This window comes from Brevundimonas sp., from assembly GCF_046299535.1.
Lineage (GTDB): Bacteria > Pseudomonadota > Alphaproteobacteria > Caulobacterales > Caulobacteraceae > Brevundimonas.
Map to the genome: position 1 here is coordinate 111,997 of NZ_JBKBIB010000005.1, position 57,671 is coordinate 169,667.

General features: G+C 68.4%; 41 protein-coding genes (2 of these 41 only partly in view). 16 read left to right on the forward strand and 25 right to left on the reverse strand.

What is annotated here, in order from left to right; genetic code table 11:
• The 3 genes in view from ACK4FB_RS05575 to ACK4FB_RS05585 are tightly spaced (each overlapping or abutting the next) and all read right to left on the reverse strand, a layout consistent with a single transcriptional unit that may run on beyond the window.
• Positions 1-1,571: the 5' portion of a carboxylesterase/lipase family protein gene (locus ACK4FB_RS05575; RefSeq protein WP_409748877.1), read on the reverse strand. 70 nt of this gene lie to the left of the window's left edge; only the first 1,571 of its 1,641 coding nucleotides appear in the window; it begins with the start codon at positions 1,569-1,571; its stop codon lies off the left edge, out of view.
• Positions 1,568-2,911, reverse strand: a complete 1,344-nt coding sequence (locus ACK4FB_RS05580) for a spinster family MFS transporter (RefSeq protein WP_409748880.1) — start codon at positions 2,909-2,911, stop codon at positions 1,568-1,570. Before ACK4FB_RS05580 ends, ACK4FB_RS05575 begins: the two co-directional genes overlap by 4 nt.
• Positions 2,911-5,202, reverse strand: a complete 2,292-nt coding sequence (locus tag ACK4FB_RS05585; RefSeq protein WP_409748882.1) for a TonB-dependent receptor — start codon at positions 5,200-5,202, stop codon at positions 2,911-2,913. The genes ACK4FB_RS05580 and ACK4FB_RS05585 overlap by 1 nt, the downstream gene beginning before the upstream one ends.
• A gap of 176 nt (positions 5,203-5,378) precedes the next feature.
• Here ACK4FB_RS05585 and ACK4FB_RS05590 point away from each other — a divergent pair, with 176 nt between their 5' ends.
• From ACK4FB_RS05590 to ACK4FB_RS05625, 8 genes are all read left to right on the forward strand, one after another.
• Entirely contained in the window at positions 5,379-5,855 is a 477-nt protein-coding gene (locus tag ACK4FB_RS05590) for a DUF421 domain-containing protein (RefSeq protein ID WP_409748885.1), read from the forward strand.
• The gene (locus ACK4FB_RS05595) at positions 5,855-6,340 is read left to right on the forward strand and encodes a DUF421 domain-containing protein (protein ID WP_409748888.1); all 486 of its coding nucleotides are present in this window, start codon (positions 5,855-5,857) and stop codon (positions 6,338-6,340) included. The genes ACK4FB_RS05590 and ACK4FB_RS05595 overlap by 1 nt, the downstream gene beginning before the upstream one ends.
• Positions 6,337-6,615: a hypothetical protein gene (locus ACK4FB_RS05600; RefSeq protein ID WP_409748891.1), complete on the forward strand. Its 279-nt coding sequence runs from the start codon at positions 6,337-6,339 to the stop codon at positions 6,613-6,615. The genes ACK4FB_RS05595 and ACK4FB_RS05600 overlap by 4 nt, the downstream gene beginning before the upstream one ends.
• 675 nt (positions 6,616-7,290) lie before the next feature.
• Entirely contained in the window at positions 7,291-8,988 is a 1,698-nt protein-coding gene (locus ACK4FB_RS05605) for a hypothetical protein (protein WP_409748894.1), read from the forward strand.
• Between the two features lie 24 nt (positions 8,989-9,012).
• Positions 9,013-10,266, forward strand: coding sequence for an aminotransferase class V-fold PLP-dependent enzyme (locus ACK4FB_RS05610; protein ID WP_409748897.1), 1,254 nt, complete (start codon positions 9,013-9,015; stop codon positions 10,264-10,266).
• Positions 10,263-11,228 (forward strand): ornithine cyclodeaminase family protein, encoded by a 966-nt coding sequence (locus ACK4FB_RS05615; protein WP_409748900.1) that lies wholly within the window; start codon positions 10,263-10,265, stop codon positions 11,226-11,228. Before ACK4FB_RS05610 ends, ACK4FB_RS05615 begins: the two co-directional genes overlap by 4 nt.
• On the forward strand, positions 11,221-12,543 hold the full coding sequence (locus tag ACK4FB_RS05620; RefSeq protein WP_409748903.1) for an APC family permease: 1,323 nt from the start codon (positions 11,221-11,223) through the stop codon (positions 12,541-12,543). The genes ACK4FB_RS05615 and ACK4FB_RS05620 overlap by 8 nt, the downstream gene beginning before the upstream one ends.
• The gene (locus ACK4FB_RS05625) at positions 12,540-13,988 is read left to right on the forward strand and encodes a S10 family serine carboxypeptidase-like protein (protein ID WP_409748906.1); all 1,449 of its coding nucleotides are present in this window, start codon (positions 12,540-12,542) and stop codon (positions 13,986-13,988) included. The genes ACK4FB_RS05620 and ACK4FB_RS05625 overlap by 4 nt, the downstream gene beginning before the upstream one ends.
• A 10-nt stretch (positions 13,989-13,998) precedes the next feature.
• On the opposite strand, the gene ACK4FB_RS05630 is transcribed toward ACK4FB_RS05625, so the two are convergent.
• The 3 genes from ACK4FB_RS05630 to ACK4FB_RS05640 are packed head-to-tail and all read right to left on the reverse strand — an operon-like array spanning position 13,999 to position 18,211.
• A complete protein-coding gene (locus tag ACK4FB_RS05630; protein ID WP_409748909.1) occupies positions 13,999-14,973 on the reverse strand; it encodes an ornithine cyclodeaminase family protein in 975 nt (324 codons plus the stop codon).
• An 18-nt stretch (positions 14,974-14,991) separates the two neighbouring features.
• Positions 14,992-17,133, reverse strand: a complete 2,142-nt coding sequence (locus ACK4FB_RS05635) for an amidohydrolase family protein (RefSeq protein WP_409748912.1) — start codon at positions 17,131-17,133, stop codon at positions 14,992-14,994.
• Between the two features lie 4 nt (positions 17,134-17,137).
• Positions 17,138-18,211, reverse strand: coding sequence for a pyridoxal phosphate-dependent aminotransferase (locus ACK4FB_RS05640; RefSeq protein WP_409748915.1), 1,074 nt, complete (start codon positions 18,209-18,211; stop codon positions 17,138-17,140).
• 276 nt (positions 18,212-18,487) lie between these two features.
• Here ACK4FB_RS05640 and ACK4FB_RS05645 point away from each other — a divergent pair, with 276 nt between their 5' ends.
• Positions 18,488-18,964 (forward strand): Lrp/AsnC family transcriptional regulator, encoded by a 477-nt coding sequence (locus ACK4FB_RS05645; protein WP_409748918.1) that lies wholly within the window; start codon positions 18,488-18,490, stop codon positions 18,962-18,964.
• Between the two features lie 7 nt (positions 18,965-18,971).
• Here ACK4FB_RS05645 and ACK4FB_RS05650 read toward each other — a convergent pair whose 3' ends face one another.
• The 3 genes from ACK4FB_RS05650 to ACK4FB_RS05660 all read right to left on the reverse strand — a co-directional run bounded on the left by ACK4FB_RS05650 (position 18,972) and on the right by ACK4FB_RS05660 (position 25,239).
• Entirely contained in the window at positions 18,972-20,678 is a 1,707-nt protein-coding gene (locus tag ACK4FB_RS05650) for a hypothetical protein (protein WP_409748921.1), read from the reverse strand.
• Between the two features lie 19 nt (positions 20,679-20,697).
• Positions 20,698-22,185: a S10 family peptidase gene (locus ACK4FB_RS05655; RefSeq protein ID WP_409748924.1), complete on the reverse strand. Its 1,488-nt coding sequence runs from the start codon at positions 22,183-22,185 to the stop codon at positions 20,698-20,700.
• 66 nt (positions 22,186-22,251) lie between these two features.
• Entirely contained in the window at positions 22,252-25,239 is a 2,988-nt protein-coding gene (locus tag ACK4FB_RS05660; protein WP_409748927.1) for a TonB-dependent receptor domain-containing protein, read from the reverse strand.
• Between the two features lie 918 nt (positions 25,240-26,157).
• Between ACK4FB_RS05660 and ACK4FB_RS05665 the strand changes: the two genes are divergently transcribed.
• From ACK4FB_RS05665 to ACK4FB_RS05675, 3 genes are read left to right on the forward strand one after another with little or no spacing between them, the layout of a single operon-like run.
• The gene (locus ACK4FB_RS05665) at positions 26,158-26,817 is read left to right on the forward strand and encodes an ImuA family protein (protein WP_409748930.1); all 660 of its coding nucleotides are present in this window, start codon (positions 26,158-26,160) and stop codon (positions 26,815-26,817) included.
• Positions 26,714-28,261 (forward strand): Y-family DNA polymerase, encoded by a 1,548-nt coding sequence (locus ACK4FB_RS05670; protein WP_409748933.1) that lies wholly within the window; start codon positions 26,714-26,716, stop codon positions 28,259-28,261. Before ACK4FB_RS05665 ends, ACK4FB_RS05670 begins: the two co-directional genes overlap by 104 nt.
• Entirely contained in the window at positions 28,258-31,578 is a 3,321-nt protein-coding gene (locus ACK4FB_RS05675; protein ID WP_409748936.1) for an error-prone DNA polymerase, read from the forward strand. Before ACK4FB_RS05670 ends, ACK4FB_RS05675 begins: the two co-directional genes overlap by 4 nt.
• A gap of 58 nt (positions 31,579-31,636) precedes the next feature.
• Here ACK4FB_RS05675 and ACK4FB_RS05680 read toward each other — a convergent pair whose 3' ends face one another.
• The 11 genes from ACK4FB_RS05680 to ACK4FB_RS05730 all read right to left on the reverse strand — a co-directional run bounded on the left by ACK4FB_RS05680 (position 31,637) and on the right by ACK4FB_RS05730 (position 48,341).
• The gene (locus ACK4FB_RS05680; protein WP_409748939.1) at positions 31,637-32,965 is read right to left on the reverse strand and encodes an FAD/NAD(P)-binding protein; all 1,329 of its coding nucleotides are present in this window, start codon (positions 32,963-32,965) and stop codon (positions 31,637-31,639) included.
• A 49-nt stretch (positions 32,966-33,014) separates the two neighbouring features.
• Positions 33,015-34,418, reverse strand: a complete 1,404-nt coding sequence (locus ACK4FB_RS05685) for an alginate export family protein (protein ID WP_409748942.1) — start codon at positions 34,416-34,418, stop codon at positions 33,015-33,017.
• A gap of 68 nt (positions 34,419-34,486) precedes the next feature.
• Positions 34,487-35,515: a sulfate/molybdate ABC transporter ATP-binding protein gene (locus ACK4FB_RS05690; protein WP_409748944.1), complete on the reverse strand. Its 1,029-nt coding sequence runs from the start codon at positions 35,513-35,515 to the stop codon at positions 34,487-34,489.
• 2 nt (positions 35,516-35,517) lie between these two features.
• Positions 35,518-36,363: a sulfate ABC transporter permease subunit CysW gene (gene cysW, locus ACK4FB_RS05695; RefSeq protein ID WP_409748947.1), complete on the reverse strand. Its 846-nt coding sequence runs from the start codon at positions 36,361-36,363 to the stop codon at positions 35,518-35,520.
• Complete coding sequence (gene cysT, locus ACK4FB_RS05700; protein ID WP_409748950.1) at positions 36,360-37,211, reverse strand: sulfate ABC transporter permease subunit CysT; 852 nt, start codon at positions 37,209-37,211, stop codon at positions 36,360-36,362. The genes cysW and cysT overlap by 4 nt, the downstream gene beginning before the upstream one ends.
• On the reverse strand, positions 37,208-38,227 hold the full coding sequence (locus ACK4FB_RS05705) for a sulfate ABC transporter substrate-binding protein (RefSeq protein WP_409748953.1): 1,020 nt from the start codon (positions 38,225-38,227) through the stop codon (positions 37,208-37,210). Before ACK4FB_RS05705 ends, cysT begins: the two co-directional genes overlap by 4 nt.
• Positions 38,228-38,315: 88 nt before the next feature.
• A complete protein-coding gene (locus ACK4FB_RS05710; RefSeq protein ID WP_409748956.1) occupies positions 38,316-38,750 on the reverse strand; it encodes an RrF2 family transcriptional regulator in 435 nt (144 codons plus the stop codon).
• Between the two features lie 183 nt (positions 38,751-38,933).
• Entirely contained in the window at positions 38,934-40,652 is a 1,719-nt protein-coding gene (gene nagE / locus ACK4FB_RS05715; RefSeq protein ID WP_409748959.1) for an N-acetylglucosamine-specific PTS transporter subunit IIBC, read from the reverse strand.
• Positions 40,649-43,156 (reverse strand): phosphoenolpyruvate--protein phosphotransferase, encoded by a 2,508-nt coding sequence (gene ptsP, locus ACK4FB_RS05720; RefSeq protein WP_409748962.1) that lies wholly within the window; start codon positions 43,154-43,156, stop codon positions 40,649-40,651. The genes nagE and ptsP overlap by 4 nt, the downstream gene beginning before the upstream one ends.
• On the reverse strand, positions 43,153-45,462 hold the full coding sequence (locus tag ACK4FB_RS05725; protein WP_409748965.1) for a family 20 glycosylhydrolase: 2,310 nt from the start codon (positions 45,460-45,462) through the stop codon (positions 43,153-43,155). Before ACK4FB_RS05725 ends, ptsP begins: the two co-directional genes overlap by 4 nt.
• A 134-nt stretch (positions 45,463-45,596) precedes the next feature.
• On the reverse strand, positions 45,597-48,341 hold the full coding sequence (locus tag ACK4FB_RS05730; RefSeq protein WP_409748968.1) for a TonB-dependent receptor: 2,745 nt from the start codon (positions 48,339-48,341) through the stop codon (positions 45,597-45,599).
• Positions 48,342-48,599: 258 nt separating this feature from the next.
• Here ACK4FB_RS05730 and ACK4FB_RS05735 point away from each other — a divergent pair, with 258 nt between their 5' ends.
• From ACK4FB_RS05735 to nagA, 3 genes are read left to right on the forward strand one after another with little or no spacing between them, the layout of a single operon-like run.
• Positions 48,600-49,337, forward strand: a complete 738-nt coding sequence (locus ACK4FB_RS05735) for a GntR family transcriptional regulator (RefSeq protein ID WP_409748971.1) — start codon at positions 48,600-48,602, stop codon at positions 49,335-49,337.
• Between the two features lie 41 nt (positions 49,338-49,378).
• Positions 49,379-50,380, forward strand: coding sequence for an SIS domain-containing protein (locus ACK4FB_RS05740; protein WP_409749048.1), 1,002 nt, complete (start codon positions 49,379-49,381; stop codon positions 50,378-50,380).
• Complete coding sequence (gene nagA / locus ACK4FB_RS05745; protein WP_409748974.1) at positions 50,380-51,525, forward strand: N-acetylglucosamine-6-phosphate deacetylase; 1,146 nt, start codon at positions 50,380-50,382, stop codon at positions 51,523-51,525. The genes ACK4FB_RS05740 and nagA overlap by 1 nt, the downstream gene beginning before the upstream one ends.
• Before the next feature lie 291 nt (positions 51,526-51,816).
• Here nagA and guaA read toward each other — a convergent pair whose 3' ends face one another.
• From guaA to guaB, 5 genes are read right to left on the reverse strand one after another with little or no spacing between them, the layout of a single operon-like run.
• A complete protein-coding gene (guaA, locus tag ACK4FB_RS05750) occupies positions 51,817-53,373 on the reverse strand; it encodes a glutamine-hydrolyzing GMP synthase (RefSeq protein WP_409748977.1) in 1,557 nt (518 codons plus the stop codon).
• Positions 53,370-54,071, reverse strand: a complete 702-nt coding sequence (locus tag ACK4FB_RS05755) for a 5'-methylthioadenosine/S-adenosylhomocysteine nucleosidase (RefSeq protein ID WP_409748980.1) — start codon at positions 54,069-54,071, stop codon at positions 53,370-53,372. Before ACK4FB_RS05755 ends, guaA begins: the two co-directional genes overlap by 4 nt.
• On the reverse strand, positions 54,068-55,372 hold the full coding sequence (locus ACK4FB_RS05760) for an RsmB/NOP family class I SAM-dependent RNA methyltransferase (protein ID WP_409748983.1): 1,305 nt from the start codon (positions 55,370-55,372) through the stop codon (positions 54,068-54,070). The genes ACK4FB_RS05755 and ACK4FB_RS05760 overlap by 4 nt, the downstream gene beginning before the upstream one ends.
• A 9-nt stretch (positions 55,373-55,381) precedes the next feature.
• Positions 55,382-55,774 carry an MAPEG family protein gene (locus ACK4FB_RS05765; RefSeq protein WP_409748986.1) on the reverse strand — a complete coding sequence of 131 codons (393 nt, stop codon included), beginning with the start codon at positions 55,772-55,774 and terminating at the stop codon, positions 55,382-55,384.
• 17 nt (positions 55,775-55,791) lie between these two features.
• Positions 55,792-57,249, reverse strand: coding sequence for an IMP dehydrogenase (gene guaB, locus ACK4FB_RS05770; protein ID WP_409748989.1), 1,458 nt, complete (start codon positions 57,247-57,249; stop codon positions 55,792-55,794).
• Between the two features lie 127 nt (positions 57,250-57,376).
• On the opposite strand from guaB, the gene ACK4FB_RS05775 reads away from it, so the two are divergent.
• Positions 57,377-57,671, forward strand: partial view of a DUF2061 domain-containing protein gene (locus tag ACK4FB_RS05775; RefSeq protein WP_409748992.1) — the 5' portion only. It continues 266 nt past the right edge of the window; the window shows 295 of its 561 coding nt (coding positions 1-295); its start codon is at positions 57,377-57,379; its stop codon lies off the right edge, out of view.

The following is a 57,671-nucleotide window of genomic DNA, read 5'->3' on the forward strand; positions in this document are numbered from 1 at the left end:
CCCTGGACGCGGCGGCGGCAGACCACCTCTTCGACCAGCTCGAACATGCCCGGCATCAGGTGGGCGCCCGGAACCGGCGTCCGGTCAAAGGCCATATAGGCCCGGTCGTCGCCATAGGCCCGCCAGTCCGGCTGGTCTTCTGCGGACGGAACCCCGTCCCGCGCGAAGCTGACCCAGTAGCTCAACATGGCGTCGGACAATCCCGATTCCACGGCCGTGTCCGGGATCACCGGCCAGTGCGGCGGCGTCCGGTCGCCCCTGCCGAAGACATAGGGAATCTCGCTGGCGTGGAAGGCGTGCAGCCCGGCCTCATCGGCGGCCGGATAACTGTGATTGAAGAAGTACAGGAACGACGGCCGGCCCTGCGCCGTCTGGTTACGCACCAGCCGCTCGGCGGTCCAGCCGTACATGGCGTCCCGCGTGGTCGCCAGCATGGCCTCGTCCAGATCGCCGGACGGATAGCGGGCCAGCATGGCGTCGGCCAGGTCGCCATAGGCCGCCCGGATGGCCGCCTCATAGGCCTCCGCGCTCGCGGGCTCGGGCGGCAGCAGGAACCGCAGCGAGCGGATCTCGCCCTCATTGAATCCGGCCAGGATCGGCACGGACGCCGCCTCGCCCCGCTCGAATGCCTCAACCGGCTGGGCGGGCAGCACATGGCCGTCCACATTGCCCAGCGGCAGGAAGCCGGACATGGCCGCACCGATGGTCAGGGCCTGCGGGTCCATGGCCCGCAGCCGGGCCAGTCCCCTCACCTCAAGCTGGCGGCTGAGGGCCACGCCCGCCTCTTCTGCCGGCGGCGTCCCGTGCACCGTCTCACGCAGGGCCGGGGTGGAGATCATGTAGGCGCTCTGGGCCACCGCCTTGTGGAACAGGCCGTGGGCCTGCGGCGCGGCCATCAGGTACATGACCGACAGAGCGCCGGCGGACTCGCCCGCGATGGTGACGTTATTCGGGTCACCCCCGAAGGCGGCGATGTTGCGGTTGACCCAGCGCAGGGCCTCGATCTGGTCCAGCAGGCCGTAGTTGCCCGACACGCCGTCCGGCGACTCCGCGCTGAGGTCCGGGTGGGCCAGATAGCCCAGCACGCCCAGGCGATAGTTGATGGTCACCACCACCACGCCCTCGGCCGCCATGAGCGCCCCGTCGTACATGACCTCGGCGCCCGACCCGCCGGTCAGGGAGCCGCCGTGAATCCACACGAACACCGGCGCATTCTCCGCGGTCTCCGGCGTCCAGACGTTCAGCGACAGGCAGTCCTCGCTCATGCGCGGCGTTTCCGCAGGCGCATAGATGCTGCCCGGCCGCGACGGCGGCTGGTGGCAGGCGGGGCCGAACTGCGTGGCGTCCCGCACGCCCTCCCAGCCCGCGGCGGTCACCGGCGCGCGCCACCGCATCCGCCCGATCGGCGCCTCGGCGTAGGGAATGCCCCGGAAGACGGAGACGCCGTCCAGCGCCTCCCCCCTCGCCGACCCGACCGGGGCCTGGACCACAGGCGCGTCACTGGCCGACGTTTGCGTCGACATCAGCAGAGCCGCGAGCCCCGCCATCATGCACAGGGTGGACCGGATCATGCCGCGACCTCCTTGGATTGAGACTGCTGCCTCAGCGCCCTGGCCAGCCACAGGAACAGGCCGATGGCCAGCAGGTAGAACGGCGTCAGGGTATAGAAGGCCAGCTGAAGCGAATTGTCCGGATTGGTGCGGGCGAAGAAATCGCTGGCGAAGCCCAGATAGGTAGGGCCGAACCCCAGCCCGACCATGTTCATCACCAGCAGCAGCAGGGCGCCGGCGAGCACGCGCTGGTCGGGGCGCACCTCCTCCTGGACGAGCGTCACCGCCGGAGACAGGTAGAAGTAGTTCAGCCCCATCGGCAGCAGCAGGAACATCAGGGCCAGCTGCCAGCTCGGCGCCCAGATGAAGCCGATGAACAACGGCGCCGCCAGGGCGAGGCCGATGGCAGGAACATAGCCGTAGGCCGATTTCCAGCGCCTCGCGAACAGGTCGACGAGACGGCCCGAGACCAGCATCCCGGCGCTGGCGCCGAACAGCACCACAAGGGCGTACCAGACCGCCACGTCTTCCAGCGTCATGCCCTTCTCGCGCATCAGGAACAGCACCGCGAACCCGAGCAGGGCATAGGTGATGAACTGGGTCGCAGCGCAGGCCAGCGCGCAGCGCAGCAGCACCGGATCGGTGAAGAACATCTTGCAGGTGGCCCAGAAGCCCGGCCTGGGCTGCGCCGCGGCCGGCTCGGCCTGCGGGACCGCCGCCTCGGCAGGCGCGACGTCCAGACCGCCCTTCTTCGGCTCGCGCACGAAGAACCAGATGATCACGGCGGTGATCACCCCGATGACCCCCACCCAGATGAAGGCGAAACGCCACGAATAGGTCGAGGCGATCGACGCGCCGAAGGCGACGCCCAGGGCCATGCCGATCGGCGGCCCCATGTTGAACAGGCTGAGCGCCGTTCCGCGCGAGCCAGGCGGGAAATAGTCCGAAATGATCGCGTACGACGGCGGCACCCCGCCGGCCTCTCCGACGCCCACGGCCATGCGCGCGAGCGCCAGCTGCGGATAGCTGGTCGCCATGCCGCAGGCTGCAGTGGCCGCGCTCCACAGGCCGCAGGCGACGGCCAGCACCCTGGTCCGGTTGGTCCGGTCGGCGAGCCAGCCGACCGGGATCGCCAGGAAGCAGTAGAACAGCGCGAAGTAGAAACCGGTCAGCAGCCCCAGCTGGCCGTCAGTGACGCCCAGCTCGTCCTGGATGGGCTTGGCCAGAATGCCCAGAAGCTGCCGGTCCAGGAAGTTGAGCACATAGACGAAACACAGGATCGCCAGCACGATCCAGGCCCGGAGCCCCGGGCGCGCGGCTGGCGCACCCGGGGCGATGATGGAGGAGGATGCGTCGGCCATCAGAACGCATATCCCAGACGCACACCCACCGTACGCGGCCGGTTCACGCCGTACTTGCCGTCAACGAAGGCCTCGGGATGGACGTAGTTGATGGACCGGTCGTCGAACAGGTTCTCCACATAGGCCGCCACTGTGACCTGGTCGAAGGCGACGGCGAAGGCCCCGTTCACGACCGTGTATTCCTCGGTCCAGTCATAGGTGGGGCTGATCACGCCGGGCTGCCCGGGCGTATTGGGGAACGAGCCCGGGAAATCGCCCACATGGATCACCGACAACGACGCATTGGCCTCGGCGGTCTGGAAGATGTCGAAGTTGTAGTTGACCGTCATGGACCCGCTGAACCGGGGGCCGGCCAGACGGGCGCCCAGGACCGCGCCGGAGATGGCCGCCTCCTCGTCAGACAGATCATCGACCTCCGCGTCGTTCAGCGCCCCGTTCAGGGCCACCGTCCAGCCCGTGGCCGGAATGGCCCGGACCTCGAACTCGATCCCGCGGCTGTAGGCGCCGCCGATGTTGGTGGCGAACTGCACCTGGTCGGACACCCGGTTCGCCTGCACCTGAATGTCGTTCCAGTCGATGTAGTAGAGCGCCAGATTGGCGGCCAGACGACCGTTCATCCACGTGCCCTTCAGACCGACCTCGTAGCTGACCAACTCGTCGGAGTTTGCGCCATAGGGAATGATCAGGTCGTCTTCGTCGAAGGGGCTGCCGTCCCCGCCTCGAGCGTTGACGATCGGGCCGCGAAATCCGGTGGCCACCGTGGCGTAGGTCGTCAGCGACGGCGTCGGTCGCCATGACACGCTGGCGCGATACGACGGCCCGCTCTCCTCAGCCTTTGCACCGACGACGGTGTCGACTATCGGGACCACGGTTATTGGAAGGTCCTGCAGGCCCAACGCCACAGCCGTCAGGGCCTGGGTCAGATAGTTGCTGTTGTAGCCGCCAGCGGGGAAGAAGCCCTGCGCGTCGGTGCTGCCATAACGCAGCCCTCCCGTGATCCAGAAATCGTCCGTGAACCGGTAGGTCAGCTGACCGAACAGGGCCTTCTCATGCGAGATGAAATAGCTGTCGAACCGGTAGTAATACTCGTCGGGAAGGCCGGTTAGGCCGTAGGCCGCCAGAAACTCCGGCGACGAACGATAGTTATAGGCCACATCCCTGCGCCGCTTGAAATAGAAGCCGCCCAGCACCCAGTCGAACCGCCCGCCGGGATCCGACGCCAGCCGCACCTCCTGTACGAAGGTCTCGTCCCAGGCGTCGGCATCCAGGGCGAAGGCGATGGCCTGCCCAAAGGTGCCCGCCAGATCCACATAGAACTCGGCGTCGAATTCCGACCATGTCGACGAACTGGTCAGGCTGGCGCCGTCAAACTGGTAATCCAGCGTCACATTGTAGTTGGTCATGGCCCCTGTGAAGCGGTCCGGGCGATCCGACCGGCGCGTGTCCTCGCCCAGGGTCGGATTGACCAGAGAGGAGTCCTGCGGCTCGCTTTCCTCGTGGGAGTAGCGCAGTTGCACCGCCAGACGATCGGTCGGCTCCCACAAAAGGGTGGCGCGACCGCCCCAGCTTTCCAGGCTGTTCGAGTTCTCGATACCCGTGCCGATGTTGTCGATGTAGCCTTCCTCGTCCCGAAGGAACCCCACAACCCGCAGGGCCAGCTTGTCTTCCACCAGAGGCACGTTGACCATGCCGTTGTAACGCTGACGCAGCGAGTCCGACCCCGTCACCCCGATGTCCCCCAGGAAAGAGGCCTCGAACACGTTGGGGTCCGGCGCGTGGGTCAGGATGCGCAGGGCGCCGGCCAGCGAGCCCGAGCCGAACAGCGTACCCTGCGGGCCGCGCAGGAACTCGATCCGCTCCACATCGAACAGGCTGGGATCCAGAATGGTGGAGTTGCCGTTCGACGAGATCGGCAGTTCGTCGATATAGATCGCCACCGTGCTCTGCAGATTGGCGTTGTAGCCGTTGGTGGCGATGCCGCGCGCGGTGAAATTGTTGAAGTTGGCGCTGGCGCGGTTCAGCACCACGCCGGCCGTCTCGGTGGCCAGGCCCTCGTAGCCGACGATGCCCTTTTCGGTCAGTTCGTCCTGCGACAGGGTCGTGATGCTCAGGGGCACGTCCTGGATGCGCTCGGCGCGGCGGGTCGCCGTAACGATGACCTCGCTGACCTCGGTGGCTTCAGCATCCTGACGGTTCCGGTCCTGATCGTCCCGGGTCGCGGCGGCCTGTGCCGGCGCGAACGTCGCCAGAGTAGCGGCGGCGCAAGCCGACGCGAGAAGTATCGCCCTCATCTGTTTTCCTCCCTCGGCATCGCTCGTGAATGGCGACGCTCTCGGAGAGGGAGTGGGACACGGTTCCGCCGACCTGTCAACATTCACTATCACGCGCGTGAATGTCTGAGATCCATTGTCGGCGCCGCAAACCGCAACCCCGGCGATGGCAAACCGTTCGACAGTCAGGAGGAACCATGCCTGACGCCATCTTCAACGGCTGGGACGGCATCCTGCGCATCCTGCTGATCGCGCCGGCGGCCTACGTGTCGCTGATCCTGATTCTGCGGATGTCGGGAAAACGAACCCTGGCCAAGCTGAACGCCTTCGATTTCATCATCACCATCGCCATCGGGTCGACCCTGGCTTCGGTCATCACCAGCAGCACCCTGTCGCTCGTCGACGGCATCGTCGCCCTTGCGTTGCTGGTGGGCATGCAATTCATCGTCACGGCCGCATCCGTTCACCTGCCCTGGGTCGACGACATTGTGAAAGCCGAGCCCACCCTGCTGGTCCGCAAGGGCGAATTGCTGGGCCGGGCCATGCGGCGCCAGCGCATCACCAGAGATGAGATCGAGGCCGCCATACGCCAGTCCGGGGGGCGGGGCCTTGATGACGCGGACGCCGTGTTTCTCGAAACCGACGGTTCCCTCGCCGTGACGCGGGCGTCCTGATGGAAACCCTGCACGCTGTCATCGGAACCCACGGGCAGGACATCGGCTGGCTGCAGATGTCGCTGCGGGCCGCGCTGGTCTTCGTTCTGGGAGTCCTGATCGTCCGCTTCGCCGCCACCCGCGCCTTCGGCAAATGGAGTGCGCTGGACATCATCCTGGCCGTCATCGTCGGCTCGAACCTCAGCCGCGCCCTGACCGGCAATGCTCCGTTCATAGCCACCATCGCGGCCACCGTGGTTCTGGTTGTGCTGCATGGCCTGCTGGTGGCGGGCGCGGCGCGATTGCCCTGGCTCAGCACCCTGACCAAGGGCGCTTCGGTCCGCCTGATCCGCGACGGAGAAGTCGACGAGGCGGCGCTGCGCCACGCCGGTCTGGGCCATGGCGATCTGCGCATGGCGCTCAGGGAAGCCGGGCACGATGATCCCGACCAAGTGAAATCGGCCTCGCTGGAGCGCAACGGCGACATCAGCGTGGTCGGCCGGTGAGCGCTTCAGAAAACACGCCCGGCCCCCGGCCCTATCTGGTCCATGTGGCCCCCGACGGGGACATTACCTTCCCCGCCACGGCCGTCTGCAGGCTGGCCGATGGTCTCTATATCGTGGTCAGCGCCCTGACCCGCTCGCGTCTCTATCACCGCATCAAACGCGAGGCGTCCCCGGGCGCGGCCCTCCTGGTCGCGCCCTTGGCCGAGGCGCCCAAGTTCAAGGGCATGTCGCGCGGCGCCCTGGCCTTCACCCGCGAGATCTGGCCGCCGGCATAGTCTTGGCGGAGGCCGGAGGGGATCACTCCCACTCAATTAAATGGACGATTTGTATTTCTCTGTCTTTATTGTCTTTACAACGATCGCGAGGTTGGCAATGCCGATTGAAGGGTAATCAAGTTACTTGGTCGTTGAAATACTGGATAAAATCTATCATCACAAGCGCGTTAGACGCCTGTCTTTCGACGCCTATTGAGAAATCTCATCAATATTGGGCGCCTACGAGGCACAGCATTTATTCAAACGCCATCAAAGCATATCGCGTGTTGACCATCAGCCAAACCACTGTCGACGCCACCCCGTGAACCCTTGACTAATATTCACCCGATCCTCCCGGCGCGCACTGCTGGGCAGATTCGGACACTCAGGTCCTGACCCGGTGGAGAATAGCACCAACCAAAGCGGCCTTGTCCTGTGCGAGAAAGCGACCGTCATAGTATATGCGGGGCTGTCGACATCCCGACTTGACGTTAGGCCACCTCGTGCCGGTGAAACCGACACCGCCTTGAGTGCAAGATGATGAAGGGCCGCGACCCCGAGGCTAATCATGCGCCTCTCTTGGATTCCCCTGCATAAAATAGCCGCCGGCGAGTCTCTCCAGTGCAAAGATCGCATGAAACTCTCCGGGGGATTTTTGTATCGTACCAAGGATCAAATCCATATCGGACAGGGCTCATGCCGCGCCTTCAACACCTCTTTCTTCTTTGCGTTCTCCTCATCGCGCCGGCGGCGTGGGCGGATGAGCCGCCGCCGCTGTCCGTCACCCTGACGCCCCGCCCTGCGGCGGACGGCGGGGTGGATCGGCTGGAGGTGGAGCTGCGGTTCCCCGCGCCGGGCGGCGACGCCGCGGATGCGCTGCTGCGCATGCCGGTTACGCTGGTCTCGACACCGACCGCGGCCTATGAGGCCGCGGACATTCAGGTTCGCGACGGCCGCGGCCTGCTGACCCTTCGGGCCGAGGATGCGGAGCCGACGCCCGAGGGCGTCTATCGCCACTATCTGGCCGACCGGGCGGCGGAGGGCGATGTGATTGTCACCTACGCCGTCACCCCGCGACCGGTGTCGTCGGAGACCCGCAACGGCCCCCTGTTCGACCTGCGCGCCCAGGACGGCGGGCTGATGGGCGCCGGGGTCTATTTCTTCGCCTTGCCCGTGGTTGAGACCCCCTACCGGATCACCCTGACCTGGGATCTGTCCGCCCTGCCCGCGGGCGCGCGAGGGGTATGGAGTTTCGGCGAGGGAGAACGCTCCGTCACCGCGCCGGCCAGCACCTTGGCCTTCTCGTTCTACGCGGTGGGGGCGGTGGCCAGCGAGCCGGAGGCGGGCGCGGACGACTTCGCCCTCTACTGGCTGTCGCAGCCGCCCTTCGACATCGACGACCTGGCCGCCGAGACGCGCGCGCTCTACACCTACATGTCGGAATTCTTCAACGATCCCGGCGCGCCCTACCGGGTGTTCATTCGCGAGAATCCCTATCCGGCAGGCGGCGGCACGGCCCTGGCCCAGTCCTTCATGTTCGGCTACGGCGCGGGGGGTGAGACCACCAGCGACGGGCTGCAGATACTGCTGGCCCACGAGATGGCCCACAACTGGCCCCGCCTGAACGGCGGCGATCCCCACGCCCTGACCGCCTGGTACACGGAGGGAACTGCCGAGTTCTATTCCTCACTGCTGGCGCTTCGGGCCGGGCTTCTGGACTTTGATGAGTTCCTGGACATCATCAACCGCCGCGCGGACGCCTATTACGCCAACCCGCACATCAGCCTGTCGAACGAGGAAGCCGGCCAGATTTTCTGGAGCGACTCCCGGGCGCAGCGCATCCCTTACGGTCGGGGCTTCATCTATCTCGCCAATGTCGACGCTCAGGTCCGCGCCGCCTCCGACGGGGCGCGGTCGCTGGACGATCTGGTCGTGACGGTTCTGGCGCGTCAGAAGGCCGGCGAGACCGTCGGCCTCACGGAATGGGTCGCAATGGTGCAGGCCGAGATCGGCGACGCGGCCCAGGCCGACTTCGACGCCATGATCTCGGGTCAGGCTATTACCCCCCATCCGCAATCCTTCGCCCCCTGCCTGCGGCCGGTGCAGGTGTCGCATCGTCCCTTCCATCTGGGCTTCGACGAGATGCGGCTCGGCGTGGTGGCGGACCTGTTGCCGGAGTCCGCCGCCGCCCGGGCCGGACTTGCGGAGGGAGACGAAATCCTGTCGATCACGCCGGTGCGCGAGGCGCAGGGCGCTGAGGACCGCATGATGGAGATGACCATCCGCCGCGACGGTCGCACCTATGGCGTCAGCTACCTGCCGCGCGGCGAGCCCGTCAGCGGCTGGCGGTGGGAACGGGTCGACGGCGCTCCGGACAGCGCCTGCGCCCTGTGATGGATTCAGTTTGAGGAGAGGATCATGGCGGACGAGCGGGCACAGGGACTGACGCGGCGAAGCTGGCTGGCCGCCGCCGCCGCCCTGCCCGCGGCCGCCGGCGCTGCGCCCGCCGTCGCGGGTGTCGGCGGGTCTGTTCCGGCCTTACCCGCCACCGATCAGTATCCGGACATCCAGGGCGTCTATCTGGACGCGGGGTCGGTCCATCCCTTCAGCGTGGGCGCGCGGGAGTCGGTGCGGCTCTATCTCGAGTCCCGCGCCATGAACGGAGGCCCCGACGGCTACGATTTCGGACCGCTGCGGCAGTCGGTGCTGGAGCGGTTCGCGGCCCTCATCAACGCCACGCCAGCTGAGGTGGCCTATGTCCAGAGCACGTCCGCGGGCGAGCAACTGGCCGTCAGCGCCCTGGGCATTCCCGAAGTGGGCGGCCGCATCGTCACCGACGCCCTGCACTTCTTCGGCTCGTTCCACCTGTACGCCGAGCTGGAGCGTGCGGGCATGGAGGTGGTGATCCTGCCCATGCGCGAGAACCGCATCCTCATGTCGGACATGGAGGCGGCGGTGAACGACCGCACGCGTCTGGTGGCCCTGTCCGCCGTCTCCACCATCAACGGCTTCCAGCATGACCTGAAGGCCGTGTGCGATCTGGCCCACGCCCATGGGGCCCATGTCTATGTGGACGCGGTCCACGCGATCGGCGCCGTGCCCTTCGACGTGCGCGCCACCGGCGTCGATCTGGTGGCGTCGTCCAGCTACAAATGGCTGATGGGCGACATGGGACTGGGCTTTCTCTACGCCCGGGCCGACTTGATCCCCCGGCTGCGCCGGCCCCAGGCCGGCTATCAGCAGCTGGCCGCCTTCTCCAGCCACGCCTATCCCTATGATCCGCCGGGTCCGAAACTGTTCGAGACCCGCGCGCGTGATGACGCCACCGGCCTGTTCGCGGTGGGCACCTTCTCCAACACCGGCGTTGCGCATCTGGACTGGTCGCTGGACTACATCCAGTCGCTGGGCGTGGAGACCATTCAGACCTGGCGCCAGCCGGTCATCGAACGGGCCCGCGCCGAGCTGCCGCGCGTGGGCTTCGAGCCAATGACGCCCGAGGACAGCACCAGCCCGCTGATCGCCTTCGCCTACAGGGACGCCCGCCAGACCTTCGCGGAGCGGCTGCGGCGCGCGGGCGTGCGGGTTACCCTGGGCGCGCACCGGCTGCGCGTGTCTGCGTCGGTCTTCAACACGCCGGCCGATGTGGACCGTCTGGTGGAGGCGCTGGCTTGAGCGACGCCTTGGTAGTCATGGACGCCGAGGCAGTGCGATCGCGGCTGAGCATCGCCGCCTGCATTCCCCTGATGCGCCAGGCCATGATCGAGCTTTCAGACGGCCGGGTCGGGCAGACGCTGCGCAGCTTCCTGCCCATGGGCGAAGGGCGCACCTTCGCGCTGATGCCGGCCGTGTCCGCCGCCGGGTTCGGCGCCAAGCTGGTCAGCGTTTACGGCGCGGCGGACCGCCCCGGCCGCCGACGGCATCAGGGTCTGGTCGTGCTGTTCGACACGGACGACGGCCGCCCGGTCTTCGTAGGCGACGCCGAAGAGATCACCCGCATCCGCACCGCCGCAGCCACGGCGGCGGCCACCGACGCACTGGCGCGGGATGACGCCCGAGTCCTGGCCCTGCTCGGAGCCGGCGCCCAGGCCGAGGCGCATCTGGAAGCGATTGCGGCGGTGCGACCGCTGACGACAGTCCGGGTCTGGGGGCGGGATCTTGAGGGTGTCACGGCCTTCGCCGGTGACATGCAAGAGCGCTTCGGCCTGGACGTCGTGCCCTGTGCGACGGCGGCCCAAGCGGTAGAGGGCGCCGATGTGGTCTGCACCCTCACCACCGCATCCGATCCCGTGCTGAAGGGTGCGTGGATCGCGCCGGGAACCCACGTGAATCTCGTGGGCTCCAGCGGCCCCCATGCGGCCGAGGCGGACGCCGACGTCGTCGCGGGCAGCCTGTTCATCGCCGATCATCGCGACCACGTCCTCGCCCACGGCGGCGAGTTCCTGCGCGCCCGCGAGCAGGGCCGCGTGAGCAACGATCACGTGGTGGCCGAGATCGGGGAGGTCTTCTCGGGCCGACACCCGGGTCGTACCGGCGCCGATCAGGTCACGGTCTACAAATCCCTGGGCCACGCCGCCCAGGATCTGGCGGCGGCCGCATGGCTGCTGTCCCATGAAAGGGGAACGCTCCATGGCTGATGCGCCGCATCTGAAACAGGGCGTGGGTCTGATCTCGGTCATCGCCCTGGGGCTGGGTCTGGCCGTCGGGGTCTCGATCTTTTCGGTCATCGCGCCCGCCACGGCCCTGGCCGGACCGGCCATGCTGCTGGCGGTCGCCCTCGCAGCGGTCCCCATGTTCATCATCGCGGTGACCTACGCCTTCATGGGATCGGCCCTGCCGACGGCGGGCGCTTCCTACGAGTGGCCGCGCCGGTTCCTGTCGCCCGCGACCGGCTTCATGATCGCCTGGCTGCGCATCGCCGGCAGCGTGGGGGCCATGCTGATCCTTGCGCTCGTCCTCACCCGCTATGTCTCGATGCTGGTCCCGGTTCCCACCAAGGCGACCATGCTGGGCGTGTTCGTTCTGATCTTCGGGCTCAACCTGTGGGGCGTGGCCATCGCCGCGCGGGTCCAGACCGTGCTGATGGCGGGCCTGATCGTTCTGTTCTTCGTGTTCGCCGGCTGGGGGGCGCCCTCGGTTCAGCCGGAGTCCTTCACCCCCTTCATGTCCGAAGGCTGGGCCGGCGTGCTGGCCGCCACCCCGGTCCTGATCGGCCTGTTCTTCGGTATCGAGGCCGCCACCGAGGTCGGCGACGAGGTCCGCAACAGCCGACGCGCCATCCCCATAGGCGTGGCCGCCTCCATCGTCTCGGCCATGATCCTGTATCTGATGGTGGCGGCCGTGGCCCTGGGCGTGCTGGGACCCGAGGCGCTGGCCGCCAGTGAAACCCCGGTTCTGGACGCCGCCGCCGTGTTCATGGGTGACGACATCGCCCGGCCCGTCATCGTCCTCGCGGCGGTGCTCGCCATCGGCAAGTCCCTGAACGCCCTGGCCATGGTGTTCAGCCGCTATCTGTTCGCCATGGCCCGCGCGGGCGCCCTGCCCGCGTCGCTGGCCCGGGTTCATCCGCGCTTCCAGACGCCGCACATTGCGCTGGCCGTTGCTTTCGGCCTCTGCGTCCTGGGTCTTCTGGCGCCCATGAACCTGACGGCCCTGTTCCTGGCCGTGAACGTGCCAACGCTGCTGAAGTATGGCGCCACCTGCCTGTCGGCCACGCGCATCGCGCAACACCACCCCGAGATCCACGCCCAGGCCGCCTTCCGTCCCAGCCGACGCTTCGTCGCCATCTGGGGCTGGCTGGGGGTCGTCGCCTCGGTGGTCGTGGTCCTGCTCGGCCTCACCGCCGACTGGCGACCCTATGTGGCGCTCACGGTCTGGGGGCTGATCGGCGCCGCTTGGTATCTGGTGCGCGGCCGGTTCGGCGTCGGTCCCGATTCCCGGAGTGCGTCATGATCCAGTCGTTCCAAAACCTCGCAGCCGGGGTCGCCGTCGCCCTGGCGCTCGCCACGCCCGCCGCCGCCCAGGATGTACAGAGCCCCCGCTCCGTCGCCACCTCCCATGTGGCGCAGCTGGAGGCCGGGCCGGTCGCCTATCAGGCCGTCGTGACCGAGACCGCGGTCCGGTCCGAAGACGGCGACGCCTCGGGAACAGTGGTCACCACCAGCTACATCCGGACGGACGCGGCCGGCGATCGACCCGTGCTGTTCATCTTCAACGGCGGCCCCGGCGCCTCCACCACCCCGCTGCACTTCGGCGCCTTCGGCCCCATGCGCCGTTTCGGCGAGGCGGACGACCAGTACCTGGCCATGAATCCCCACAGCCTGCTGGATGCGGCGGATCTGGTGTTCATCGACCCCGTGGGCACGGGGTACAGCCGTCCCCATGACGATGGGTCCCCGTTCTGGAGCCGCTCGGGCGACGCCCGGTCCGTCGCTGACGTCATCCGCGACTGGCTGGCGCGCCATGACCGGAGGGACTCGCCCCGCTACATGCTGGGCCAGAGCTACGGCACCATCCGCGCGGCGGAGATCACGCGCGTGGCCCCCGATCTGGATTTCGACGGCGTGCTGCTGTTCGCCCTGGTGCCCGGGGAACGGAGCGGCATCCTCGCCCATATGTCGTCCCTGCCCAGCTATGCCGCCGCCGCCTGGCATCATGGCCGTGCCGCCCGCGACGGCCGCACGGTCGAGCAGGTGTACGAGGACGCCGTGGCGTTCGCGCGCACGGACTACATCGCGGCGCTGATCCAGGGCGCCGCCCTGCCCGACGCCGAGCGGGACGCCATGGCCGCGCGGCTGTCGGCGATGACCGGCCTGCCCGCCGCCCCGATCGCCGAGAACGATCTGCGCATCACGAACACCCTGTTCATGTTCAACGTGCTGGCGGATCAGGGCCTGCGCACCGGCCAGCTGGACGCGCGCGCTACGGCCCGGCTGGACGCTCCGGCGCAGCGCCCGCCCTATGACGACCCCGGCATGAACTACGGGCCCGAGGCCGCCGCGCGACCGGCTGACCCCGAGGAGACCGTGTTCCGGCCCGCCGAAGGGGTGTCGGTGGTCGACGCCTACTACGGCGATGTGCTGGATTTCCGGGCCGAAGACGCCTACCAGGCCCTGAATCTGGAGGTGAACAGCGCCTGGAACCACGAAGGCTTCACCGACGCCATTCCGCATCTGGCCGAGGCCATGGCGCGCGACCCCGACATGCGGGTGTTCTGGTCGGCCGGGTACTATGACCTGTCCACCCCGGCCTACGGCGGGCGCTACACCCTGGATCAGGCGGGCATTCCAGCCGACCGGCTCACCGCGGCCTACTTCGCCTCTGGCCACTCGGTTTTCATTGAGGAGACAAACCTCGAGGCTCTCGCAGACGCCGTGCGCGACTTCATGACCGAGTAGAGCGCGCCGCTCAGAAGGCGACCTCGACGCCGCCGCCGCGCCGCCGCGCCTGATCCACCAGCCAGGATGCGCAGGCCAGATCCTGCACCACATGGCCCAGAGACTTGTAGACAGTGACCTGATCGGGCCGGGTGCGGCCTTTCAGAGTTCCGGCGAACACCTGCCCGATCTCGCCGACCACGTGACTGTCGTCGATCAGACCAGCCTGTTTCGCCGCCAGAAACTCGGCACCCTGCGCCAGAACACCGGGCCCATAATCCGCGAGGAAGCGGCTGCGGGCCACAAGGTCCGGCGCGATCTCCACCGGCCCGGCGTAGCTGGAGCCCACGGCGTTGATATGGGTCCCGTCGCTCACCCATTCCGAAATCAGGATCGGCTCCGCCGCCGCAGTCACGGTGCAGATGATGTCGGCGTCACGGACGGCTTCGCGACCCTCGCGGACCGCCTCGACAGGGATCGCGTGTTCGGCCTGCAGGTCAGTTGCGAAGGCCCGGGCGCGGTCCGGAGACCGCCCCCACACGCGGACCTCGGACAGCGACCGCACGGCGGCCATGGCGGCCACGTGCGCCCTCGCCTGTTCGCCGTAGCCGAGCACCGCCAGCCGCGTGGCGTCCGGCCGGGCCAGAACGTCGGTCGCCGCCGCGCTGGCGCAGGCCGTGCGGATGCGCGTGACCTCCCCGGCGTGCACCAGCGCCGAGGGCGCGCCGTTGTCGGGATCAAACAGGGTGATGACCCCCTGATGGGATGGCCGCCCTTGGGCGAAATTCTCCGGATAGACGCTGACCAGCTTGGCCCCGAACACCGCGTCCCCCGCCATGGCGCCCGGCATCACCCCGAAGGCGCGTCCCTCCGCCAGATGCAGCACGCTGCGCAGGGGCTGAAGGGTCTGGCCGGCTGACAGGGCGATCATCGCCTCGCGCACCAGCGGAATGCACGCCTCGACCGTCAGATGGTCTCGAACGAATTCCTGATCCAGCAGCAGCAAGGCAACCTCCCCGGCGCGTCAGTGGTGATGGTGATCCATGCCCTGTGACCCGAACAGGACGGGCGCGTCGGTTGCATCGGCTTGTCCGCCCTCGGACGGCGTGCGCGGCGGCTGGATATGGACCCCGTTCACGAAGGGGCGGATGCCCAGCTCGGGATAGATTTCACTGGGAAGATAGACGACCCCGTCCTTCATCACCATGCGGATCGCGCGGATGGCGTTGATGTCCCGGGTGGGGTCGCCCGGAACCAGAAAGAAGTCGGCCAGCATGCCGCGCGCGATGCGACCCAGCGACTGATCGCGGCCCATGTAGCGTTCGGGGGTCAGGGTCCCCGCCGTCAGGGCTTCGGCCGGGCTCAGCCCCGCCAGCACGTAGAGCTCCAGCTCCCGGTGGACGGTCAGGCCCAGGGTGTCGTCGGTGCCGGGCAGAAGCACGATCCCGGCGTCATGCAGGCGCGCGATGGTCTCGAGGATTTTCTGGAATCCACCCCGGTAGGCGGCGTCCGCTTCCGGCGTGTCAATGTCCACGAAGGCGCGTCGGCGATAGCGCTGATAGCCGATCGGCATGTTGTCGATGAAGGCCTCGGCCATGGCGGGGACCTGTCCCGCCCGGCTCGTCATCAGGGTCTCGAGGGTGACGGCCGTGACGTCCAGGGCGGCGTTCTCGGCCACCATCAAGTCGATCGTCCGCTGCACCGGGGCGCTGTTCAGGTCCAGATTCGCGCCCCGCGCCATAGCGGTGAGGCGAAGGGGCGTGCGGGAGTCCTCGCCCGGCTCCAGCAGCCAGCCCAGCATCAGCTGATTGATGTGCGCGATCTCGTCATAGCCCGCCTCCAGCGCCTGATCCGGCGTGACGAAGGCCGGGATGTGCCCCGTGACGCCCAACCCCAGCCGATGCGCCTCGGCCGTCACCGGCCCAACCCACTCCGGATGCAGCGAGTTGTAGATCTTCAGCTGCCAGTAGCCCTGGTCGGCGTACCAGCGCACGGCTTCCAATGCGTCGTCCAGACTGTCGGCCAGAATGCCGGTGCGCACGGAATGGGGACTGCGGCCTTCCAGCATGCCGTTGCGCACGATGCGCGGCCCCGGCAGCAGCCCCTGCTCGATCTGGTCGGTCAGATCCAGCAGCCGCTCATTGTCGTTGCCCATGTCGCGGGTCGTGGTCACCCCTGCCGCCAGATAGAACAGACCGCTCTGCAGCGAGTTGTGGGCGTGCATGTCATGCAGGCCGGGGATCAGCGTGCCGCCCTCTCCATCGATCTCGTAGGCGTCATCACGCGCCCGAGCATCCGTCTCGGGCAGGATGGTGGTGATCCGCTCATCAAACACCGTCACTTCGGACAGAGGCGACAGGGCGCCGGACTCAGGATCGAAAATCCGGACATTGCGTATCCGCACGGGCGCATCGAACCGGCGCGCCAAGCGCGTCTGTAGTTCGCTTATGCGCTCGCTTTCCAGGTCGGCGTGAAGGGCCCTCAGCGTCGGCGCCTCCTCGGCCAGATCTTCGCGAATAACGCCGCCCAGATCGCCGATCAGCGCGTTCTGGTCATCCAGCATCACATAGCCCGGCGCCAGGTTCAGTCCGGTCAGGCGATAGATGGTCCCCTCGACGCCGCTGTCGCCCACGGCCGCGCGTCGCACCTCGGTCAGGGTGATCCGGCCGCCCGGCTTCACGTCCAGCGCCTGCCCGGGCGCCCCGCGCAGCACCTGCGCGTAGAGCGCGAGACTCCACGGACTGGCGTCATTGGCCACATACAGCACCGGCTCGGGCGCCGGCGCCTGGCCGGCGTCGGCCTGGCTGGTCCAGCTCAGCCGCCCGTCGCTGCGTTCGAACCGTTCATTGACCGCCCCGCCGAACAGCGAGGTGCCGTCGATGGTCCACAGCACCGGATAGCCGTCCGCGTCCAGTTCCAGCCGTTCCTGATGCTTCGGCCCGCGCCCGTTGTTGTCCACGTGATAGTCGATCTCGACCGTTCGGCCGTCCAGATCCACCAGCATCCAGCCGACCGGCTCGCCTCCTGAGATCACCAGGTAGCTGACGGGCTCCGCCACCGACGTCGTCATCGACACCAGAACCCATGCCGTCCAGACCATGGCCAACCGCCCAAGCAGTCTCGCGCCGCGTGCGAACGGTCGTGCCTCTGGATCTGATCGGGTCATGCTCTCATCCTTCTGGCGAAGCTGCTCGCCTGCGGCGCAGGCTTTCGTGCAACCGCGACAGGCCTTCATCAAGGGCGGCGGGCGACAGGCCGAAGCCCAGACGCATGTGTCCCGCATGGCCGAACATCTCGCCCGGCGCCGTGACCAGACCGTCCTCGCGCCAGAGCGCCTCGGCGAGGGCCAGGGTGTCGGGGTGGCCCAGCACACGCGGGAAGGCCATGCAGCCGAACGGCGGGGCTTCGCCCTCGATCAGACCGTCGGCCGCCATGGCCGCCATGTGCCGCGCCAGCACTGGCCGTCCCGCCGCCAGCACCCCGCGCCAGTGGTCCTCGAAGGGTTCGCTGTCTTCCAGCACCATCGCGGCCACCGCATGGGTCAGCTTGGAGACGCCGAACTCCAGTCCGCCGTTGGTGGCGGTGATCCGCGCGATCACCTCGGGATCGGCGATGATCCAGCCGCAGCGGAGGGCATAGAGGCCGAACACCTTGCTCAGGCTGTTGATGCGGATGAGGTTGGGCGCGGCCTGCAGGCGGATCGCATCGGCGCGTGCGAAATCCGCATAGACCTCGTCCACAACCAGCCAGGCGCCCGCCTCGGCCGCGACCGCGGCTAGCTCCAGCACCCGCGTCTCGTCCAGCAAGCGGCCGGACGGATTGTGGAGATTGCTGATCACCACCATGCGGATGTCCGGGCGCAGCACCGCCCGCAGGTCGGCCGCTGTCAGGTCGAAGTCCGGGGCCGGACGCCTGAGGTCCGTCACCTGACACCAGGCCGCATGGGCGAGGCTGGAGAGGACGTCGAAACCGGGCCGCTCCACCAGCACATGATCCCCCGGCGACACGAGGGTGTTCAGGACCTGGGCCATGCCGTTCGAAACGCCGGTGACGGCCAGGATGGAACGCTCCGCGACGCCGTAGCGAGCCGCGAGCGCCGCGAGGAGATGGGGGTTTCCGCGCCCGAAAACGCTCTCGAAGCGGTCCGGCGGGCCGCCCGCGAACGCCCGGCTCACCAGACCGGCCAGCAGGTCCACCGGCTCCTGCACCGTGCTTTCAAAGACGAGCAGCGAGCCCCTGGGCAAGGGCATCCGCCGATAGAGATCGCGGGTCCAGGCGCTGTAGCTTGAAGGGACGTAAAGCGGCGCGTCCGGGCGCTCCGCTACGGGATCAGTCCGCGTCAGGGATGCTGGGGTGGAGGTCGGTGGCATCCTCGGCCTGAATCATCAAAGGGCGCGACAGTCGCCCCCACGAACCGCATGATATCCGCGATCAGTCGGAAGAATCTTTGCGTTTGCCACCGCCAAACCTTCCATGCATGAATAGACAATGCGGATTTAGGGACGGTTTGTGAGTGATCAATGCCGAACGATCTTGACGCAATCGACGTGAAAATTCTGGAGCAGCTTCAGCGCGACTGCTCCATTTCCACGTCTGAACTGGCGGAGCGGGTGGGCCTGTCCCAGTCTCCGTGCTGGCGCCGCATCCAGCGTCTGAAGGACGAGGGCTACATCCAGGCCCAGGTGGCCATCCTCGACGCCGAGAAGATGGGCTTCCAGCTGCACGTCTTCGCCCAGCTCAAGATCAAGCACCTGACCGAGGACGAGCGCGACAAGTTCCTGGCCGCCATCGAAGCCACGCCCGAGATCGTCGAATGCTATTCGATCCTCGGCGAGCGGGACGCCATGATCAAGGTCATCGCGCCTGACATCCGCTGGTATCAGGAGTTCATATTCACGCAGATCCTGAAGCTGCCGGGCGTGGTCGACATCAACTCCACCGTGGCCCTGTCCGAGATGAAGCGCTCCACCTTCCTGCCGGTCCGCGGCGCGCGCTGAAGCGCCCTCAGATGCCGCAGGCCTGCTCGGGCGTGTCGTTCCGCACCCAGCGATAGCCCTGCCGCGCCGGGCCCCACGGCTCGAAGGTGATGCTTACCGCCTGCCCGTCACGGACCAGCGCCAGGGTCGCCTCGCCCGGCCCGGCGGCCTCCAGCGCCTCCAGCGCGTCGGGATCCGCCAGACGGTCGCCGTCGCGCACGCCGGCCCGCGCCCCATGGCCCTCGGGCAGCAGACGTGTCACGCGCCCGTCGTGCTCCACGCGGAAGCCCGGCTCGAAGCGCCGCAGGGTGGCGGCCTCCCGCTCGAAACAGGGGCCCAGCAGATTACCGGGCAGGTCCATGGGACGGCCGGCCATCATGGTCTCGAACTCGGCGACGCCGGCCTCGCCCAGTTCGCGCCGCAACAGCGCGACCCAGCCCGCGCGGCTGTAGTCCCCGCCTGTGCGCCGGGCGTCCAGCAGGGCCAGCACCAGATCATCGACCCGCTTCTCGCCATTCGAGGCGGCGCGCATGCGGGCGTCCACCTGGGCGAAATAGATCGGCCCGCGCTGGTAGGGCACCAGTTGGGCGTCGCCGTCCGAGAAGAACAGCCGCGTCACCTCGTCGTTGGGCAGGTTGCTGCGCGGGTTGGTGTAGTAGGATCGGGCCAGGTCGTTCATGGCCGTCTGGAACTGATCCAGGCTGGTCAGTCCGGCGCGATAGGACAGCACCTCGGTGTAGTAGGTGGTCGTGCCTTCGGACCACCACTGGCTGGTCTCCTCGCCCAGGCCGTTCAGCCAGTTGTGCAGGGTCTCATGGGCCAGCAGGCCCAGGACCTCGGCCTCCTCGCGCGTCTGTCCCTCCACATTGCCGAACATGAATGAGTTGTACCCGCCCGATCCGCCGCCAGCGAAGGCGGGCGTGGTGCGCATGAAGACCCGGAAGGGCGCCGCCTCATCACCGAAGAAGGTGGAGAACCGCCCATAGGCGGCCTCGATCCGGCCCAGCGCGTTCTCGAGGTCGAATGCGGGCGGGGTGATCCAGTAGCCCACGAAGGCGCCGCGGCCGTCCCCGGGCAGGCTGTGCAGCGTCCCGGCCATGAAATAGCTGCCGGCCACGCCATGTTTAGGAACGACGGCCTGAATGGATCCCTCGCCCAGGCTGTTCGCGCCACGCGCCCCTTCGGGCATATCGGAAAGATCCCAGTCGATGCGCACCGGCCGGGGCCAGCCCTCCGGCGGCAAGGCGATGATCACGGCGCCGGAGCCGTGAAAGCCCTGCCCTTCGCCGCGCATGTCAAAGAGCGGGCCGGGCCGTGTGGCGGGGGTGATCTCGCGCGGCGTAGCTTGATAGTGGACCACCACATCGCCCACGGTCGCCCGCTGCACCCGCCAGCGTCGATCCTGCCGGAACCCTGTGGGATCAACCGGATCCTCGTCCACCGTCAGGGCCAGCGGTCCCCGGTCGTCCGAAGCCGACAGGGCGCTGGAGTCCTGCAGGGCCGACGGCGCCATGGCCCGGATCAGCGGCAGCTCGATCAGGACATCGCCCTGGGCGGCGTCCGGCGCCTCCAGCGTTACCTGCACGTCCACAACGGCCACGGCGTCGGCCGCCATGCGCGGCGCCAACAGCACCCGCAGCTCCGGGCCGACGGCCTCCGGCTCCCCGGCGCGGGCGGTCGTGAACGACAGCGCCATCGTCAGGGCGAGGCCCGCGATCCACATCGACTTCAGCATTACGACAACTCCTTGAACGCTACGTCGACGAACGCGGCCACGCCACGAAGGCCCGCAGATCCTGGGCCATGGCGGTGCGGGCGTCGGGATTGCTGTAGGCCATGTGGCCGCCCTCATATTCCCGCAGCACGATGCGCTCGCGCGAATAGGCGGCCTGATCGGCCAGATACCGGGCCGGGCCCAGGGTGGTGGTGGTGTCGAAGACCCCGGTGCCGATCATCAGGCGAAAACGCGGATTGGCCGCCATAGCCTGCTCCACGCCCCGGTCATAGTTGTAGTCGTCGAAGGGCCCGCCTGCGCCCGACGACGGCGCATAGGCCCACGGCCCCGGACGCGGCGCCGAGGCGCGGTAGTCCGCCATGGGCAGGGTCACACCCAGCGTCTCGGTCATGTGCCGCGCCAGCAGAGGCGGGATCATGGCGTTGACCTTGCCGTAGGGGTCCGTCGCGGGCCCACCGGCCGCCGGCGCCGGGGCGGCGTACCGGGCGTCGTACATGGCCAGGATGAGCCCCTGATCGCGGAGCAGTTCGCGGGTGAAGGCGACCTTGGTGATCGTCAGCCGATTGGCGAGGTAGTAATCGCGCCCGATGCCGGTCAGAGCTTCCAGCCGCGCCGCCATGGCGCGGCTTTCAGCGGCGGGGAGCGCGTTTCCTCGCCGAAGCGCGTCCAGATAGTCCGTCATGGCGAAGGCCCAGGACTCCTCGATCCGCGCTGCCAGACCCCCATCGCGGGCTATGCGCCCGTGATGCCAGGCGACCGCGGTGAGGCTCGGCAGGTTCGTGGCGTAGGAGAGGATGTTGCGCGACCGCTGGCTGGTCTCGATCATGTTCAGAGCCTGGCCCAGCAACACCAGCCCCTCCAGCGGACGCGTCTCGCTGAGCAGCCCGGCCGTCAGCGCCGCGCGCAAGGTGCCGTAGCTCTCGCCCACCAGATGGACCGGCGAGGTCTCGCGACCGGCCGTCCCCAACCAGACCTGAATGAACTCGGTAGTCATCAGGGAATCGGCGCGATCCGAATAGGCCTCTCCCCTCGCTGCCTCGTCCTCCAGACGGCTGAACCCCGTCTCCGGCGGATCGACGAACACCAGATCGGCCACGTCCAGCGGACAGTCGGCGTTGTCCACCAGGGCGTAGGGCGGGACCACATCGGCGGTCACGTCCCGCGGCGGATCGTAGCGCCGGGGACCGAAGGCGCCGATATGCAGATAAGACGAGGCCACGATGGGTCCGCCGTTGAACAGAAACAGCACCGGCCGCGCCGGGTCGCGGGGCTCGGCCACATAGGCGGTGGTCACGAACCGGGCGGCCGGCCGCTCCGGCGCTGCGGTGATCCGGGTTTCCCCCACCGTGGCCGTGTAGCGCACGGTGCGGCCGTTGAAGCGGCCCTCATGCCGAGTGACGAAGTGAACCGGCGTAGGAATCGCCGCCTGCGCCCTCACCGCCCCCACGCCACCGGACACGGCCAGTCCGGTCAGGACGGTTCTGCGGCTGAGCGGACTGAAGGGCATGATGGACTCCAGGGCGTTCGGACGACAGCGACAGGGCGGCGCGCAGGGCGCCGCCCCTGCTCTATCCTAGAAGCGGGCGTTCAGTCCGACGAAGTACTGACGTCCCAGGATATCGCCATAGTTCCGGGTCGGATACGACGGCTCCTCGTCGGTCAGGTTGATCACCCCGGCGCGCAAGGTGACCTCGCCGAAATCATACTGCCCCGACAGGTTGTGCCGCATGTTGCGGTCGATGTCCGGCACCGGCGTGGACTCGATGGTGTCGAACAGGTTCACCTTGGCTTTCGGCAGGTAGGACATCGAATAGCTGAGGCGCAGCGGCCCGCGCAACCAGCGCACGTCGTAACGCGAGACCCAGTCCGGCGCCCGGGTGGTGCCGTCGGTGCGCAGATAGTCGAACCCGGTGACCGAGGTCTCCAGCAGCGCCGTGTGGGTGATCTCGGCGTTCAGCTCGACCCGGCCATAGTCGCGCCCGGCGAACCAGTCATCCAGCCCGAACACATAGTTGACGTTGTAGACCTCGCCTTCGTATCGGACCCTGCCGGCGTTGAAGGTGGTGGAGTTGGCGGTCGCCACATGCCCCTGGCCGTTGAAGGTGAACTGGTCGCACACCGCGCTCGGCTCGACCGAGTCAAAGCAGGTGGTCAGGAAGTCCTGGGGCAGGAAGGCCGACAGGCCGTCCTTCAGATCCACCTCGATCCGGTCGGCGACGATCGTCAGCCCGGGAATGAACGACGGCTGCAGGATAACGCCATAGGTGAAGGTGTCCGACAACTCGTTGCGCAGGTCGGGATTGCCGCCCGAGGTGATCATCACCGCGTTGAAGTTCTCGCCCGGATCCTGGAAGCCATCCAGCGGGCCCCATGCCGGATTGGCCGCGAACAGGGCCTCGCAATTGGAGCGTCGCACGGCCGGGTTCGGCCCGCTGTTGATGCGGTCGGAGTCGCAGGGGTTAATGCCGATGGCGCCGAGTGTCGTGGACGACGGCGCGAACAGCTGGTCCAGCGTCGGCGCCCTGAAGTTGCGGCTGCGGGACATCCGGAACGTCACGCCGTCGACCACGCCCCAGCGCAGACCGGCGCCCCAAACGTCCTCACGGCCGGCGATCGAGTTGTCCACCGTGCGGTAGGCGCCGTCGAACTCCAGGCTCTGCGCGAACGGCAGGTTGAACCCGGCGCCCAGGATCGGCACCAGCACTTCGGCGGAGAACTCGTTTGTATTGTAGGATCCGCCGCTGGGCACGGAAACCGTTCCTGACCCGATAAGACCCAGCTGGGCGGCTTCAGATGGGATGAAGTCGGAGGACTCCCGGCGATATTCATAGGCTGCCGAGAAGCTGGCGGGACCGGCCGGAAGCTGGAACAGCGTGCCGCCCAGGGTCGCGAGGAAATTATCCTGGCTGTTCTCGTAGGTCTGTCCCGTGCGGACCGCCACATAGTCCCGCATCTCGTCCGTGACCGTGCCCACGCCGAAAGGATTGATGGGCACACAGGCTGGATCGTCGTTCGAGGGGTCGGCGTCGGCATTGATGGCGCAGACGATGTTCCCGCCGCTCTGGACCGCATTGACCGCATTCTGCATGCGCTGGGTCCAGACGGCCCAACCGGCGGTTTCGCCATCCACCTCGGCCCGGCTGTAGGACAGGCTCCAGTAGAAATTGCGGTCCGCCCAGTCGAAGTCCCCGTCAAGGCCCACCCGGGCCCGCCAGATATCCGTCGTGTGCACGAACTCGCGTGTCGGCAAGGCGTCGGCCCACTGCTTGGACAGGAATAGGGGCGCGCCCGCCGCAAAGGCCGGGCTGGCGGCCGTCAACTGGGCCAGCGCCTCGGGCGACAGGAACGGATTGTTGCGCGTGAAGGTGAGAACGCCCGCACCGGACGCCGCATTGTTCAGCACCGTGTTGCTGCCCCCTTGGGAGCCATAGGGATCACGGCCTTCGGTCGAGGCGAACATCAGTTCTCCCGACAGGCGGACACGGTCCGTCAGGTCATAGTGACCGATGAGATTGGCGTTGACCCGCTCCACGGCCGAATAGAGGGCGGCGATCTCCCGGTAGTCCCAACCGTCTCCTCCCGAGGCGAAGGGAACCCCGAACACCTCGCCGGTGTCGTAGGACACGACGCTGCGCCCGTCGGCGGCGAACTGAGTCGGCGCCCCGTCAATGCGCAACAGTAGAGCCGGTGAAGGCGCGGGAGTCGTATAAATCACGCCATTGTAGTTGAACGGCCAGAAGCGGGCGTTGAAGATCTCGCGAAGGGCCGGAATGCCGTCCGTCTCGCTTGTGTTCGCCGGATTGCTGGTGGTCAGGCGCGCTAGGTCCGAGATCGGACGATCATAGCTGAGCAGGGAATCGGTCTCCGACCACTCCAGGCTGCCCGCTACATTGCCCCGGCCGTCCAGAAAATTGCGGCCGACGGTGAACCGGGCGCTCTGCTGCGGATAGTCGTTGCGCGACGACAACCCGTACTGGACATCGAACTCCATGCCGTCGAAGTCGTCACGCAGCACATAGTTGACAACCCCGGCGATGGCGTCCGAGCCGTACACCGCCGCGCCGCCCGCCTGGACGATGTCCACCCGCTCCAGCAGACCCACCGGGATGGCGTTGGTGTCCACGACGCGGTCGCCCGTGCCGGCGCCGGTAGTGACGAAACGGCGCCCGTTCACCAGCGTCAGCGTGCGTCCGGCGCCCAAACCGAACAGATTGGGATACTGCCGCCCGCTGCCCGCAGCGGCGCCGCTGCCGTCAGCCAGGGGCGCGGACGGGATCACCGAGGTGTTCTGGTTCAGGGCCTGGCCGGCTTGGATGAATCCCCGCTCGTTCATCACCGCCTGGTCAATGACATTGACCGGAGCCGAAGTGGTCGTCTCGACCCGCCGGATGCGTGATCCGGTGATAACGATCTCCTGAACCTCGGTCGGCCTATCGAGACCGTCGCTGTCGGGCGCCATATCCTGGGCGTTGACCGCCCCGGCTCCCACGATCAGCGACAGCGTCATCCCGCCCACAATGGTGGAGCTCAGAAGTCCGGCTCGGCTCGATAGTTTATTCATGATCTATCCCCTTCTAGGGCGGACACCCCGATGACATCCCACCGCCCGCGATTACAGCCAGCGTAAGGCCATCAAGAGAAAATGTTCTTTCGTATTAACAGGCGGGCAAGGCGCTTCACGAAGCCTTCATGCAACGATCGCACTTTTGACGCTTAACTCATGCAAGGATAAACCTTGGGCGTCATTCCCGCCGCCAAGTGGCACCACCACCACGCGCCTGTGGGGAGTAAGGTTCTCGGCGACTGCGGCGGGTCCGCTGGGGCTCAGCGCGAGACCACTCGTCGGCGACATGTGCGCCGTCGGCTCGCCGATGCGTCTGCGCGTTGGTCGGCGTGGGTTGCACCGCCCCGATCCCGACCGCTCGGATCGCCTGCCTCATTACCTGACCCCGACGCCGCCAGGCCCGGCCGCCGAAGCGGTAGCGCTGCCCTCTTCGCCGGTACACACCGACTCCAGGGCCGGTTTTGGCCCGAAAGCCGAAGGTACGGTTGTGGTTGCCGAACTCAATGCACCACTAGGCGGTCCCCCCCCCGGCCCGTCGCAATGAACACAGAGCAGACTTTGCGGGGCCGCTAGTTCCAGCCCACGTGTTCGCACCAACCTATAGACCATTAGGCCTAGAGTTTGTGGCCACCAGTCCTGATCGGCGCTTATCGTCAGGAGCGACCATTGGCGTTCGTAAGTGCCCCCCACGCGCTCTCAAGGCCCAAGCCCGATCCTCGGCGACCGGAACTCGCTTGAAAGCCTCCGCTTGACTCTGATGGCTGAAGGAGAGGCATATGGTGGAACATATAAGGAACATCCATGCCTCCGCCGCCTTCCCTTCCCCATCTGCGTCGACAGCTGTTGGCCCTGGAGCCCAAGCCATGCGCGCCCGTGCGGCCCTTTCGGCTCGGTGTGGAAGCGCTGGATGAGCGCTTGGGAACGGTCAGGGCGGATGCGGTGCACGAGGTTCTGCCCGAGGCGCCCCGTCAGGCCGTGGCGGCGCAGGGGTTCGCCCTGGGTCTGGCGTCCCGGGCTTCGGCGGGCGCGATCATGTGGATCCTCCAGACAACAGGGCGATCCGAGATGGGGGAGCCCTTTGGCCCCGGGCTGTCGGCCTGGGGCCTGGATCCGGGCGACCTGATCCTCGTGCGTGTGTCCGACGCCGCGTCCCTGCTGGCGGCGGGCGAAGAGGCGTTGCGCAGCGGCGCGGTGGGCGCGGTGATCATGAGCGGCTGGGGCGAGGCGAAGGTCCACGGCCTGACCGCCAGTCGAAGATTGATGATGGCGGCCCGCAGCGGGTCGACCCTGGGCCTGCTGGTGCGGGCCAATGCGGAACCGGCGCCCAGCGCGGCGGAGACCCGCTGGTCCATCGCCTCGGCCCCGTCGTCGCCCTTGGCCGCCAATGCGCCGGGACGACCGGCCTTTCGGGCGCGGCTGTTGCGCAGCCGGTCCGGCGCGCCGCCGGGCGAATGGACCCTGGAGTGGGATCGTGAGACGCGCCGCTTCGTCACGCCGTCGGCATCTGGCGGTCTGGTTTCCCGTCCTGCCGACCGACCGGCTGCGGCGGGCGCAGGCCGATCCCGCGCCGCCTGAGCATCCCGTGGTTCTGGTGGACAAGGACCGGGGCGCGCTGCGTCTGACGGCGGCGAACCCCGCCGCCCTGTCGCTGGGGCTGTCGCCCGGCATGACCCTGGCCGACGCCCAGGCGCGGGTTCCCGGGATCGAGGCGATCCCCCACGACGGCGAGGCCGACGCCCGACTGCTGCGCGCGATGCTGGAGGATTTCGACCGCTTCACCCCCATGGCGGCGCTGGACGCCCCCCACGGCCTGATGCTGGACGTGACCGGCTGCGCCCATCTGTTCGGCGGGGAGGCGCGAATGGTCAAGGTGGTCAGGGCCCGGGCCGAGCGCCTCGGGCTGCAGGTCCGGCTGGCGTTGGCCCGCACGCCCCAGACCGCCCGCGCCCTGGCCCGGTTCGGTCCGGGCGGCATCGCGCCGGAGGGGCAGGACGCTGCCCTTGCGCGGCGCCTGCCGGTGGCGGCCATGGAACTGGCTCCGCGCGATCATCAGGCGATCCGGCGGGCGGGCTTGAAGACCCTCGGCGATCTGGACGACCGCCCGCGCGCGCCGCTGGCCGCCCGGTTCGGCGCCGACTTCCCCGACCGGCTGGACCGGGTGATGGGCCGGGTGGATGTGCGCATCACGCCGCACCGTCCGCCGGCGCCGGTCACCGCCGACCGGGTGCTGGCTGAACCGATCGCCGATCTGGACGCCGTGCACGCCGTCATCGCCGACCTGCTGGCCGACGCCGAACAGCTGCTCGAGACCCGGGGTCAGGGCGCGCGCCGGTTCGTTCTGAGCCTGTATCGCCTGGACGGCCACGTCCGCCGCATCGCCCTGCAGACCGCCCGTCCCGTGCGCGAGGCCGGGGTGGTCATGCGCCTGTTCCGCGAGCGGCTGGCGGCGCTGGCCCGGCCGGTGGATCCCGGTTTCGGCTTCGACCACCTGCGTCTGGGCGCCGAACAGCTGCGCGCCGTCGCGGCCCGGCAGATCGCCTTCGACCAGCGTCCCCACGGCGGCGAGGCCCTGGACGCCCTGATCGACCAGTTGAGCGCGCGGCTGGGGCCCGAGGCGGTGCTGCGCGTCACGCCCGTGGCCTCGCACCTGCCGGAGCGATCCAGCCGGCTGGCGCCCGCCCAGGCGGCGCCGCTCGGCGAGGACTGGCCCGCCCCCGATCCGGACTCGCCGCCGCTGCGGCCGCTGCACCTGTTCGATCCGCCCCAGCCGGTGGAGGCCGTGGCCCTGGCGCCCGACAGCCCGCCCGCCCGGTTCCAGTGGCGGCGCGCCACCCACCGGGTCATCCGCGCCGAAGGCCCCGAGCGCATCGAGGCCGAGTGGTGGCGCGCCCCCCGCCACCGGGTGCGCGACTATTACCGGGTCGAGGACGAGGAGGGCCGCCGCTTCTGGCTGTTCCGCGCCGGCGGCTATGGCGAAGACCCGCCGCCGCGCTGGTACGTGCACGGGCTGTTCGCATGAGCGTCCCCTATGCCGAGCTGATCGCGGCCAGCAACTTCTCGTTCCTGCGCGGCGCCTCGCATCCCAAGGACCTGGTGCTGACCGCCGTGCTGCGCGACCACACGGGGCTGGGGTTGGCGGACCGCAACACCGTCGCGGGGGTGGTGCGGGCGTGGAGCGCGCTGAAGCAGCTCAGAGAGCACGGCGGGGCGCCCGAAAAGGTCCGCACCGGCGGCTCGCCCGGCGAGGTGATCTTCGTGGAGGATGAGGCCTCGCCCGATCTGGCGGAGGCTATCCGGGAGCGGGCGCAGGGTTTCCGCCTGCTCACCGGGGCGCGGCTGGTGTTCGCGGACGGGACGCCGGACATCGTCGCCTATCCCGAGGACCGGGCCGGATGGGGACGGCTGACGCGGCTGCTGACCCTGGGTTCGCGCCGGGCGAAAAAGGGCGCGTGCCTGCTGCATCTGACCGATCTGCTGGCGGACCCGGACGGGCTGCTGCTCATCGCCGTGCCCGACCAGAACATGGACGCCCTGCCCGACCTTCTGGCCCGCCTGAACGCGGTGCGGCCCAGCGCGGTTTGGCTGGGCGCGGCCATGCACCGGCGGGGCGACGACCGGCGGCGGCTGGCGCGGCTGAGGGCGCTGGCCGAGGGCGCGGGCACGCCCCTGCTGGCCATGAACGACGTGCTCTATCATGCCCCGGAGTCGCGGGACCTTCAGGATGTCCTGACCTGCATCCGCGAGGGTGTGACCATCGATCAGGCGGGGCGGCGCCTGCTGGCCAACGCCGAGCGCCATCTGAAGCCCCCCGAGGAAATGGCCCGCCTTTTCGCCGACGCGCCGGACGCCCTGGCGGAGACCCAGATCCTGCTGGCCCGCTCCGCGTTCGACCTGACCGCGCTTCGCTACGAATACCCCGAGGAGCCCATACCGCCGGGAAAGACGCCGCAGGGCTGGCTGGAGACCTTGGTGAACCGCCGCCTGCCGATGCGCTATCCGGACGGCGCGCCCGACAAGGTCATGGCCCTGATCCACAAGGAGCTGGCCTATATCGCCGAGCGGGATCTGGCGCCCTATTTCCTGACCATCCACGACATCGTGCGGGTGGCCGAGGACAAGGGCATCCTGTGTCAGGGGCGCGGCTCGGCCGCCAACTCGGCGGTCTGCTATGTGCTGGGCATCACCAGCGTCGATCCGGTCCACCACGACCTGCTGTTCGAGCGCTTCATGTCGGCGGACCGCAACGAACCGCCCGACATCGACGTGGATTTCGAGCACGAGCGGCGCGAGGAGATCATCCAGCACATCTATGAGACCTATGGCCGCGAGCGCGCCGGCATCGCCGCCACCGTCATCCGCTACCGCCCCCGCAGCGCCATCCGCGAGGTGGGCAAGGCCCTGGGCCTGACCGAGGACGTCACCGCGCGCCTGGCCTCCACCCAGTGGGGCGGCTGGGGTTCGTCCATCCCTGACGCCCAGATCGAACAGGCGGGCATGGACCCGGCCAACCCCATGATCCGGCGCGCCGTGGACATGGCCGCGCGCATTCTCGGGTTCCCCCGCCACCTGTCGCAGCACGTGGGCGGCTTCATCCTGACGCGCGGGCGGCTGGACGAACTGGTCCCCATCGGCAATGCGGCCATGGCCGACCGCACCTTCATCGAATGGGACAAGGACGACATCGACGAGCTGGGCCTGATGAAGGTCGATGTGCTGGCGCTGGGCATGCTGACCTGCATTCGCAAGGCGCTGGACCTGATGAAGGCGCACGAGGGCGTGGACCACGACCTGGCCTCGGTGCCGGCCGAACAGCCGGACGTCTACGACATGCTGTGCCGGGGCGACTCCATCGGGGTGTTCCAGGTGGAGAGCCGGGCCCAGATCAACATGCTGCCGCGCCTGCGGCCCCGCGCCTTCTATGATCTGGTGATCCAGGTGGCCATCGTGCGGCCCGGCCCCATCCAGGGCGACATGGTCCATCCCTATCTGCGCCGCCGCAAGGGTCAGGAAGACGTGGTCTACGCCAGCCCGGCGCCGCCCCATGACCCGGACGAGCTGAAGACCATCCTGCATCGGACCCTGGGCGTGCCCCTGTTTCAGGAGCAGGCCATGAAAGTGGCCATGGTCGCCGCCGAGTTCAGCGACCGCGAGGCCAACGGCCTGCGAAAGGCCATGGGGACCTTCCGGGGCGACGGGACGCTGCACACCTACGAGGACCGCATGGTGGGGCGGATGATCGCGCGCGGCTATGCTCCCGACTTCGCCCGGCGCTGCTTCGAGCAGATCAAGGGTTTCGGCTCCTACGGGTTTCCGGAAAGCCACGCCGCCAGCTTCGCCCGGCTGGTCTATGTGTCCAGCTACATCAAATGTCGTCACCCGGCCGCCTTCGCCGCCGCCCTGCTGAACAGCCAGCCCATGGGCTTCTACGCCCCGGCCCAGATCGTGCGCGACGCCCGCGAGCACGGGGTCGAGGTGCGGGTGATCGATGTTAACCATTCGCTCTGGGACAACACCCTGGAGGGCCCGGCCGACGCCTTGTCCCTGCGTCTGGGCCTGCGCCAGATCGACGGGTTCCGGAAGGAGTGGGCCGAAGCTTTGGCGGCCGCGCGGACCCGCCCGTTCGACGGCGTCGAAGGTCTGATGCGCCGCGCCCGCCTGCCCGTGGCGGCGCTGCGCAAGCTGGCCGACGCCGACGCCTTCCGCTCCATGGGTCTGGACCGGCGCGAGGCCCTGTGGGCGGTGCGCCGCCTGCCCGACGACGACGCCCTGCCCCTGTTCGCCGCCGCGAACACCCGTGAGCTGGGCGAAGAGCCGGACGCCGCCCTGCCCGCCATGGCCCTCAGCGAACATGTGGCCGCCGACTACCAGACCACGCGCCTGTCGTTGAAGGCGCACCCCATGGCCGTCCTGCGCCCGGTGTTCGCGAAGGAAGGATTCCTCACCTGCGCCCAGGTGGAGGCCAAGCGGTCCGGTTCGCGGGTGCGCACCGCCGGCATCGTGCTGGTGCGTCAGCGGCCCGGGAACGGCAAGGCCATCTTCATCACCCTGGAGGACGAGACCGGCGTCACCAATCTGGTCCTGTGGGTGCGCACCTTCGAGACCTATCGCCGCGTGGTCATGGGCGCGCGGCTGCTGGGCGTCGAGGGCGTGGTGGAGAAGAGCGTCGAGGGCGTGGTCCACCTGATGGCCGATCGCCTTTACGACCGCTCCGCCGACCTCAACCGTCTGTCGCCGGATCACGAGCCGGTGCTGCAGCTCTCCGGCGCCGACGAGTTCCTCCATCCCCAGCACCCCCGCGACCTGCGCATGCTGCCGGGCTCAAGGGATTTCCACTGACGAGATGCGCCACAAGCCGACATCTCAGAAGTGCCCGCAAGCGGGCTTTCCAACGATATCAAGCGCGCTTCCTGCGCGTTGCGTGTGCGGCGACTTCGGCCGCCTGGATCCGCAGGTCAGGGACGGAGGTGATCTCCCAGACTGTGCCCCTCGTCAGCGGGCCGACGGCGTGAAGCGACGGGGTGGGTTCGCCCGAACTGGTCAACGGCTCGCAGCGTTCGTTGACATGGATGCCGAGGCCATTGGGATCGGGGGTGACCAGTTCTCGCGCCAGAAGATTGCGGATCAGGGGCGACCGGCTTTGCCGGATCTCGCCGAGCGGTCCTGTACAGTTGACGACGGCGTCCAGACGCCGCGTCGCGGTCCGTTGCGAGCCGCGCGGCCGCCAGGTTAGGGTCACGGCATCCCCTTCCAGATCCAGGCTGACGACCCGCCCGGCGAGCACGGCGAGGTCGCCGGCGGCGATCATCTGGTGGATCTGTCCAGCGGCCATGGTCGACAGACGATGGCGGTGAACGTCCCAGTGCGGGCGCAGGTGGCGGAGAATGCTGGCGCGTTCCCCAGGCGACCATTCGCGCCAGAGACCGCGGGCCGAGCGGCGAACCTCGTCCACCACGTCACGCCATTCCCGGGTTCTCGCCTGTCGACGCGCCTGCCGCAGCACCTGAATGGGGCTACCTGCGTACTGCGCGGATTCAGACACGTCAGGCGCCGCGCCATGGGTGCGGGGCAACAGGCCCCGGCGCGAGATCGACAGGAGTTTGCGTCCCTGCATTCGAAGGCTCATGGCCACGTCGACCATGGTCAGGCCGGACCCGATCATCAGCACCCGATGGGCTGAGGACGGCAGGCTGGCTGCGGCTCGCCAGGGGTCGCCTACATAGCGCCAGGTCTCCTCGAGCGCCGGGGTTATGCCGGGCGGCGTCATGGGCTCGATATTGCCCAGGGCGAGCACCGCCGAGTCCGCCTCGACCTTGAAGCCGTCATCCAGCACCACGGACCAGCCGCCCGGTCGGGGCGCGAGATCGACGGCTTCGCCGCGCAGCAGGGTCAGGCGATCTCCCGAACCCTCATTGGCCATGGCCTCCGCCAGAAGGCTGCGCAGATACTCGCCATAGACACCCCGCGTGATGAAGCCGTCCCGCAACGTCCACTGGCTGTGGGTCGCCAGCCACTCGATGAGATGGTTCGGCTGGTCCGGAAAGGCGCTCATGTTGCCCAGCCGCACGTTCAGCAGGTGGTCCGGGTTGCCTGTGGCGTAGGCGGCGCCCGTGGCGAAGGAGGTGGAGCGCTCGATCAGGGTGACCTGGGTCTGCGGCGACCTGAGCAGATGAATGGCCGTCAGCAGTCCGCTGAATCCGGCGCCGATGACCGCGAAACTTTGCATGTAACCTTGCTCTCTGTTGCGCGCCGGAGGGCGCCGCCGGGTCGGTGGCCTAGAAACTCCGGGTCAGATCGATGCCGCCATAGAGGCTGTCGCCCTCATCGTTGGCGTTGGGGGCGTCGTCGAGGAATCCACCCCGGATCAGGGCGCCCCCGGTCAGCTCCAGCCGCCAGACGCGGGGCTGCAGCCAGTAGCGGCTCTTGAGCTCCAGCTGATGGCCGGCGAAGCGGCCCGAAGCTCCGGAGGCGTCGCGCACCCCGGTGCTGGCGAAGGCGTCTCGGGCCTCGTCCAGCCACACGGCGCGGTAGAAGGCGAAACCGTCCCAGCGGCTGCTGGGCGCCACCTCGACCCGAACGCCGGGCGAGCTGATGTTGGACCGGCTGAGCGGGCCGAACAGGCTGGTGGGACCGAAGTCGGGACCGCGCGGGCCGAACAGGCTGTCGAAGCGGTTGTACTCATCATCGGTCGGGTCGCTGTCGCCGCTGCCCAGATCGTACTCCAGCGACACGCGCGGCGACCAGGGCGCGTCGAAACGATAGCCCACCTCGGCGTGCAGATAATGGGCGCGCACGTCCAGATCCGTCACGTCGGCGGCGGCCGTGGAGGCGCGCGCCTCCCCGGTCTGCCAGCCGCCCTCGATTTCAAAGTCCCAGGCGCCGGCCCGGGGGGCGCGGTGCAGGCGCCCCCCGAGGGTGACGATGTCGCGGTCGCGCGTCTGGCGCCGGCCGTCCTGTTCCTCGAGGCCAAAGACATAGGCTTCCAGCGCCGCTCCGCCCGGCAAGCCTTCGCGGCCATAGAAGACGCCCCAGAAGCGCAAGTCCGTGGTCTGGTCGTCCCAGTCGTGGCGATTGTCGAGCAGGGAGGCCTGGTCCGACGGCAGGCGGTTCACCGGCAGGGTGTAGAAGGCGGAAAACTGATGGTCGCCTCGCTCCCAGTCCACGGCCGCGCCGGTGAAGGTGGTGCTGGCGTTGGGATAGCCGCCGTAGCCCACCAGACGCCGCGAGCCGAAGTCCAGCTTGAACCGTCCGACGCGCGTCGACGTCTCTGCGCCGTCGGCGAACAGGTTCGGCGTATCGAAACGCACATGGGCCTGCAGCACGTCGAAGGTGTTGATCTCGGAGTTGGTGATGGACGATCCCGCATCCGCGCCCCAGCCACGCGCATCCAGCACCTCGATCACGAGGGCGGCGGGGGCCAGGTCCAGTTCGGCGCGAAGCTGCGTGCGCAGGCTGAACAGCTGGTCCGAGCCCGTCAGGCCGGCGCGGAACTGGTCGCTGAGGCTTTCGTAGCGCGCGCGGATGTCGCCGCTGACGGTCAGGCGCTCCGGATCGCCCAGCGCCTGCTGCAGGGTCCATGACGACGCGTCCTGGGCAAGGGCGGGCGTGGCTACGGTCAGGGACGCGGCCAGGGTGAGCGCAGAGGCGCTTCGCACGATCGGTGCGGGATAGGGGATCATGAATGCGCTCCTTTATCTACTAAATAGATAGGATTTTTGGGCATGCGGTGTCGTGCAGGCGTCTGGTCCTAGCGGGGATAGAGGTGGAAACGGGCGGGCGACAGGCGCACGGATGCGCCCGGTTTAACAGCCGTCAGAGAGTCGTCGGACGGGCGGTCGAGCTCCAGGGTGCGGCCCTCGATCTCGCACTCCACGCGCATGAGAGCCCCGCGAGCGGATATGGAGATCACCCGCGCCTGCAGGCCGTCCTCAGCCAGCTGAAGGGTGTCGGGGCGCACACACAGAAGCGCCGGACCCGGGATCGCATCGGCCGGGGCCGGGCCGCGCCAACCGTGAGCGCGCACCTCGCCGTCGGCTACCTCCGCGTCCAGCTCCAGCGAGGCGCCAAGGAAGTCGTGCACGAAGGGGTTCGCGGGTCGCTCGTAGAGCGCCTGGGGGGTGTCCACCTGCTGCAGCTGCCCGTCCTTGAGAATCGCCACCCGGTCGGCCAGGTCGATGGCCTCCTCCTGGTCATGGGTGACGAAGACAGTGGTGACGCCGGTCTCGTCATGGATGTGTCGCAGCCAGCGGCGCAATTCCCGGCGCACCTTGGCGTCCAGGGCTCCGAAGGGCTCGTCCAGCAACAGGATGCGCGGCTCGATGGCCAAGGCGCGGGCCAGGGCGACACGCTGGCGTTGGCCGCCCGACAACTGGGCCGGATAGCGCCCGCCCAGATCCTCCAGCTGAACCAGCTTCAACAGCTCGCGCACGCGCGCGTTTATGTCGGCCTTCGACGGGCGCTCGCGGCGCGACCGGACCTTCAGCCCGAAGGCGATGTTGCGGGCCACGGTCATGTGGCGGAACAGGGCGTAGTGCTGGAACACCAGACCGACGCGGCGCTGGCGCGGGGTCTGGGACAGGAAGTCCTGCCCCTCGAAACTGACCTGTCCCGCGTCGGGCGTCTCGAGCCCGGCGAGGATGCGCAGAAGCGTCGTCTTGCCCGATCCCGACGGGCCAAGCAGGGCCAGAAACTCGCCGTCCTCGGCCTTCAGGCTCACGTCCTTCAGCGCGGCGAAACGGTCGAAGCTTTTGGAGACGGATTGGATCTCAAGCGGCATGATCAGTGACGTCTCCGGACGGCCAACTCGCCGGCGTAGCGCCATTCCAGCAGGCTCTTGATGAGAAGGGTGACGAGGGCGAGCCCGGCGAGCAGACTGGCGGTCGCGAAGGCGCCGACGAAATTGTACTCGTTGTAGAGAATCTCGACGTGCAGCGGCAGGGTGTTGGTCTGGCCCCGGATGTGGCCCGAGACCACGGACACGGCGCCGAACTCGCCCATGGCGCGCGCGTTGCAGAGCAGCACCCCGTAAAGCAGCGCCCAGCGGATGTTGGGCAGGGTCACCAGGAAGAAGGTGGTCCAGCCTCCGGCGCCCAGGGTGATGGCGGCGGACTCCTCGTCGGCGCCCTGTTCCTGCATCAGCGGGATCAACTCGCGCGCCACGAACGGCAGGGTGACCAGAACCGTCGCCAGCACCAGTCCGGTGACGGTGAAGACGACGCGGATGCCCAGGGCGTCGAGCACCGGCGCAAACCAGCCCGCCGCCCCGAACAGCAGGATCCACACCAGACCCGAGATCACCGGCGACACAGAGAACGGCAGGTCGATCAGGGTGGTCAGGATGCTCTTGCCCCGGAAATCGAAGCGCGTGACGCACCACGCCGCCGCTACGCCGAACACGGCGTTGAGGGGCACCGCTATGGCCGCCACCAGCAGGGTCAGACGCACCGCGGCCCAGGTGTCGGGCTGGTCGATGGAGGTGAAGAACGCCTCGGCGCCGCGCCTGAAGGCTTCCAGAAACACGGTGACCAGAGGCAGGAGGATGATGAGCGCCAGCCAGCCCAGCGCCAGCAGGAGCATGGCCGGCGCCCATCCGCGCCACGGCGACCGGGGGGAGCCGGCCGTCATGGCGCAACCCGCCTGATAAGAACGCCCTGAGCCGCGTTCAGGATCAGGAGGATGACGAAGCTGAGCACAAGCATGGCCAGCCCTACCGTCGCCGCGCCCGCATAGTTGAACTGCTCCAGCTGGATCACGATCAGCAGGGGCGCGATCTCGGAGCGCAGCGGCATGTTGCCGGCGATGAAGATGACCGAGCCGTACTCCCCGACCGCCCGGGCGAACGCGAGCCCCGCGCCCGAAATCAGGGCCGGCAGGATGGCGGGCAGGATGACCAGTCGGGCGCGCTGGAACGCCGAGGCGCCCAAGGTCTCGGCCGCCTCTTCCACCTCCCGATCCACATCCTCCAGCACCGGCTGGACCGAGCGCACCACGAACGGCAGGCCGACGAAGATGAGCGCCAGAAGAACACCCAGAGGGGTGTAGGCCACCTGGATTCCCAGCCCGGTCAGGAAGCCGCCGATGGGTCCGTTGGGCGCATAGATGGCCGTCAGGGCGATGCCCGCCACCGCCGTGGGCAGGGCGAAGGGCAGGTCGACGATGGCGTCGATGATCCGCTTGCCGGGAAAGTCATAGCGCACCAGCGCCCAGGCCACGACCACGCCCATGACCACATTGATCAGGGCCGCCAGCGCCGCCGCGCCGAAGCTGAGTCTGAGCGCAGCCACAGTGCGGGGGTCGGTCACCACGGCCCACACGCCGTCCAGCCCAAGCTCCCATGGTCGCAGCACAAGGGCCGACAGCGGAATGAGAACGACCAGCGACAGGTAGAAGACCGTGAAACCGAAGGCGATGGGAAAGCCCGGCAGGATGCTGGGGGCTTTCCACCGCCATCGTCGGGCGGCGACCGCCGTCATCCGGCGCTCGGTTGATAGATGGCGTCAAAGACGCCGCCGTCGTCGAAATGGATCTGCTGGGCCTGCTGCCAGCCGCCGAAATCGGCGATGGTGGACAGCTCCAGTTCCGGAAAGCGATCGGCGAAGCGCTCGGCGACCGCCACATTGCGAGGGCGGTAGAAGTGCTCGCTCGCCAGGGTCTGCGCCGGTTCGGAATAGAGATATTGCAGATAGGCTTCGGCGACGGCGCGCGTACCCTTTCGGTCCGCGATGCGGTCCACCACGGCGACGGAGGGTTCCGCCAGAATCGAATAGGGCGGCACGACGATGTCCACGCTTTCCGGTCCCAGCTCTTCAACGGCCAGAAACGCCTCGTTCTCCCAAGCCAGGAGAACATCCCCTATGCCGCGCTGGACGAAGGTGGTGGTGGAGCCGCGCGCGCCGGTGTCCAGCACCGGAACGTGGCGGAACAACTCCCCCACGAAAGCGCGCGCGGTCGCTTCCGATCCGCCGGGGCGGCGCAGCGCGTCGCCCCAGGCCGCCAGATAGTTCCACCGGGCGCCGCCCGATGTTTTCGGGTTGGGGGTGATCACCTGGACGCCATCGCGGACCAGATCAGGCCAGTCCTGGATGTTCCTGGGGTTTCCCTTCCTGACCAGGAACACAATGGTCGAGGTGTAGGGCGCCGAGCTGTTGGGCAGCCGGCGCTCCCAGTCCTGGGCGATCAGGCCGCGCTGGGCGATCTGGTCGATGTCCCCCGCTAAAGCCAGGGTCACCACATCGGCTTCCAGCCCGTCGATGACCGACCGGGCCTGACGCCCGGATCCGCCGTGGGACTGCTCCACGGTCACGCCGGGATTTCCCTGACGACGCCATTCAGCGTCAAACAGAGGATTATACGCCTGATAGAACTCGCGCGTCGGGTCGTAGGAGACGTTCAGCAACCGCGCCGCGCCGCCCTCCTCCGCGCCTCTTGAGCAACCCGCAAGGGCCAGCGCCCCGGTTCCCAAAAGCAATCCGCGTCGGTCCAGCATCATCAGCCCTCCTCGTTGATCGAGGGTCAGGGGGACAGATTATTTCCTATTGAACAAGTAGGGATAGGACGAGAATCTCTGAAACGTGATGTCAGGACAGCTCTTCGTGAGCGCTGGGAACCTTTGCCAAGTCAGCCAGTTTTCGGCCCTCAAGAACAGCTGCAAGGGCGTCTCGACCCTCCAGAAGAATGTGGCGAATTCGGCAGTTTTCGATATCGTTGCAGTCGTCGCAGGGCTTGAAGGCGGTGCGCGATGCGCAGGGCGCCAGGGCCAGCGGGCCGTCGACGGACCGCAGAATATCTGCCACCGTGATTTCCGACGCCGGGCGCGCCAGCTCATAGCCGCCCATGCGCCCGCGCCGGCTGTCCAGAATCCCGTCCAGCTTCAGCTCCAGAAGGATGGTCTCCAGGAATTTGCGCGGTGACCGCGCCCCCGCCGCGATCTCGGCGATCGATGCGGGCCTCGGATGACGCTCGGCCAGAAAGATCAGCGAGCGCAGGGCGTAACGGGCTTTGTTGGAGATCATGCCGCCACGATGATGGTCGGCGTGCGTGACGGCAACCGATCGTCATGGCCTGTGAGGAAAAAAATCGCCTGGACGCATGGGCGCCACGGCTCACCCGCCACTCCGTCTCGCTCAGATCGTATCGCGCCGTCCCAAGGCTCCTTTCGGAATCCTTGAATCAGCGAGATCGCCGCGTCGCAAGCTTTATGGGTTCAGAACCTGGCCTCTCGCCCTCAACGCCGCAGCCAGGGCAGCCGCAGGGGACCCTACAATCAGGTGCGCTCCGCCTGAAGTCACAGCCACCCCCCGGACGCCCAGCACCTTCAGCGCCGGGACGTCTATGCTCAATGGCGCTCGAAGCCGAAGAACGACCCGGCCATCGCATTGTAAGGCTGTGAGGATGTTCGGCCGTCCGCCCAAGGCCTCCAACAGGTCGTTCCCCAAGGCAACGCCTGTCGTGAGGCCTGCCTGCCCACTCTCCATCATCGCCGCTCGTATCTCGTCCGCCACCTGATCGGCGATGGGGCCCAGCACCACTTGCAGCGCCCGGTCCGACGGCCGCACCAGCCCGCGCGCGCCAAGCGCCTTCAGCCCCGCCTCGTCCACCGCGTTCTGGTCGTTCAGGATCAGGCGCAGGCGGGTGGTGCAGGCGTCCACGCTCTCCACATTGGCCGCCCCGCCCAGCGCCGCCAGATAGGCCCCGCCCCGCCCGCCGGACGTCGCCGCCTGCACGGCGCTGGCGGCCGCCATCGGCTCGTCCTCGCGCCCCGGCGTCTTCAGGTTCATCCAGCGGATCACCAGCCGGAACAGGCCGTAGTACAGCGCGAAATAGGCCAGCCCCACCGGGATCAGCATCAGCGGCCGCGTCGACTGGTTGAAGTTCAGCACATAGTCGAACAGCCCGGCCGAAAAGCCGAAGCCCAGCTTCACGTCCAGCAGGCTCATGATCACCATGGCCGCGCCGGTCAGCACCGTGTGTACGGCGTACAGCACCGGGGCCAGGAACATGAAGGTGAACTCGATGGGCTCGGTCACCCCCGTCAGGAACGCCGTCAGGGCCAAGGACATGAGCATGCCGCCCACGGCCTTTTTCCGCTCCGGTTTCGCGGCGTGGTACATGGCCAGGCACGCGGCGGGCAGGCCGAACATCATCACCGGGAAGAAACCGGACATGAAGGCGCCCGCCTCCGGGTCGCCGGCGAAGAACCGGCGCAGGTCGCCGGTGACGCCCTGATAATCCCCGATCACGAACCAGGCGATGTTGTTGAGGATGTGGTGCAGGCCCGTGACGATCAGCAGCCGGTTCAGCACCCCGTAGAGGAACAGCCCCACCTCGCCCGAGCCGACGATGGCGCGGCTGAAGCCGTCCATGGCCCCGCTGATGCCGGAAAAGCCGAACCCGATGATGGCCGCCAGCGCCAGCCCCGCCACCCCGCTGACGATGGGCACGAAGCGCCGCCCGGCGAAGAACGCCAGATACTCCGGCAGCTTGAGGGTCGAGAACCGGTTGTAGAAATCCCCCGCGATCAGGCCGGAGATGATTCCGACGGGCACGCTGAGCCGCGCCAGCGCCCCGTCTCGCCATGCCGCCTCGGCCAGCGCGACGGAGGTTTCGGGCAGTCCCGCCGCCACCTCTGGCGGCACGACCAGCAGGGCCTTGGCCCCCTCGACAGCGATCAGGAAACAGACCACCCCCGCCAGCCCCGCCGCCCCGTTGCCGTCGCGGGCGAAGCCCACCGCGACGCCGATGGCGAACAGCAGGCCCAGGTTCGAGAACACCGCGTCCCCGGCCGCCGACATGAAGGCGATGTCCAGCAGGTCGGGCTGGCCCAGCCTGAGCAGCAGGGCGGCGGCGGGCAGCACCGCGATGGGCAGCATCAGGGCGCGGCCCAGCGGCTGCAGGCGTTCGAGCAGGGCCTTCATCGGTCGGGTCCCCTTCGGAAATCATCGGCCAGGGCGCGCACCTCGTCCACGGACGAGCAGGCCAGCGCCCGCGCCGCCAGATCGCGGCACGCCTCCAGCGTCAGGCCGCGCAGCAGCGCCTTCAGGTCCGGCAGCACGGCGGGCGCCGCCGAAAGCTCGGTCACGCCCAGCCCCACCAGAATCGGCGCTGCGGCCATGTCCCCGGCCAGCCCGCCGCACACCCCGACCCAGCGCCCCTTCGCCTGACCCGCCTCGCAGGTCTGGCGGATCAGGCGCAGCACGGCGGGGTGCAGCCCGTCGATGTCGGCGGCCACCGCCGGATTGCCTCGGTCCCGGGCCAGCACATATTGCGTCAGGTCATTGGTGCCGATGGACAGGAAGTCCGCCTGTTCAGCGATCAGGTCGGCGGTGACGGCGGCGGCGGGCGTCTCGATCATCACCCCCAGCTGAACCGGCGTCGCCACCCCCATGTCGCGCCGCGCCTCCTCCAGCATGTGACGCACGGCGGCCAGTTCATCGGGGCTGGCCACCATGGGCACCATGATGCGGCACTGGCCGGCGGGCGTCACCCGCAGGATGGCCCGCAGCTGGGTCATCAGCAGTTGCGGCCGCCACAGCCCCACCCGCACCCCGCGCAGGCCCAGCGCCGGGTTCTCCTCGTGGGGAATGGGCAGATAGGGCATGGGCTTGTCCCCACCTGCGTCCAGCGTCCGCACGATCAGCGGCCGCCCGCCCAGCCCGTCGGCGATGGCCTGATACCGGGCCGCCTGTTCGTCCTCGTCTGGGGACGTCTCGCGCTCAAGGAAGAGGAATTCTGTGCGCAGCAGGCCGCAACCCTCGGCCCCATTGGCCACAGCCCTCTCAGCCTCGCCTACCGCGCCCAGATTGGCGAACACCTCGATGCGCGTGCCGTCCGACAGGCGGCAGTCCTCGCCCGCGTTCTCCAGGGCGGCGGCGTGGCGCTGGTGGCGCCGGGCCAGCGCGGTCTGCGCCGCCCCCAGCGCCGCGGCGTCCGGCGACACCCGAACGGTCCCGGCGTCGGCGTCCAGGATCAGGGCCGCCCCGTCCATCACGTCCATCAGTTCGTCGCCCACCGCCACCAGACACGGCAGGCCCATGGAGGCGGCCAGGATGGCCACATGGGACGTGGGTCCGCCGCGCGCGATGCACAGCCCGCCGATCCGCGACGGGTCCAGCGCCATCACCTGCGACGGCGCCAGTTCCCCGGCGATGACCACCGCCCCGGCGGGCAGGTCCGCGGCGCCCTCGCCTTCCCCGGTCAGCACGGCCAGCACCTGACGCTCCAGATCCTTGAGGTCGTCCACCCGCTCCGCCATGCGCCGGTCGCCCAGGGCGTTCAGCGCCTGCACGAAGCCGTCGATGGCGGCGCGCCAGGCATGGCCCGCGCTGCGCCCTTCATTGATGCCTCGCTGCGCCGAGGCCAACAGTTCGGGATCCTCCAGAAACGCCAGATGGGCGCCGGCGATGGCGCCGCGCGTGGCGTCGCCGCCTGTCAGGGCCTGCAGCCGCTCGCGCACCGCCTCCAGCGCCCCGTTCAGCGCAGCGTGCTCGGCGCCCGCGCCGCGCCCGTCGACGGCCACCTCGATCTCGCTGCGGATCAGCCGCGCGGCCTGGCCGATGGCCACGCCCGGCGCCGCCGTCACTCCGCGCAGAATCCCGGTGTGCAGCGCCCGCCGTGGGTCCGCGGCCGGCTCCGTTGTGGTTTTCAGGGCGGGCGCCGGACTGGCCTCGCCCATGCCGCCCTCGATCAGTTCGGCCAGCGCCTGCACCGCCCGCGCCGCGTCCGGCCCGCTGGCAGACAGGGTGATGGCGTCCCCATGCCGGATGGCCAGCGCCATGACCCCCACCGGGCTCTTCGCGCTGGAGCGACGATTGAAGGCCGCCACCGTCACCTCGGCGTCGAACCCCTTGGCCAGCGCCGCGATGCGGGCCGCCGGGCGGGCGTGGATGCCGTGGGCCAACGGCGTCACCACCTGCCGTTCGGCGGCTGGCCCCGCCGCCTGTGCAGTGTCCGCCCCGGCCGCTAGCGCCCGCAGGGTGATCAGCGGATCGCCCGCCTTCACTTCCCGGTCCGTGACCCGGCTGGCCACCTCGAAAGCGTCGCCGTTGGTGATGATGATCGGGGTGATCAGGCTCTTCGCTCGCCCCGCGATCCGGTCCAGATCGAACTCGATCAGCGGGTCGCCCGCCTTGACCGCCTCACCCTCCGCGACGCGGGCGATAAAGCCCTCGCCCTTCAGGGCTACGGTCTCCAGACCGATGTGCATCAGCACCTCGACCCCGCCCTCGCTGCGGATGGTCACCGCGTGGAGAGCGGGCGCCAGGATCGTCACCACCCCGTCGCAGGGCGCACGGAGCACGCCCTCGACGGGGTCCACCGCCACCCCGTCGCCCATCATCCGCTCGGCGAAGACCGGGTCCGGCGCCTCGGAAAGCGGCGCCGCCCAGCCGGCGAGCGGTGCGACGAGGACGAGGTCGGTCATGGGCGCTCCCGCCCGCCGAGGGTGATGCGCTCGACCGCCCAGATGGGATCGACGGAGTCTCGCGTAAACCGCAGGCACAGGTCATGGCGGCCGTCCTGCGGCGCGATCGCGCCGGTCAGGACGGTGATGCCGTCATTGTCCACGGCAGGCGCCAGCGGCAAGGCCCCGATGAGCGGCCCCTCGCAGCTGTCCAGCCGGATTTCCAGCTCGCCTTCCGGCGTGGCCATGGGATGCAGCGGCACCGAGTCCCGCGCCGCCCCCACCTGATAGTTGAAGGGGTGAGACCCCACGTGCGCGGTCACCATGGTCACCCCGTCCAGCGGCGCCGCCTCATAGACCCAGCACGGGTTGAGGATATCGGTCACCAGCACGGCGCGCTCGTCCGTGCCCGGCCCGCGCGGCGCGTCGTCCTCCAGCGCCAGCACCAGCCCGCCCACGCACTGGGCCAGCTGGTGGCTGGTGCGCGTCACCGCATCCCGGCGCGTCACGGTCCATTCGCGCTCACGGCCCACCGCCGCGCCGTTCAGCCACGTGGAGGCCCGGACCACGGCGCCGGGCTGGACGATCACCGCGTCCTCATAAACCGCCGCGTCGGACGTCACATCCCCGCCGTCGGTCGTATAGCGGATCTCGCCGGCGCCGAACTCGCTCGACAGTGAAACCGAAAGGGCTTCGTCCGCGCCCTCATCGGCCAGGTCCAGGGACAGCATCGGCTCCAGCCAGATGGTCGCGTGGGTCACGCCCAGCGCCTCGTAGCGATCCAGCTGGTCGGGCAGGCGCGCCGCGAAGCTCGCCCAATCGTTGGCGTGGGGCGGCGACCAGGCCAGCTCGGCCACCGCCGCCATGCGCGGGAACAGCTTGTCCCACAGGCGCTCCTCGGTGCGGATGTGCTCGGTCCAGACATTGCCCTGCACGCCCAGGATATGATCCAGCTGGTCCTCGGTCAGGGCGTCCGGCGCCGGGTCGAAGGCGTAGACGTCGCGGGTGCTGATCACCGCGCCGCGGCCGGGGGACTCGTCGGGGCTGTTGCTTTGGCGATGGTCGAAATACAGCACCGGCGCGGGGGTCAGGACGGTGTCATGCCCCATCCGCGCCGCCTCGATGGCGCCGTCGATGCCGCGCCAGGACATGACCGTGGCGTTGGGCGCCAAGCCCCCTTCGAGGATCTCGTCCCAGCCGATCAGGCGCCGGCCGGCGGCGTTCAGATGGCGCTCGATGCGCCGCACGAACCAGCTCTGGAGCTCGCTTTCGTCCGCCACGCCCAGTTCGACCATGCGCGCCTGGATGTGGGCGTTGGCTTCCCATTGATCCTTGACCGCCTCGTCGCCGCCGATGTGGATGTACTCGCTCGGGAACAGGGCCATGACCTCGTCCAGCACCGTCTCCAGGAATGCGAACGTCCCGTCCTCGATGTTGAAGAGCCACGGGAACACACCCCAGTCGGTGAACACCGCGTCCGGCAGGTCCTCGACCGATCCCAGTTCCGGATAGGCCACGACGGCCGCCAGGGCGTGGCCCGGCATCTCGATCTCGGGCACCACGGTGATGTTCAGCGCGGCGGCATAGGCCACGATCTCGCGCACCTGATCCTGGGTGTAGAAGCCGCCGTAAAGCAGCGGCTCACCGTTGGCGTCAAAGCCCGCCGCTCCGGCCTGCTGGCGCCACGCGCCCACCTCGGTCAGTCGGGGATAAGCGTTGATCTCCAGCCGCCAGGCCTGGTCGTCGGTCAGGTGCCAGTGCAGCACGTTCAGCTTGTGCATGGCCATGACGTCGATCAGGTCCCGGACCATCTCGATGCTCTGGAAGTGGCGCGCCGAATCCAGCATCAGCCCGCGCCAGCCGAAGCGCGGCGCGTCCTCGATGGTCGTCGCGGCGATCTCGACCGACCCCTGTCCCGCTTCAGCGGTTGCCAGCTGCCACAGGCTCACCCCGCCATACAGGAGGCCGCCGAAATCGGACGCGACGATGGTCGCCCCGCCCGGTCCGACCGCCAGCCCATAGGCGTCCTCGGCGCCGCCTTCATTCCGTTCGAACACGATCCCCGCCCCGGGCTCGTCCGACACGGCCAGCTCAAGCCCTCGCGTACGGCGGATCAGGTCGGTGAAGTATGCAGCGGCCCGCGCCGCCTCCGCATCGCCCGGCGGGACCCGCACCACAGTGGTCGGGTCCAGACGGAACACGCCCTCGGCCGGCATGGCCGAGACCGGCGCCGGGATCAGCGAGGGAGCCAGCGCCCACGACGGGGCCGCGACCGTCGTCAGTCCGGCGAGGGACAGGACGACGGCGGATGAAATGGTCTTGAACATGTAAGGCCCCTCGCACTCGGGAAGACTTTCCGGCGAAAGAGGGGGCGGCGCAATGCGGCCGCCCCAGTTCGCTCAGGGGATAGGCTGACGAAGGCGGCGCGGAGCGGCGGGATCGCCCGCCCCGCGCCCCTGCGTCAGAAGTTGACGGCGAGCGTCGCCATCAGCTTTCGGCCGGTCCGGTACACGCCGCGCGGCAGCGCCACCGTATCCGCATAGTTGTAGTACTCGCTGTCCAGCAGGTTCTGGCCGGCGAAGGTCATGCTGACCTGGTCGTTGAAGGCCCAGCTGACCGTGGCGTCCAGGTTCTCGTGGTCGTCCACGTACATGTTGTTGGCCCGGTCCACGCCCGTGAAGTACTCCGAGCGCCAGCTGTAGCCGAGGCGGGCGGAGAACGGTCCGTTCTCGTAGAACGGGCTGATGTTCAGCTGGTGGTTCGAGTTGTACGGCAGGGGCGAGCCGTCGGCCGCCTCGGCGTCCACATAGGTGTAGTTGGCCAGCAGGCCGAAGCCGTAGGCGAAGGTCTGCTGATAGGCCAGGGCCACGCCGCGCACCTCGGCCGAGCCGGCGTTCGCCGGGCGGCTGATCTGATAGGTGGTGACCGCCTGCTGGGCCTGGTTGAAGTGCTCCTCGGGCGAGGTCTGCTGCAGGATGTAGTTGTCGATGTCCTTGTAGAAGAACTCGGCGCCCAGGATGGCCTCGGGCTGGAAATACCACTCCAGCGAGGCATGCAGGTTCAGCGATTCATACGGGTTCAGGTCCGGATTGCCGCCGCCGCCGGTCAGGATCTGGTCCGACAGCCAGAAGTAGTTGGACATGTCCGCGAAGTTCGGCCGCGCGATCACCTGGGCCGCCGACAGGCGCAGGATCAGGTCGTCCGCCAGATCGATGGCCACGTTCGCACTGGGCAGCCAGTTGTCATAGTCCTTGGTGGCCACCACCCATTCCCAGTCGGCCTCAGTGGTGCCGCACCCGGACGCCGTCTGGTTGATGCAGGTGTAGCCGCCGCTCTCGGACTCGGTGCGCACATATCGCAGGCCGAAGTTCCCGCGCATCCGGCCGGTGTCGAAGTCGGCCTGCACATAGGCGGCGTGGGCCGACTCCTGGATGTTCCAGTTCTGCGAGGTGAACTCGGCGTTGCCGAACACCGTCACCTCCGGAGCGGTCTGCCAGGGCTGCAGATAGCCGCCTGAGGCCAGGTAGTCGGCCAGGGCCGCGCCATCCAGCACGAAGCGGGTCTGCATCTGATCGTTGACGTCAAAGCCGTTCAGATAGTTCGACGGAACCTGACGGGGATTGAACATGGAGGCGTCGCCGACCCAGCCATAGACCGGGATCGAGACCCCCGACATGCGCTGGTCGGTCTCGTGATCCCGATACTTGTACCCGAACCGGATCTGGGTGATCGCACCGGGCAAGGCATAGCCGAAGTCGATCTGGGCGTACTGCTCCTCGTCCGTGGTCGGCTTGGAGACGATGTTGCCGCCCCAGCCCGAGTTCCAGCCGTCGGGGCCCACCGTGGGATCACCCGCGCCCCAGCCGCCGTCGAAGGCGAAGGCTGTCGGGTCATCCATGATGTTGTTCTCGTAGGTGACCACGCCGGGCCGCCCGGGGGCGCCGGAGATGTCCACCGTGTAGTTCGACCAGTTCAGGAATTCGCCGAACAGCTGGCGCTGGGTGCCGCCCTCGGCGGTGGTGTAGCCAACGACGCCCGAGACGTCCCAGCGGTCTCCGCTCCATTCCAGGTTCAGCCGGTAGCTGTCCGAGGTCATGGCCGCCTCGCGGTACTGCACGTCCAGCACAGACAGGGCGTTGTCAAAGGAAGCCCGCGTGATGATCCCGTTCTCGACCGTGATATCGGTCAGGCGGTCGATGGCGTTCCAGGTGTTGCCCTGGAAGGCGAACATGGACTGGTTGGTGTTGTCATAGCTGGCGTCGATGCGCAGCCAGTCGAAATTGATCTCCAGATTCGGGGTCGGCCGCCATTGCAGGGCCGCCATATAGCTGTCGCGGTCGCGCTGCTGCTCGAAATAGGACGCCGCCAGGGCGTTCAGGCCGATGGCGTCCGGATTCGCCGCCAGGGTGTCGGCGCAGGCGCCGACGCAGGTCGGAGACCCCGGCTTCCACGACGCCTCGGTCGAAGGCGCATATTCGGCCGCCGTGATCGTGCCGTAGGACTGAACCCCGTCGCGGCGCAGGAAGTCACTGGCCCGCTGGGCGGCCATCAGAACGCCGAACGTGCGCTCCGGATTGGTCCAGTTGCCCATGACCGAATACTGGAAATCGCCTTCCTCGGACCGGTCGTTCCACAGATAGGTGACTGCGCCCGAGATGGGGTTGATGCCCGCGTCGAGCGGACGGCGGGTGTTGACGATCACCGTGCCGCCGATGGAGCCCTCGTCGATGCGCGGCTCGGGCGTCTTGTAGACCTCGACGCTGCCGACGATCTGCGGCGCCAGCAGCGCGTAGTTGAAGGTCCGGCCCGGCTGATCGAGGATGAACCAGTCCGCCGAGGCCACCGTCTGGCCGTTCAGCAGGGTGCGGTTCAGAGCGGGGTCGGTGCCCAGGATCGAGACCTTCTCGCCCTGGCCGAACTCGCGGTCGATGGTAACGCCCGGAATGATGGTGATGGCCTCGGCCACGTTGGAGGACGGGAAGCGGCCCACATCCTCGGCCGTCACCACATCAATGATGGAGTTGGAGCTGCGCTTGGTCTCCAGAGATTGCTGAAGCGAAGCGCGGATGCCGGTGACAACGACCTCGTCCACCTCCGTCACGTCCTGTTGGGACTGAGCCCCGGACTGGGCCATGGCCGCGCCGGCGGCCAGGATGGCCAGACCGCTGACGGATGTTGCAATGAGCGATTTACGAACTCTGGTCACCCGGCACTCTCCCCTCAAAGATGGGGACCCCCGTCCCCAAGCCGATTGAAGCCCAATATGATACCAATGACCCCGCTTTACTCATTGCAGGAACACGGGTGTGTCAGGCCAATGAACCGGACACTGACCCATTACGAAAAAATGACAAGCCCAAAATGATGCCAATTCGGAACAAATTTGATATTGGTATCTCATTGGTCCGATGTTACCGTCACCGACGACGCGGGATGATTGGCCCGCCGGGGGGAGGTTTCGTCCATGTTTTCTGAACGGATCGGCGCGCTGGACCAGGGCGATCACGCGCCCCTTTACAAACAGCTTCAGAAGGCCCTGCGGGACGCCATCAACGCCAAGGTGCTGGCGCCCGACGACGCCCTGCCTGCGGAACGGGATCTGGCGGCCGAGTACAAAATCTCGCGCATCACCGTGCGCAAGGCGCTGGACGGCCTGGTGGGCGAGGGCCTGCTGACCCGCCGCCAAGGCGCCGGCACCTTCGTCGCCGCCCGCGTGGAAAAGAACTTCTCCAAGCTCTCCTCCTTCACCGAGGACATGATCTCGCGCGGACGCACCCCGCACAGCGCCTGGCTGAACAAGACGCGCGGCTCCGTGACGCCGGAGGAGTCCATGACCCTGGGCCTGTCGCCCGGGACGCCGGTCTACCGCTTCAGCCGCATCCGCTACGCCGACGGCGCGGTCATGGCGCTGGAGTTCTCCACCATTCCCGGTTTCTGCCTGGCCTCGCCCGATGACGTGGACCATTCCCTCTATGCGGCGCTGGAGAAGACCGGCCACCGCCCCGCCCGCGCGCTGCAGCGCCTGCGCGCCGTGCTTCTGGGGGCCGAGCACGCCGAGCTGATGGGCCTGCGCCCCACCGATCCCGCCCTGTTGATCGAGCGGCGCGGCATCCTGGCGGACGGCCGGACCGTTGAGGTGACGCAGTCCTATTACCGCGGCGACGCCTATGACTTCGTCGCCGAACTGAACGCCCTGTCGTGAGAACCGCCGCCGTGAGCGCCCCGTCCGCCGAGTCCACCCGCATGTTCGCCGAGGCCGCCGAAGCCTCGTCCGTTGTGGCGCGCCAGCTCGCGGCCAACACCGGCGTCGTGCGCGACCTGGCCGAAACTCTGCGCCGCAAGCCGCCCCGCGCCGTCGTCACCTTCGGGCGCGGCAGCTCGGACCACGCCGGCACCTACGGCCGCTATCTCATGGGCACGCGGCTGGGGGTCCTGACCTCGGCCGCCGGGCTGTCGGTGAGCTCGGTCTATCAGACCCACCAGACCCTGGACGGGGTGCTGGGGCTGGCCATCTCCCAGTCGGGCAAGAGCCCGGATCTGCTGTCCGCCGTGCGCGCGGCGAAGGACGCCGGGGCCCGCATGGTCGCCCTGGTGAACGATGCGGCCTCGCCGCTGGCCAAGGCCGCCGACATTGTCATTCCCCTGCACGCCGGGCCCGAGCGAAGCGTGGCGGCCACCAAATCCTACATCGCCTCGTTGAGCGCCCTGGCCCATCTGACGGCGGCATGGAGCGATGACGAGGGTCTGCGGACCGGCCTGTCCGCCCTGCCCGCCCAGCTGATCCAGGCCTGGGCGCTGGACTGGTCCCGGGGGGTCGAGGCCCTCGGAGACGCCCGCAACCTCTATGTGCTGGGACGCGGCGTCGGCTACGGCGTGGCCCTGGAGGCGGCGCTCAAGTTCAAGGAGACCTGCGGGCTGCACGCCGAGGCGTTCTCGACCGCCGAGGTGCTGCACGGCCCCATGGCCCTGGTCGAGCCCGGCTTTCCCGCCCTCGTCTTCGCCCAGAACGACGAGACCCGCGACGGCGTGCGCGCCATGGCCGCCGACATGGCCGCACGCGGCGCCCACGTGCTGACGGCCGCGTCCGGCGAGCCCGGCGGCCTGCCCGCCCTGGCCGCCGACCCCGGGCTGGAGCCGATCCTGATGATCCAGAGTTTCTACCGCATGGCCAACGCCCTGTCGGTGGCCCGGGGCTATGACCCCGATCGCCCGCCCCATCTGAACAAGGTCACTGAAACGGTCTGATGCGCACGGTTCTGATCAATGGCCGGGTCCTGACCGGCGACCTCCTGCGCGAGGACGTGGCGGTGGTTCTGGACGGCGACCGCATCGCCGACGTGGTCGCCGCCGCCGCCGCGCCCGATGGCCCGCGCGTGGACCTGGACGGCGGGACCCTGCTGCCCGGCTTCATCGACACCCAGGTCAACGGCGGCGGCGGGGTCCTGTTCAACGACGAGCCGACTGTGGAGGGCATAGGGGCCATCGCCGCCGCCCACCGCCGCTTCGGCACCACCGGCTTTTTGCCCACCCTGATCAGCGACGATCTGGATGTCATCGACCGGGCCATGCGCGCGGTGGAGGCGGCCATGGAACAGGGCGTGCCCGGCGTTCTCGGCATCCACATCGAAGGCCCCTATCTCAGCGCCCGGCGCCGCGGCATCCACAGCCTGGATCACCTGCGGGATCTGGACGAGGAAGGCCTGGCCCTGCTCACCTCCCTGAACAAGGGCCGCACCCTGGTCACCGTGGCGCCCGAGGCGGCGACGCCGGCGATGATCGGCCGTCTGGCCGCCGCAGGGGTGGTGGTCGCCATCGGCCACACCAACGCCGGCTATGACGAGGCCCGCCGCGCGCTGGACGCGGGCGCCTCCGGCGTCACTCACCTGTTCAACGCCATGAGCCAGTTGGGCAACCGCGAGCCCGGCGTCGTGGGCGCGGCGCTGGACGACCCGAACTGCTGGTGCGGCCTGATCGTGGACGGTCGCCACGTCCATGACGCCACACTGAAGATCGCCCTGCGCGCCCGGCCGCTGGACCGATTCATGCTGGTGACCGACGCCATGCCGTCGGTGGGCATGACCGACAAGGTGTTCTTGCTGAACGGCCGTCGCATCACGGTTCAAGACGGCGTCTGCATGGACGCGCACGGCACACTGGCCGGCGCCGACCTGGACATGGCCTCGGCCGTCCGCAACGCCGTTGACCGCCTCGGCCTCACCCTGCCCCAGGCCGCCTTCATGGCCTCCGCCGCCCCGGCCGCCTTCATGGGCCTGTCGGACCAGCGCGGCCGCATAGAAGCCGGGCTCATGGCTGACCTCGTGCTACTGGATGATGGGGGCCGGCCGGTCCGCACCTGGATCAGGGGACACGCCGAAAATGGGAGAGGATAACGCTGCGATTGAGGGAACCCGATATCAGGGGGCGCCCCGACGTTGGAGTAGGCGGATGTTGCACTCCCCGAGGCCCCGCCGGGCGCTTGGCGCGTATTATATAGCTTCTTATGCTGGCGGCATGGGTCGGACGAGCCGAGAAAGCGCCTATGAAATGAGGCCCCGAGCCGCGAATAACGCTTTCACCTGCTCGGTCGCCAGCTCAGCGAGACTTCCTTCCTGACGAACTTCGCAGGCGACCGGAGTCTGCCGGATTCAAAAGCGATTTCGAAAGGCCCTGAAAGCCCTGAATCACTCCCACTCGATCGTGCCCGGCGGCTTGGAGGTCACGTCATAGACCACCCGGTTCACGCCGCGCACCTCGTTGATGATGCGGGTGGCGGTGCGGGCAAGAACCTCCCAGGGGAATTGGTAGAAGTCCGCCGTCATGCCGTCGGTGGAGGTGACGGCGCGCAGGGCCAGCACCTTCTCGTATGTCCGCGCGTCGCCCATCACGCCCACGGTTTTGACCGGCAGCAGCACGGCGAAGGCCTGCCAGATCTCGTCGTACAGGCCCGCCTTGCGGATCTCGTCCAGATAGATGGCGTCGGCGTCCTGCAGGGTCTTCACCGCGTCCGGGGTGATCTCGCCGGGGATGCGGATGGCCAGGCCCGGTCCGGGGAACGGGTGGCGGCCCACGAAGGCGTCGGTCAGGCCCAGCTCCCGGCCCAGCGCCCGCACCTCGTCCTTGAACAGTTCGCGCAGGGGCTCCACCAGCTTCAGCTTCATGAAGTCCGGCAGGCCGCCCACATTGTGGTGGCTCTTGATCACATGCGCCTTGCCGCTGGACGACGACACGCTTTCGATGACGTCGGGATAGAGTGTGCCCTGCGCCAGGAACTCGGCGCCGTCGATCTTGCCGGCCTCGCGGTCGAAGACCTCGATGAAAACCCGGCCGATGATCTTGCGCTTGGTCTCGGGGTCCGACTGGCCCGCCAGCTCGCCGAGGAATTCCTTCGACGCATCAACATGGATCAGCGGGATATTGTAGTGTTCCCTGAACAGGGTCGTGACCTGTGTCGCCTCATCCTTGCGCAGCAGGCCGGTGTCCACGAACACGCAGGTCAGCTGATCGCCGATGGCCTCGTGGATCAGCACCGCCGCGACAGAGCTGTCGACGCCGCCGGACAGGCCGCAGACGACCTTGGCCGAACCGACCTGTTCGCGGATCTGGGCGATCTTCTCGTCGCGATAGGCGGCCATGGTCCAGTCGCCGGACAGCCCCGCGATGCCGTGCGTAAAGTTCTTCAGCATCGCCGCGCCACGCGGCGTGTGCATCACCTCGGGATGGAACTGAACGCCATAGAAGCGGCGGATCTCGTCGGCGATCACGGCATAGGGCGAACCGGGCGAGGAGGCGACGACGTCAAAGCCCGCCGGGATGGCGACGATCTTGTCGCCGTGGCTCATCCAGACGGTTTCTTCCTCCCCGACCGGGGCCAGGCCGGCCAGCAGGGGCGAGGTCCTTTCGACGGTGATCTCGGCGCGACCGAACTCGCGATGGTGACCGCCCTCGACCTTGCCGCCCAGTTGTTCGCACATGGTCATCTCGCCGTAGCAGATGCCCAGCACGGGAACCCCCGCCTCGAACACGCCCTGCGGCGCGCGGGGGCTGCCTTCCTCGTGCACGCTCTCCGGCCCGCCCGACAGGATGATCGCCGCCGGGCTCATGGCCTCAAGCGCAGCCTCGGCCTTGGCGTAGGGATGGATCTCGCAATAGACGTTCGCCTCGCGCAGCCGCCGCGCGATCAGCTGCGTCACCTGGCTGCCGAAATCGACGATGAGGACTTTCTGGTGCTGGGTGGTCATGCGGTCGAATCCGGGGCGAGGGAATGGGCGGGGTCTAGGCCGTGGTCGGCCGAAATTTCAAGGGCGGCGAGACCATCAGCCTCCAGCCGCGCGATCAGGGCGTCCAGCGCCACGGCCAGATTTTCATCCACGTGATGCAAGGTCGAGGTCCAGTCCTCCAGCGCCGTCAGCTCGGCCCGTCCGTCGGACACTCCGCGCAGGGCGATCAGGGGCACGCCGAAGGTCTGGGCCGCACGCAGCAGCGCCCAGGTCTCCATGTCCACCATCTCGGCCTCGATGGCGTCATAGGCCGCGCCGGAAATCACATCGCCGCCGGTGGACAGGCTGGCGCACGGCACGCCCGGGACCGGGCACGGCAGGGGCAGCACGGCGGGCAGGTCCGACAGCGGGGTCACGCCCTTCGCAAACCCCAGCGGGCTGGCGTCCATGTCGCGATAGCTGACCGACGACGCCTGATAGACCGCCGCATGCGCCAGCGTCCGCGAGCCGCACGACCCCAGCGACACGATCAGATCCGGCAGGGCCCCGTCCGCCGCCATACGCCCCAGCGCAGCGGTCAGGGCCACCGCCGCCTCCACCGGGCCGACGCCGGTCATCAGCGGCTGGATGCGCGCCCGCAGATGCACGCCGTACTCCGCCGGCGCCGCCATTACCGGCAGCACCGCCAGCCCGCCCCAGCGCGCCACCCGTCCGCTCATCCGGCGCGCTCGTAAAGCGCCGCGAAGAACCCGTCGGTGCCGCTGGCAGCAGGGCTGAGGCGCAGCCTGTGCCCCTTGGCGAACCCGCCCAGCCGCTCGCGCGCCCCATCGCTGAAAGCCGGATTGGCCAGGGCGTCGGCCACAGCCACCGGCCGGAACTCCCCATGCGCCGCCTCGAAAGCGTCCGCCGTCTTTTCATTCTCGCCGGTCAGCATCGAACAGGTCACATACACCAGCCGCCCTCCCGGCTTCACCAGCGCCGCGGCCCGGCCCAGGATCGCGACCTGCAGCCTGTGCAGCCGCTCGACCTCGTCGGCCTTCAGGCGCCACGCATCCTCGGGCCGCCGCCGCCAGGTGCCCGAACCCGAGCACGGCGCATCTACCAGCACCAGATCGGCCCCGCCGACCAGATCCTCGACCCCCTCGCCGTCCGCGCCGAGCAGCCGCAGTTCTGCGTCCACGCCCGCCCGCTCCAGCCGCGGCCGGATGGCGTCCAGACGTTTCATGCTGATATCGGCGGCGATCAGCGTGCCGACCCCCTGCTGCGCCAGCCCCAGGGTCTTGCCGCCCCCGCCGGCGCAATAGTCCACCACCGTCGCGCCCGACAGGTCCAGCCCGCCGCCCGACAGCCAGCAGACCATCTGGCTGCCCTCGTCCTGGATCTCGAAGCGCCCGGCCTTGAAGCCCTCCAGCGCCTGCACGTTCGGCGGCGGCTCGGCGGCCAGCCGCAGGCCCCACACCGACCACGGGGTGCGCTCAGGCGACAGCCCGGCTTCGCGCAGTTCGGCCTCCGCCGCCTCCACGCTCGTCTTCGCCCCGTTGACCCGCAGGTCGATGGGCGCGCGCGGGCTCATCAGCGCCTCGGCCTCCTCGGCCCAGCGGTCGCCGAAGGTCGCCTTGAAATCCTCCACCACGAATTCCGGCAGGCCCGAGGCGATCCAGCCCGGCGGCTGGCCCTCCGGCGCCGTGATCCGCGCCCGCTCCTGTTTCGACAGGGGCTTGGGCCCGTAGCCGTCGCCGGAATGCAGGGCCTCGATCTGGTCCAGCGGCATGCCGTCGATCAGGGCCAGCGACCCGATCACCAGCGCTCGCCCGTCCTCACGCCCGCCCATGGCCCATACCAGCCGCGCCCGCGCGCGGATGACCCGGTACACCCGGTCGGCGATGGCGCGCCGGTCCCCGGATCCCGCATAGCGGTTGGCGCGGCCCCATTCCTTCAGCACGACCTCGGCCGGCTGACGGCCCTGGGCGAGGGAGTCGAGGATCGAGGCGGCGGCGGACAGGCGGGCGGCTGGGGTCACTCAGATCTTTCAGATGAACAGGGCGGCGAGGATCATGATCAGGCCGATCAGGCTGACCAGCCAGATCAAGGATCGCACATAGGGAATTCCGAGCATGTACACCGGCACATAGGCGATCCGTGCGAAGACATACATCTGCGCCCCGATGTAGGTGAGGTCCCCTGCCTTGCCCGCCACCTCGGCCATGATAACGGCCGCCGCGAACAACGGCAGGGTCTCGAACAGATTGGCCTGCGCCCGGATCAGTCGGCCCGCCATGGGGCCAGGCGGCGGCGCCACGCCGTCTCGCGGCCCGGCGTTCCACTTGATCCCCAGCTCCGAGGTCCGCGCGGCCCCGGCCCACAGGATCTGAACCAGCGCCAGCATCAGCGCGATGGCCAGCAAGATGAAATCAGGCGTCATGGCGGCCCTCCCCGGCCCTAGCCCTGCCGATAATTCGGCGCCTCGCGGGTGATCATCACGTCGTGCACATGGCTTTCACGAAGCCCCGCATTGGTGATGCGCACGAACTTGGCCCGGGACTGGAAGTCGGGGATCGAGGCGCCGCCCACATAGCCCATGGCCGCGCGCAGCCCGCCCACCATCTGGTGCAGCACCGGCGAGATCGGCCCCTTGTACGGGGTCTGGCCCTCGATGCCCTCCGGCACCAGCTTCTCGGACGACACTTCCTTCTGGAAATACCGGTCCGCCGAGCCCCGGGCCATGGCCCCCACCGAGCCCATGCCGCGATAGGATTTGTAGGACCGGCCCTGATACAGGAACACCTCGCCGGGGCTCTCGTCGGTGCCGGCGAACATCGAGCCCATCATGGCTACGCTGGCGCCCGCCGCGATGGCCTTGGCCAGATCGCCCGAATATTTGATGCCGCCGTCGGCGATGACCGGCGCGCCGGAGTCCCGCGCCGCCCGCGCGGATTCCATCACCGCGGTCAGCTGGGGCACGCCCACCCCCGCCACGATGCGGGTGGTGCAGATGCTGCCCGGCCCGATGCCCACCTTCACCGCGTCGGCGCCCGCGTCGATCAGGGCCCGGGTGGCGTCATAGGTGGCCACATTGCCGGCGATGATCTGGATGCGGTTCGACTCGCGCTTGATGCGCTCCACCACCGCGGCCACCGAGGCCGAGTGGCCGTGGGCGGTGTCGATCACCACCACGTCGGCGCCCGCTTCCGCCAGCGCCATGGCCCGCTCGAAGCCCGCATCACCCACGGTCGAGGCCGCCCCTACCAGCAGGCGGCCCTGATCGTCCTTGGCCGCGTGGGGGAAGGCCTGGGCCTTCTCGATGTCCTTCATGGTGATGAGGCCGACGGCCCGGTAGTCCTCGTCCACCACGATGACCCGCTCGATCTTGCGGGTGCGCAGCAGTTCGCGCGCCTCGTCCCGCCCGGCGCCTTCGCGCACGGTGACCAGTTCGCCGGTGGTCATCAGGCTCGCCGCCTTGACGTTCGCATCGTTCTCGAACCGCATGTCGCGGTTGGTCAGCATGCCCACCAGCTTGCCCGTCTTCGGGTCCACCACGGGAAAGCCGCTGATCTTCTTGCGGGCCACGATCTCGCGCACCTCGCCCAGGGTGGTGTCGGGCGACACCGTCACCGGATTGACCACCATGCCGCTTTCATAGCGCTTCACGGCGCGGACCTGATCGGCCTGCTCCTCGATGGTCATGTTCCGGTGCAGCACCCCCAGACCGCCGGCCTGGGCCATGGCGATGGCCAGCCGCGTTTCGGTCACCGTGTCCATGGCGGACGACAGCAGGGGAATGTTCAGCTTGATGTCGCGGGTCAGCCGGGTCGACACATCGACCTCGGCCGGCATGAACGCGGACGGGCCGGGTTCGAGCAAAACATCATCGAAGGTAAGCCCTTCGCGTATCTCCATGGGGAGTCTCCGTTTTGCGGGGCGCGTATAGCTTGCTGCGGCGCCAAACGGAAGCCCGGCGCGGCCTGAGGCGGCGATAAAAGGAATTGTCGTTGCAACTCCGTCCCCTCGGGGCCATTTGTTGAGAATGGTCCGGGCAATCGTCAGATCGGTGAAAGCGCTCGCGCTCAAGGTCGCCACCTACGGCGTCATGCACCTGATCGTGGCCATCATCGTGGCCTACGCCATCACCCGGGACTGGCGCATCGCCCTGGCGGTCGGCCTGATCGAGCCCTTCTTCCAGACCATCGCCTATTCGGTCCACGACCGCGTCTGGCACCGCATCGAGCGGCGCAAGATGCGCTCGGGCGTCGAGGAGACCGCCGAGGCCGTCACCGCCCGTCTGGACCTCATGAACGCCCGCGAGCAAAGCCGCGCCCACG

Coding starts and splice junctions, on each gene's coding strand:
- ACK4FB_RS05580 (WP_409748880.1), bottom strand. CDS start 2,911: ATGGCCGACGCATCCTCCTCCATCATCGCCCCGGGTGCGCCAGCCGCG.
- ACK4FB_RS05585 (WP_409748882.1), bottom strand. CDS start 5,202: ATGAGGGCGATACTTCTCGCGTCGGCTTGCGCCGCCGCTACTCTGGCG.
- ACK4FB_RS05590 (WP_409748885.1), top strand. CDS start 5,379: ATGCCTGACGCCATCTTCAACGGCTGGGACGGCATCCTGCGCATCCTG.
- ACK4FB_RS05595 (WP_409748888.1), top strand. CDS start 5,855: ATGGAAACCCTGCACGCTGTCATCGGAACCCACGGGCAGGACATCGGC.
- ACK4FB_RS05605 (WP_409748894.1), top strand. CDS start 7,291: ATGCCGCGCCTTCAACACCTCTTTCTTCTTTGCGTTCTCCTCATCGCG.
- ACK4FB_RS05610 (WP_409748897.1), top strand. CDS start 9,013: ATGGCGGACGAGCGGGCACAGGGACTGACGCGGCGAAGCTGGCTGGCC.
- ACK4FB_RS05620 (WP_409748903.1), top strand. CDS start 11,221: ATGGCTGATGCGCCGCATCTGAAACAGGGCGTGGGTCTGATCTCGGTC.
- ACK4FB_RS05625 (WP_409748906.1), top strand. CDS start 12,540: ATGATCCAGTCGTTCCAAAACCTCGCAGCCGGGGTCGCCGTCGCCCTG.
- ACK4FB_RS05635 (WP_409748912.1), bottom strand. CDS start 17,133: ATGACCCGATCAGATCCAGAGGCACGACCGTTCGCACGCGGCGCGAGA.
- ACK4FB_RS05645 (WP_409748918.1), top strand. CDS start 18,488: ATGCCGAACGATCTTGACGCAATCGACGTGAAAATTCTGGAGCAGCTT.
- ACK4FB_RS05650 (WP_409748921.1), bottom strand. CDS start 20,678: ATGCTGAAGTCGATGTGGATCGCGGGCCTCGCCCTGACGATGGCGCTG.
- ACK4FB_RS05655 (WP_409748924.1), bottom strand. CDS start 22,185: ATGCCCTTCAGTCCGCTCAGCCGCAGAACCGTCCTGACCGGACTGGCC.
- ACK4FB_RS05660 (WP_409748927.1), bottom strand. CDS start 25,239: ATGAATAAACTATCGAGCCGAGCCGGACTTCTGAGCTCCACCATTGTG.
- ACK4FB_RS05675 (WP_409748936.1), top strand. CDS start 28,258: ATGAGCGTCCCCTATGCCGAGCTGATCGCGGCCAGCAACTTCTCGTTC.
- ACK4FB_RS05680 (WP_409748939.1), bottom strand. CDS start 32,965: ATGCAAAGTTTCGCGGTCATCGGCGCCGGATTCAGCGGACTGCTGACG.
- ACK4FB_RS05685 (WP_409748942.1), bottom strand. CDS start 34,418: ATGATCCCCTATCCCGCACCGATCGTGCGAAGCGCCTCTGCGCTCACC.
- ACK4FB_RS05690 (WP_409748944.1), bottom strand. CDS start 35,515: ATGCCGCTTGAGATCCAATCCGTCTCCAAAAGCTTCGACCGTTTCGCC.
- cysW (WP_409748947.1), bottom strand. CDS start 36,363: ATGACGGCCGGCTCCCCCCGGTCGCCGTGGCGCGGATGGGCGCCGGCC.
- cysT (WP_409748950.1), bottom strand. CDS start 37,211: ATGACGGCGGTCGCCGCCCGACGATGGCGGTGGAAAGCCCCCAGCATC.
- ACK4FB_RS05705 (WP_409748953.1), bottom strand. CDS start 38,227: ATGATGCTGGACCGACGCGGATTGCTTTTGGGAACCGGGGCGCTGGCC.
- ACK4FB_RS05710 (WP_409748956.1), bottom strand. CDS start 38,750: ATGATCTCCAACAAAGCCCGTTACGCCCTGCGCTCGCTGATCTTTCTG.
- nagE (WP_409748959.1), bottom strand. CDS start 40,652: ATGAAGGCCCTGCTCGAACGCCTGCAGCCGCTGGGCCGCGCCCTGATG.
- ptsP (WP_409748962.1), bottom strand. CDS start 43,156: ATGACCGACCTCGTCCTCGTCGCACCGCTCGCCGGCTGGGCGGCGCCG.
- ACK4FB_RS05725 (WP_409748965.1), bottom strand. CDS start 45,462: ATGTTCAAGACCATTTCATCCGCCGTCGTCCTGTCCCTCGCCGGACTG.
- ACK4FB_RS05735 (WP_409748971.1), top strand. CDS start 48,600: ATGTTTTCTGAACGGATCGGCGCGCTGGACCAGGGCGATCACGCGCCC.
- ACK4FB_RS05740 (WP_409749048.1), top strand. CDS start 49,379: ATGTTCGCCGAGGCCGCCGAAGCCTCGTCCGTTGTGGCGCGCCAGCTC.
- nagA (WP_409748974.1), top strand. CDS start 50,380: ATGCGCACGGTTCTGATCAATGGCCGGGTCCTGACCGGCGACCTCCTG.
- guaA (WP_409748977.1), bottom strand. CDS start 53,373: ATGACCACCCAGCACCAGAAAGTCCTCATCGTCGATTTCGGCAGCCAG.
- ACK4FB_RS05755 (WP_409748980.1), bottom strand. CDS start 54,071: ATGAGCGGACGGGTGGCGCGCTGGGGCGGGCTGGCGGTGCTGCCGGTA.
- ACK4FB_RS05765 (WP_409748986.1), bottom strand. CDS start 55,774: ATGACGCCTGATTTCATCTTGCTGGCCATCGCGCTGATGCTGGCGCTG.
- guaB (WP_409748989.1), bottom strand. CDS start 57,249: ATGGAGATACGCGAAGGGCTTACCTTCGATGATGTTTTGCTCGAACCC.